The 47,846-nt window shown below is 63.5% G+C and carries 49 protein-coding genes (1 of these 49 only partly in view); 23 read left to right on the top strand and 26 right to left on the bottom strand.

Annotated features, from left to right (window positions below; genetic code table 11):
* On the top strand, nt 1-929 hold a 929-nt coding region (locus HJO_RS17880; protein ID WP_156945649.1), incomplete at its 5' end, for a M23 family metallopeptidase.
* Nucleotides 926-1,444 carry a DUF1697 domain-containing protein gene (locus HJO_RS13505; RefSeq protein ID WP_035617690.1) on the top strand — a complete coding sequence of 173 codons (519 nt, stop codon included), beginning with the start codon at nt 926-928 and terminating at the stop codon, nt 1,442-1,444. The genes HJO_RS17880 and HJO_RS13505, both read left to right, overlap by 4 nt.
* Here HJO_RS13505 and HJO_RS13500 read toward each other — a convergent pair.
* Together HJO_RS13500 and HJO_RS13495 are read right to left on the bottom strand one after the other, a co-directional pair.
* A complete protein-coding gene (locus HJO_RS13500; RefSeq protein WP_035617687.1) occupies nt 1,434-2,600 on the bottom strand; it encodes a winged helix-turn-helix domain-containing protein in 1,167 nt (388 codons plus the stop codon). The genes HJO_RS13505 and HJO_RS13500 overlap by 11 nt on opposite strands.
* Before the next feature lie 8 nt (nt 2,601-2,608).
* A complete protein-coding gene (locus HJO_RS13495) occupies nt 2,609-3,580 on the bottom strand; it encodes a quinone oxidoreductase family protein (RefSeq protein ID WP_035617685.1) in 972 nt (323 codons plus the stop codon).
* A gap of 136 nt (nt 3,581-3,716) precedes the next feature.
* On the opposite strand from HJO_RS13495, the gene HJO_RS13490 reads away from it, so the two are divergent.
* Nucleotides 3,717-4,337 carry a ribonuclease HII gene (locus tag HJO_RS13490; protein WP_035617818.1) on the top strand — a complete coding sequence of 207 codons (621 nt, stop codon included), beginning with the start codon at nt 3,717-3,719 and terminating at the stop codon, nt 4,335-4,337.
* Here HJO_RS13490 and HJO_RS13485 read toward each other — a convergent pair.
* From HJO_RS13485 to gntA, 3 genes are read right to left on the bottom strand one after another with little or no spacing between them, the layout of a single operon-like run.
* Entirely contained in the window at nt 4,279-5,274 is a 996-nt protein-coding gene (locus tag HJO_RS13485; RefSeq protein WP_051618611.1) for a hypothetical protein, read from the bottom strand. The two genes, HJO_RS13490 and HJO_RS13485, sit on opposite strands and share 59 nt — an antisense overlap.
* Entirely contained in the window at nt 5,274-5,888 is a 615-nt protein-coding gene (locus HJO_RS13480) for a DUF1989 domain-containing protein (protein ID WP_051618610.1), read from the bottom strand. Before HJO_RS13480 ends, HJO_RS13485 begins: the two co-directional genes overlap by 1 nt.
* Entirely contained in the window at nt 5,852-6,556 is a 705-nt protein-coding gene (gntA, locus tag HJO_RS13475; protein ID WP_035617679.1) for a guanitoxin biosynthesis heme-dependent pre-guanitoxin N-hydroxylase GntA, read from the bottom strand. Before gntA ends, HJO_RS13480 begins: the two co-directional genes overlap by 37 nt.
* 134 nt (nt 6,557-6,690) lie before the next feature.
* Here gntA and HJO_RS13470 point away from each other — a divergent pair, with 134 nt between their 5' ends.
* The gene (locus HJO_RS13470; RefSeq protein ID WP_035617677.1) at nt 6,691-7,113 is read left to right on the top strand and encodes a GIY-YIG nuclease family protein; all 423 of its coding nucleotides are present in this window, start codon (nt 6,691-6,693) and stop codon (nt 7,111-7,113) included.
* Here the strand turns inward: HJO_RS13470 and HJO_RS13465 are convergent.
* Complete coding sequence (locus HJO_RS13465) at nt 7,110-7,943, bottom strand: hypothetical protein (RefSeq protein WP_035617675.1); 834 nt, start codon at nt 7,941-7,943, stop codon at nt 7,110-7,112. The two genes, HJO_RS13470 and HJO_RS13465, sit on opposite strands and share 4 nt — an antisense overlap.
* A 239-nt stretch (nt 7,944-8,182) precedes the next feature.
* On the opposite strand from HJO_RS13465, the gene ttcA reads away from it, so the two are divergent.
* Nucleotides 8,183-9,070 carry a tRNA 2-thiocytidine(32) synthetase TtcA gene (gene ttcA / locus HJO_RS13460; protein WP_035617814.1) on the top strand — a complete coding sequence of 296 codons (888 nt, stop codon included), beginning with the start codon at nt 8,183-8,185 and terminating at the stop codon, nt 9,068-9,070.
* Nucleotides 9,071-9,190: 120 nt separating this feature from the next.
* Complete coding sequence (locus tag HJO_RS13455; RefSeq protein WP_035617673.1) at nt 9,191-9,925, top strand: DUF6090 family protein; 735 nt, start codon at nt 9,191-9,193, stop codon at nt 9,923-9,925.
* Here the strand turns inward: HJO_RS13455 and HJO_RS13450 are convergent.
* The 3 genes from HJO_RS13450 to HJO_RS13440 all read right to left on the bottom strand — a co-directional run bounded on the left by HJO_RS13450 (nt 9,922) and on the right by HJO_RS13440 (nt 12,796).
* Nucleotides 9,922-10,629 carry a PepSY domain-containing protein gene (locus HJO_RS13450; RefSeq protein ID WP_035617671.1) on the bottom strand — a complete coding sequence of 236 codons (708 nt, stop codon included), beginning with the start codon at nt 10,627-10,629 and terminating at the stop codon, nt 9,922-9,924. The genes HJO_RS13455 and HJO_RS13450 overlap by 4 nt on opposite strands.
* Nucleotides 10,630-11,352, bottom strand: a complete 723-nt coding sequence (locus HJO_RS13445) for a hypothetical protein (RefSeq protein ID WP_035617668.1) — start codon at nt 11,350-11,352, stop codon at nt 10,630-10,632.
* A gap of 142 nt (nt 11,353-11,494) precedes the next feature.
* A complete protein-coding gene (locus tag HJO_RS13440; protein WP_035617666.1) occupies nt 11,495-12,796 on the bottom strand; it encodes an acyl-CoA dehydrogenase family protein in 1,302 nt (433 codons plus the stop codon).
* Between the two features lie 148 nt (nt 12,797-12,944).
* Between HJO_RS13440 and HJO_RS13435 the strand changes: the two genes are divergently transcribed.
* Both HJO_RS13435 and HJO_RS13430 read left to right on the top strand, forming a co-directional pair.
* Nucleotides 12,945-13,691: a sulfite exporter TauE/SafE family protein gene (locus HJO_RS13435; protein WP_035617664.1), complete on the top strand. Its 747-nt coding sequence runs from the start codon at nt 12,945-12,947 to the stop codon at nt 13,689-13,691.
* A 166-nt stretch (nt 13,692-13,857) separates the two neighbouring features.
* Nucleotides 13,858-14,751 (top strand): LysR family transcriptional regulator, encoded by an 894-nt coding sequence (locus HJO_RS13430; protein WP_035617663.1) that lies wholly within the window; start codon nt 13,858-13,860, stop codon nt 14,749-14,751.
* Between the two features lie 109 nt (nt 14,752-14,860).
* Here HJO_RS13430 and HJO_RS13425 read toward each other — a convergent pair whose 3' ends face one another.
* From HJO_RS13425 to HJO_RS13390, 8 genes are all read right to left on the bottom strand, one after another.
* A complete protein-coding gene (locus HJO_RS13425; protein WP_035617661.1) occupies nt 14,861-15,652 on the bottom strand; it encodes a hypothetical protein in 792 nt (263 codons plus the stop codon).
* Complete coding sequence (locus tag HJO_RS17875) at nt 15,649-16,422, bottom strand: hypothetical protein (RefSeq protein WP_051618609.1); 774 nt, start codon at nt 16,420-16,422, stop codon at nt 15,649-15,651. The genes HJO_RS13425 and HJO_RS17875 overlap by 4 nt, the downstream gene beginning before the upstream one ends.
* On the bottom strand, nt 16,419-17,183 hold the full coding sequence (locus HJO_RS17870) for a hypothetical protein (protein ID WP_051618608.1): 765 nt from the start codon (nt 17,181-17,183) through the stop codon (nt 16,419-16,421). The genes HJO_RS17875 and HJO_RS17870 overlap by 4 nt, the downstream gene beginning before the upstream one ends.
* On the bottom strand, nt 17,180-17,908 hold the full coding sequence (locus HJO_RS13410; RefSeq protein ID WP_035617659.1) for a hypothetical protein: 729 nt from the start codon (nt 17,906-17,908) through the stop codon (nt 17,180-17,182). Before HJO_RS13410 ends, HJO_RS17870 begins: the two co-directional genes overlap by 4 nt.
* Complete coding sequence (locus HJO_RS13405; protein WP_035617658.1) at nt 17,905-18,672, bottom strand: hypothetical protein; 768 nt, start codon at nt 18,670-18,672, stop codon at nt 17,905-17,907. Before HJO_RS13405 ends, HJO_RS13410 begins: the two co-directional genes overlap by 4 nt.
* A 74-nt stretch (nt 18,673-18,746) precedes the next feature.
* A complete protein-coding gene (locus HJO_RS13400; RefSeq protein WP_035617656.1) occupies nt 18,747-19,415 on the bottom strand; it encodes a crotonase/enoyl-CoA hydratase family protein in 669 nt (222 codons plus the stop codon).
* Between the two features lie 99 nt (nt 19,416-19,514).
* A complete protein-coding gene (locus tag HJO_RS13395; RefSeq protein ID WP_241764751.1) occupies nt 19,515-21,266 on the bottom strand; it encodes a cation:proton antiporter domain-containing protein in 1,752 nt (583 codons plus the stop codon).
* Between the two features lie 22 nt (nt 21,267-21,288).
* Nucleotides 21,289-21,750 (bottom strand): nucleoside deaminase, encoded by a 462-nt coding sequence (locus tag HJO_RS13390; protein ID WP_241764750.1) that lies wholly within the window; start codon nt 21,748-21,750, stop codon nt 21,289-21,291.
* Nucleotides 21,751-21,802: 52 nt separating this feature from the next.
* Between HJO_RS13390 and rsmD the strand changes: the two genes are divergently transcribed.
* Nucleotides 21,803-22,363, top strand: coding sequence for a 16S rRNA (guanine(966)-N(2))-methyltransferase RsmD (gene rsmD / locus HJO_RS13385; protein ID WP_035617649.1), 561 nt, complete (start codon nt 21,803-21,805; stop codon nt 22,361-22,363).
* Here rsmD and HJO_RS13380 read toward each other — a convergent pair.
* Nucleotides 22,360-23,364 (bottom strand): patatin-like phospholipase family protein, encoded by a 1,005-nt coding sequence (locus tag HJO_RS13380; RefSeq protein WP_035617646.1) that lies wholly within the window; start codon nt 23,362-23,364, stop codon nt 22,360-22,362. The two genes, rsmD and HJO_RS13380, sit on opposite strands and share 4 nt — an antisense overlap.
* Nucleotides 23,365-23,414: 50 nt before the next feature.
* Here HJO_RS13380 and HJO_RS13375 point away from each other — a divergent pair, with 50 nt between their 5' ends.
* The gene (locus HJO_RS13375; RefSeq protein WP_035617644.1) at nt 23,415-23,873 is read left to right on the top strand and encodes an NUDIX hydrolase; all 459 of its coding nucleotides are present in this window, start codon (nt 23,415-23,417) and stop codon (nt 23,871-23,873) included.
* A 56-nt stretch (nt 23,874-23,929) separates the two neighbouring features.
* Complete coding sequence (locus tag HJO_RS13370; protein WP_035617642.1) at nt 23,930-24,715, top strand: SDR family NAD(P)-dependent oxidoreductase; 786 nt, start codon at nt 23,930-23,932, stop codon at nt 24,713-24,715.
* 75 nt (nt 24,716-24,790) lie between these two features.
* Here HJO_RS13370 and HJO_RS13365 read toward each other — a convergent pair whose 3' ends face one another.
* Complete coding sequence (locus tag HJO_RS13365) at nt 24,791-25,126, bottom strand: hypothetical protein (RefSeq protein ID WP_051618607.1); 336 nt, start codon at nt 25,124-25,126, stop codon at nt 24,791-24,793.
* A gap of 169 nt (nt 25,127-25,295) precedes the next feature.
* Complete coding sequence (locus HJO_RS13360) at nt 25,296-25,589, bottom strand: hypothetical protein (RefSeq protein WP_035617640.1); 294 nt, start codon at nt 25,587-25,589, stop codon at nt 25,296-25,298.
* Between the two features lie 204 nt (nt 25,590-25,793).
* Here HJO_RS13360 and HJO_RS13355 point away from each other — a divergent pair, with 204 nt between their 5' ends.
* Nucleotides 25,794-26,777: an NAD(P)H-dependent flavin oxidoreductase gene (locus tag HJO_RS13355; protein ID WP_035617638.1), complete on the top strand. Its 984-nt coding sequence runs from the start codon at nt 25,794-25,796 to the stop codon at nt 26,775-26,777.
* 237 nt (nt 26,778-27,014) lie between these two features.
* A complete protein-coding gene (locus HJO_RS13350; protein ID WP_035617636.1) occupies nt 27,015-27,500 on the top strand; it encodes a pyridoxamine 5'-phosphate oxidase family protein in 486 nt (161 codons plus the stop codon).
* A 21-nt stretch (nt 27,501-27,521) separates the two neighbouring features.
* Here HJO_RS13350 and HJO_RS13345 read toward each other — a convergent pair whose 3' ends face one another.
* Entirely contained in the window at nt 27,522-28,514 is a 993-nt protein-coding gene (locus HJO_RS13345) for a D-2-hydroxyacid dehydrogenase (RefSeq protein WP_051618606.1), read from the bottom strand.
* Here HJO_RS13345 and HJO_RS18550 point away from each other — a divergent pair.
* The 3 genes from HJO_RS18550 to HJO_RS13330 are packed head-to-tail and all read left to right on the top strand — an operon-like array spanning nt 28,494 to nt 31,652.
* Nucleotides 28,494-28,919 carry a TIGR02301 family protein gene (locus HJO_RS18550; protein WP_035617633.1) on the top strand — a complete coding sequence of 142 codons (426 nt, stop codon included), beginning with the start codon at nt 28,494-28,496 and terminating at the stop codon, nt 28,917-28,919. The genes HJO_RS13345 and HJO_RS18550 overlap by 21 nt on opposite strands.
* Entirely contained in the window at nt 28,919-30,991 is a 2,073-nt protein-coding gene (locus tag HJO_RS13335; protein WP_035617632.1) for a gamma-glutamyltransferase family protein, read from the top strand. The genes HJO_RS18550 and HJO_RS13335 overlap by 1 nt, the downstream gene beginning before the upstream one ends.
* Entirely contained in the window at nt 30,981-31,652 is a 672-nt protein-coding gene (locus tag HJO_RS13330; RefSeq protein WP_035617630.1) for a uracil-DNA glycosylase, read from the top strand. The genes HJO_RS13335 and HJO_RS13330 overlap by 11 nt, the downstream gene beginning before the upstream one ends.
* Before the next feature lie 100 nt (nt 31,653-31,752).
* Here HJO_RS13330 and smpB read toward each other — a convergent pair whose 3' ends face one another.
* On the bottom strand, nt 31,753-32,232 hold the full coding sequence (gene smpB, locus HJO_RS13325; protein WP_035617628.1) for an SsrA-binding protein SmpB: 480 nt from the start codon (nt 32,230-32,232) through the stop codon (nt 31,753-31,755).
* Nucleotides 32,233-32,241: 9 nt separating this feature from the next.
* A complete protein-coding gene (gene dapA, locus HJO_RS13320; RefSeq protein WP_035617809.1) occupies nt 32,242-33,120 on the bottom strand; it encodes a 4-hydroxy-tetrahydrodipicolinate synthase in 879 nt (292 codons plus the stop codon).
* Nucleotides 33,121-33,222: 102 nt separating this feature from the next.
* On the opposite strand from dapA, the gene HJO_RS13315 reads away from it, so the two are divergent.
* The 7 genes from HJO_RS13315 to HJO_RS13285 all read left to right on the top strand — a co-directional run bounded on the left by HJO_RS13315 (nt 33,223) and on the right by HJO_RS13285 (nt 41,947).
* Complete coding sequence (locus tag HJO_RS13315; protein WP_035617625.1) at nt 33,223-35,244, top strand: lytic transglycosylase domain-containing protein; 2,022 nt, start codon at nt 33,223-33,225, stop codon at nt 35,242-35,244.
* An 80-nt stretch (nt 35,245-35,324) separates the two neighbouring features.
* Nucleotides 35,325-36,785, top strand: coding sequence for a M20 metallopeptidase family protein (locus HJO_RS13310; RefSeq protein ID WP_084142005.1), 1,461 nt, complete (start codon nt 35,325-35,327; stop codon nt 36,783-36,785).
* Between the two features lie 210 nt (nt 36,786-36,995).
* A complete protein-coding gene (gene nadA / locus HJO_RS13305) occupies nt 36,996-38,138 on the top strand; it encodes a quinolinate synthase NadA (RefSeq protein ID WP_035617621.1) in 1,143 nt (380 codons plus the stop codon).
* An 81-nt stretch (nt 38,139-38,219) separates the two neighbouring features.
* Nucleotides 38,220-38,690: a hypothetical protein gene (locus HJO_RS13300; protein WP_035617619.1), complete on the top strand. Its 471-nt coding sequence runs from the start codon at nt 38,220-38,222 to the stop codon at nt 38,688-38,690.
* On the top strand, nt 38,674-40,245 hold the full coding sequence (locus HJO_RS13295; protein WP_084142003.1) for an L-aspartate oxidase: 1,572 nt from the start codon (nt 38,674-38,676) through the stop codon (nt 40,243-40,245). The genes HJO_RS13300 and HJO_RS13295 overlap by 17 nt, the downstream gene beginning before the upstream one ends.
* On the top strand, nt 40,242-41,096 hold the full coding sequence (gene nadC, locus HJO_RS13290; protein WP_035617616.1) for a carboxylating nicotinate-nucleotide diphosphorylase: 855 nt from the start codon (nt 40,242-40,244) through the stop codon (nt 41,094-41,096). The genes HJO_RS13295 and nadC overlap by 4 nt, the downstream gene beginning before the upstream one ends.
* Nucleotides 41,097-41,137: 41 nt before the next feature.
* A complete protein-coding gene (locus HJO_RS13285) occupies nt 41,138-41,947 on the top strand; it encodes an SDR family oxidoreductase (RefSeq protein ID WP_035617614.1) in 810 nt (269 codons plus the stop codon).
* Nucleotides 41,948-42,015: 68 nt separating this feature from the next.
* On the opposite strand, the gene HJO_RS13280 is transcribed toward HJO_RS13285, so the two are convergent.
* The 3 genes from HJO_RS13280 to glyS all read right to left on the bottom strand — a co-directional run.
* A complete protein-coding gene (locus tag HJO_RS13280; protein WP_241764747.1) occupies nt 42,016-43,104 on the bottom strand; it encodes a cell wall hydrolase in 1,089 nt (362 codons plus the stop codon).
* A 429-nt stretch (nt 43,105-43,533) separates the two neighbouring features.
* Entirely contained in the window at nt 43,534-46,227 is a 2,694-nt protein-coding gene (ppdK, locus tag HJO_RS13275; RefSeq protein WP_051618604.1) for a pyruvate, phosphate dikinase, read from the bottom strand.
* 217 nt (nt 46,228-46,444) lie between these two features.
* Nucleotides 46,445-47,846, bottom strand: partial view of a glycine--tRNA ligase subunit beta gene (glyS, locus tag HJO_RS13270; protein ID WP_035617613.1) — the 3' portion only. The gene runs 809 nt beyond the window's last position; 1,402 of the gene's 2,211 nt are visible here — the last part of the coding sequence; its start codon lies off the right edge, out of view; the stop codon is at nt 46,445-46,447.

Below are 47,846 nucleotides of genomic sequence, written 5' to 3'. Positions count from 1 at the left end.
GCCCGCCACATGGTGCCGGACCGCGCGTGATGTTGCGGGAAATCCTGCTGGCTGTCGTGTTCTGCGCGGGGGCCTGCGCACAGGTGCCCGAAACGGATACCCCTATTGCTGAAACGGCGCCCGCGCCGACATGCGGCGGCGTCCTGGTGCAAGGCGGCCTGGTCGTGTGCAGGGGCGTGCCGGGTGAGACGTTCACGGTTGCCGGCCTGACCGGCAAGACCGCCCGCGATGGCAGCGCCCAGTTCGGCATCTCCACTTCGGCCCCGGCCGTGATCGGCTGGTCAGCCTCCGATGGCAGCTTCGGTGACCTCACCATCGCCCCGCGCCATGACGAATTCCGCACCATCAAGGGCTTCGATTGCGACAAGGTCGATGCCCGCTCGCCGGAGCAGAAGGCCCACGCCGCCCGCAGCTGGCAGATCAAGCAGGACGCCTTTGCCCGGTTCAATTCCGGTCCCGGCGCGCTGACCGGTTTCATCAAGCCCGCCGATGCACCGACCTCTTCGCCGTTCGGCCCGACGCGCAAGTATATCGGCGTCTCGAAAGTCACCGGCGAGCCGTGCGATTCCGTCTCGGTCCATCGTGGCTATGACATGGCCGCGCCTGTCGGCACGCCGGTCGTCGCGCCTGCCGCCGGAACCGTGATCCTTGCCGATCCGGACCTCTATTACGAGGGTGGCGCCATCTTCCTCGACCACGGCCACGGGCTGACGTCCGTGTTCATGCACCTGTCGGAAGTGGAGGTTGCCCCCGGCGATGTGGTGGAGCGCGGTGACCTGCTCGCCAAGACGGGCAATACCGGCCGCACCACTGGCCCGCACCTGCACTGGGCGGTCAAATGGCGCAATGCCGGAAGCGGCAATCGCGGCGGCGACTTCTATATCGACCCGGCGCTGTTGCTCGAACTGCCGGTGTCCGATCCGCGGTGACGGCCTATGTCGCCCTGCTGCGCGCCGTCAATGTCGGCGGAACCGGCAAGCTGCCCATGACCGAACTGAAAGCCATGTGCGAGGAGATCGGTTTCGCGCAGGTGAAAACCTACATCGCCAGCGGAAATGTCGTGTTCGTCTCCAGGCTCTCCGAAGCCAGGGTCCGCGCAACGCTCAACGAGCGGCTTGAGACCTATGCCGGCAAGCCGGTCGGCGTGTTCGTGCGCACGGCCGCGGAAGTGGCCGCGGTTCGGGACGCCAATCCGTTCGCGGGTGAGCCGGGGAACCGCGTTGTCGCCATTTTCCTTGACGGGACGCTCGGCCCGGATGTCCTGGACGGGCTGAAGCACCTGGACACGGAAGTCCTGAAACCCGGGAACCGCGAAATCTACGTCCACTATCCCGACGGCCAGGGGCGCTCCAAACTCGTGATCCCTGCCGCCGGCGCGGGCACGGCGCGCAACATGAACACGGTCGCGAAACTGGCCGACATGGCAGCCGCCCTTACGGCCTGAGCCAGACCACGTCGCTGGCACCGACAAAGCGCGCCATCCTGGCAAGTTCCGCCTCCAGCTTTCGCTGGCGCGCATCGGTCCATTTGACGCCCGGTTCCGGCCACACATTGTGGACGCTCAGTTCGCTCTTCTCGCGGTCCGACTTCACTTCAATCCGCCCGACGAACCGGTCGCCCTCAAGCAGCGGATAGACGTAGTAGCCCCACTGGCGCTTTGCAGCCGGCACGAAGATTTCGATCCTATAGTCAAAGCCGAACAGGCGTGTCAGGCGGCCCCGATCACGTATGACGGGGTCGAACGGGTTGAGAATGCGCAGCCGCGAAGTGGGCGCGAGAGCGTCGGCGAGGCGGGCCTCGATGTCCGGCAGGGCGAGGGCGGCGCTCCACTGGCCGCTCGCGGATTCGATCTCGACCGGCACGAGGTCACCGGCATTCGCCGCCGTCCAGGCTTTTACCTCGGCCAGGTCCGCTGCGGCCCAGAAGCGCTGGATATCGCCCTCCGTCCCGAAGGCCAGCCGGTCGAGCGCCTCGCGGCACAGCCAGTCGACCTGCGTGTCATCGCTGTGATCCACCTCGCGCAGGTGGTTCGGGATGACGCGATGGCTGAGGTCATAGTATTTGGTGAAATTCTCGCGATGCGAGGTCGACAGCTCCCCTGCATACCACATGTAGTCCAGCGCCAGCTTGTGCGGCGGCCGGCGCCACATTTCGCGCTTGCCCTGGATCTTTGTATCGAACGCTTTCGTGCACAGCGGCCCTTCGGCCTCGATCCGCGCGCGGATGGCGGCCCTGCCCTCCGCGCCAACCATGCCCCGATGCCACTCCCAGCCGCGCACCTTCTCTTCGAGACGCCGGAACTGGCGGCGCCACATCGGATAGAAGTCCATCGGAATCAGCGAGGCATCATGAGTGAAATGCTCGAATACATGCCGGTCGCGCGCGAGGCATTTGTCCAGCATGGGCTCGCGGAAATTCTGGTTCCGGCTCCACAGGATATGGTCATGCGCGCGAGCAACGACACGGATCGTGTCGAGTTGCACGAAGCCGAGCCGGCGGATGGTGTCGGCCAGGTCGAGCGGCCCGGTCGGCGCAGCGGACAGCAGCTGGGCGTCCAGCCAGAGGCGGCGCGCGTCCCGGTTTGAAATCCTGAGCGCCACCGGCCGCCTCAGGGAACCAGGATCGTTGCGCCGGTCGTCTTGCCGCTTTCCAGCGCACGATGCGCGTCGGCCGCGTCTTCAAGGGCAAAGCGCTGCCCGATCTCCACCGTCAGTGTTCCGTCCTTGATTGCAGCAAACAGAAGGCCCGCCCCCCGGGCCAGCCGTTCGGGCGTGTCGATGAACTGGAACAATGTAGGCCGCGTCAGGATCAGCGACCCGCCCTGCGCCAGGCGGCTCGGCGGCATCGGATCGACCGCGCCGGACGCATTGCCATACGAAATCATCCATCCGCGTGGCTTCAGGCTTCTGAGCGACGCCTCGAAGCTGACCTTTCCAACGCTGTCGAGCGCCACATCGACGCCCTTGCCATCGGTCAGGGCCTTCACCTGTTCGGCAACATTGTCATACCCGACAATCACGTCGCTCGCCCCGGACGCGCGAGCCATGGCGGCCTTTTTCTCTGACGAGGTGACGGCGATGACCCGCGCACCCAGGCTGACGGCCCACGGAACCAGCAGGCTGCCGACACCGCCGACAGGCGCCCACACGAGCAGCGTATCGCCTGCCTTGACGGGCCGGATCTCGAACAACAGCATCCAGGCGGTCAGGCCCTTCAGCATGACGGCTGCGGCCTCCTCTTCGCTGACGCCGTCCGGCAGGGGCAGCAGGCTCGCCGCAGGCAGGGTGACATGCGTCGCATAGGTGCCCGAACCGACATAGCCGACACGGTCACCCGGCTTGAGATGGGTGACACCTTCGCCAACAGATTCCACCACGCCGGCGCCTTCGCCCCCCGGCGTGAACGGGAATTTCGCCGGATAGAGACCAGTCCGGAAATAAGTGTCGATGAAATTGAGACCGACCGCCGACTGGCGGACCAGCGCCTGGCCGGGGCCGGGCTGCTTTGGCGTGAAAGGCTCCTTTGTCAGGACATCAGGGCCACCGGTTTCGTGGATTCGGATTGCATAGGGTTCGGACATTCAAGGGGCTCCCGGTTCGGGCGCGGGCTCGCGCGCCTGCAAGTTCAGCAATTCGACGCCTATCGAAAATGCGATAGCGCACACTCAATCTGACGGGCCGGTGGAAGGCAAGGGCGACTCGCGGTCCAGTGGTGCGATGGACGTGAATAGTTTTCTGACCTGCGGTGTGGACGAGGCCGGGCGCGGCCCCTGGGCCGGGCCGGTGACGGCGGCGGCCGTGATCCTCGATGGCGAGCGGCCGATCGAAGGGCTGACCGATTCCAAGGCGCTGAGCGAAGCCAGGCGCGATGCCCTGACGCCCCTGATCCGTGAACGGGCACTCGCCTGGTGTGTCGCCCATGCCAGTGTCGGCGAGATCGATGTCCTCAATATCCGCGAGGCGACGTTTACCGCCATGAAGCGCGCCATTGCTGGGCTTGCGCTGACGGGCCCGCGCCCGCTCGGCATGATCCTTATCGACGGCAACGCCCTGCCACGGGGCCTGCCCTGCGCCGCCCGCGCGATCGTCAAGGGCGACCTCACGGAACCGGCCATTTCGGCTGCCTCGATCCTTGCCAAGACTGAGCGGGACGCCCTGATGAAGACACTGGACGCGGCCCATCCCGGCTATGGCTTTGCCAGGCACAAGGGCTATGGCACTGCCGCCCATGCCGAGGCACTCGGCCGGCTTGGCCCCTGCCCGGCGCACCGGACCAGTTTCAGGCCCGTACGGCTGGCGCTTGAAGCACGGGCCGAGGGCGCGGAGCCGCGCGGGTAACCATTGCAAGGAAATGCCGCGAGATCGCGCCCATCACCCGGCCCCGGTCGCGCCATGACAGGTCGACCGCCGGGCCGGTGTCGGTCTTGTTGACATCAACGATGAATATCTGGCCCGACACCGCGTCCCGCAACACGTCCAGCGCCGCCCAGTCGAGCGCCATCGCCTCCGAGAACCGGCGGATCAGGCTGATCTCCTCGGCCGAGAAGACCGCCTCCAGGTCTCGAAACACGACGGTATCATTGTGCATGGAAAAGCGCTGCGCAACCGGCTTGGTCTTGACCAGAACGAAGCGCGGTTCGCGGCCGATAATGGTGGTGCGATAATCAAAAGCGGTCTCTCCGTCGGAAGAATCGACAAGGCGCTGGTAGGCCTTGCCCGCTCGCCGCGGCATCGGGCAGGACACGATACAGCCATCATGCAGGCCGTTGCGCTCGCTCTTTTCGACGGCCGGGCCAGTGTGCGCCGCAGGATCAAGGCCCAGCGGGTAGCCGGCGACGGATTCGAATATCTCGGCCACGCGCGACTTCGATATGTCGGGGCACCCGGCGTTCAGCTGGACCTGGCCACCGACAGGCGGCGGGGTGCCTCGGGTGACGTCTTCGAAATAGAAGGCGACATCCGCCGTGTCCGGCGTCGGCGCGAACCGGATGCCCGACAGCGTCATCGCAGACCAGAGAATGTACCACGGGCGTGGACGGTCCGGCGCAAACCAGACCGACAGGCCGGACGGGCGCCGGATCCGCACGTAAACGCCCTTTGTGAGGACGACCACGAAGTACAGGCAGAACTTGACCAATTCGGATGGCGTGATCTCGGCGAGGCCGATGCGGCGCCCGGTCTTTTTCACGATCAGGCCCCGACGGGTGAGCGCCAGATCCGAAAACCAGTTCGCCTTCGGACCATCATTCTGGCGCTGGCGAGTCCGGTCGAGCATCAATCGACCCGGTACTGGATCGGCTTGTAGCTGAAATTGTTCGACTGACCGGCCGAACAGGCCGTCAGGCCGACAATCAGGTCCATGTCGGCCCGGAAGCGGGTAAAATCGTCAGCCTTGCTGAGCGGAGGCCGGACACTGATTTCCCCGGTTTCGGCGTCAATCGCCACATGCATGAAGACATTGAACGCGACCGTGATCCGGTCCGGCGCGATGCCGAACGGTTTCAATGCCTGTTCCAGATTGCCCTGGCAGCCATGATGGGGCGTCTTGTCACCGTAGAGAATGCGGAACGTGTCCTTCGAGCAGGGCGTCAGTGTGAAGTCATGACGTCCCACGCGGTCTTCGCCGATTTCCAGCATGGGCCGGCTGCGATTGGAGAACAGGATGTCTCCCGTCGACAGGAAAAGGCGGCTGGCATAGTCGATCGACCGGCCCGACGAGAGGTATTCCTCCGGATCGTCGGCATTGTAGGCGACCATGTCTGATACCTGCTCGCCCTGCGGGTCGATCACGGTCAGGACCTGCCCCCTGGCGAGACGAAAGGCCGTGCCGGTGCGCGGCGCGATGGTCTGGATCACCCCTGTTTCGGTGTCCTGTACGTGAACGGGCATTTCCAGTCTTCTCCCACCTGTCGGCCACTGTATTGCGGCGCCTGCGCGCGCTGGGCATGGTCTCCGAGCATCGGATTAATGCTGCCATTGGCGACAAGTTCCCTGTCGCGCGTCACTTTTTGCAGGGCCTGGTAGCGACCGTCGGCCCGCAGGGCCTCGAACTGGTCATGCGAATTGAACACCAGCGCCGGGCGGCAGAACCGCCGCGCGGCCCGCGAGGCCCCCGGATGGAGGCCAATCACGAAATACGCGGTGCCGCCGACGCAGATGTTGAAGTCGGCCGATTCAGGGTTCGTCGACACGGAGTCCGACCAGCCGATCCCCCTCCTGGCGTCCCGGTCATGCAGGGCCTGGAGATGCGCCCACAGAAGCTGTTCGAAGCCGGCTTCCGTCCTCGTCGGTTCGCTGTCAAAAGCCGCGATCAGCGTCCTGAAGGGAAGCGCCTGGATGTCCAGCGTCTGCCCGAAAGCACCGAGCGCCCTGTACAGGGTGTCATTGTCGTCGGGACGGCTGAAGGCGCCCGCTTCCACGACCTCCACCTGGCCCAGCCTGAGAGCACTCTTGGCGCCTGCGCAGGGAAATCGCGCCGAACGGACAAACGCGTCCACGTCCGGGTGAACGTTCGCCTTTTGGCGGTGAGTCTTCAGGAGGTCTTGCGCTGTTGCCATGATGGCTGACCAACTGGCAAGCGCGGCTTCAGTTCCGGGCGTCCGGCAGAAACCGGTGACGCGCCAGCGACGTGGTTAATCTCCCATTAACCCGCATCGCGCCAGTTTCCCGCCCGGGGACGGAGACAGACATCATGCTTATCCTGTTTGGCTGGCACACATGGTTCGGGGAATCCGGGCGACCTTATCGCTTCAAGATCACGTTGACGCGCAAGGGCCTGCCCGACGGCGGCGGCATCTATATCTTCGTCCAGCGCCGTTTCGTCTTCTTCCTGTTCCCGCTCTATATCGGCAAGGCGACGAACTTCCGCTCGCGCCTGATTGGCCATGAGCGCTGGGGCGAAGCCTGGTGGCGCCGCGGGGCGACGGAACGCCATGTCCTGGTCATCAGGAAGGGTGCCGACCGGGCCCGCGTCGAGGAAGACCTGATCCGGCGCTACCAGCCGCGCATGAATGATGTCCTGGTGCCGCGCGGGTCGAACGACGCCCCCAACAATCCACGCCTGCGGCGCTGGTGGCACATCAAACGCTGGTTCCGGATACCGTTCCTGGGCTAGTGACCTGTCCGGTCCCGCTTCACCCTTACAGCCTGGTTCAGGTATGGATCCACCGTTCCGTAACAGGACATTCCGCGGTCAGGCCCGGCGCATACCATCCAGCCTCCGCCATTCCTGAAAACGATTGCCGTGCTGCTCACGTCCCCCGGCTTCGTGAGGACATTTCCCTGGCAGTCAGGCAGGCCATTGGTCGAGACAACGGTCTTTACAAGCGTGTGCTGGCCTTTCTCGTCGGTCTCCAGTCGCCAGGTCTGTTTAAGCAGTTCTTCGCCGGACGATGTGGTCATCGTGCCGTCTTCGAAGAACCGGTAGGTATCCCGGCAGAAATCTTTGGGCGTATCGACAATCCGGAGCATCCAGTTATTCCGGGTCAGGTACGCACCCATATCATCATTCTCGTTTGTGCTGCGGGCGTACCAGCCAATTGTTGAACTGGACGCTTCGCCGCGAACTTCTCCGGTGAACCGGCCATTTTCAAACACGGCCTCATGATACAGCCAGTCGCCGGCATAGACGCGAGACCACCAACCGGCCCCGGCCTGAGGCGTCTTGAAGGTGAGAATGGTCTTGCCGTCTTCCTCACGCACCCGGCCATCCACAAACGCGCCCTCGCCATCACCGCCCCAGATATGACCTTCGACAAGGCCGTCATGCATCGCGGTTATGAAAAGCTTGTTGTGCTTTTCCGGCGAGTGCCCGTAGGCGCTGAGGACACGCATGTCCCATTCACCGATGAGCGTTTCGCTCGCCGTTGTGGGAACGTCGGCGCGCCAGTCGACAACCGCTGCCGGTTTCTCCGCTTCGGCATTCCGGGCGGCGATCTCCGCCATGCCCGACAGCGCCTCGGGAGATGGCCCGGACGCAAGTGCGGATGGCGGCGCAGTGGTTGTACAGGCGGCGAGGATAGCCGCGACTCCTGCGAGCAAACTATGGGACGGGTACTTCACGGGGTGCGCCTTTCTGGGAGACGTTTGTCTTCAACAGCGTTGTCTCCGAATTCATGTCTTGGCAAGCAGATCCGCATCAACCGCTTGCACGCCATAGTGGCCCCGTGGCAAAGCTGCGCGTCATGGCTGACACGACCGCTCCCCTTGCCCCATCCTTGTTTGCCGATGCGCCATCATCGGTGTCGTTCAAGAAACTGCGCAAGCGGCTGGTGCGCGGTGCGCTGAAGGCGATTGACGATTTCCAGATGGTCGACCGCCGCGCGGTGGACGCCGGTGAAAAGCCCCGCCCGAAATGGCTGGTCTGCCTGTCAGGCGGCAAGGATAGTTACGGCCTGCTGGCGGTGCTGATGGATCTGCAATGGCAGGGCGCGCTGCCGGTGGATCTCGTTGCCTGCAATCTCGACCAGGGCCAGCCGGGCTTCCCGAAACACGTGCTGCCGGACTGGCTCGACACGACCGGCGTCAAATACAGGATCGAGACGGAAGACACCTATTCCATCGTGACGGAGAAGGTCGAGGCGGGGCGAACCTATTGTTCCATGTGCTCGCGCCTGCGCCGGGGCATCCTCTACCGCATCGCGCGGGAGGAAGGCTGTGAGGCCATCGTGCTCGGCCATCACCGTGACGACGCGCTTGAGACGTTCATGATGAACTTCATCCATGGTGGGCGGCTCGCCGCGATGCCGCCAAAACTGCTGAACGACGACGGCGACTGTTTCGTGCTGCGCCCACTGATCACGGCCGCAGAGGACGACCTGGCGAAACTCGCCGAAGCGATGGATTTCCCGATCATCCCCTGCAACCTGTGCGGCAGTCAGGACGGCCTGCAGCGTGTGGCGATGAAACAGATGCTGGACGAGTGGGAACGCAAGAAGCCCGGCGTGCGTCAGGTCATGGCCCATGCACTCGCTACCGTGCGTCCAAGCCACCTGCACGACCCGCGCGTGTTCGACTTTGCCGGCCTTGAAATCGGCGGCACGGGCGAGGATGACCCGAACGTGCCGTTCTAGCGACCTGCAGACGGTCTCAGGGTCAAATAATTTCCCGGGCATCATCGGGAACTGATTGCAAAAACCCGAAAAAGAGAATCTATTTTCCTTTCGCCGGCACGTTGCGAAGGGGACCGCGCCATGATCCTGCACCGTTTGGCCGAGCACCTGAAGGCACAGAACTGGACGGTCGTTGCGATTGAATTCCTGATTGTCGTGGCGGGCGTCTATATCGGCGTCTTCCTTGGCGCGGCGCGCGACCAGTACACCCTGCAGGGCGCAACCCGCGTCTCCCTGAACAACCTGCTTGACGACTTGATCGCCGACCGGGCCGAAACCGCTTTTGTCGTGGAACGCCAGGGCGCCCGGATCGCCGCCGCCGAGGCCCTCGATGCCGAACTTGAAAAGGCCGCGCCGGACTTCCAGAGGGTCCACGACGACCTCCTGACCGTCGTCTACAACAACCGGACCCTGTTCCCGCGTACGACATATTATGAAGCGCTGCTGCGCGAAGGCGAGCTGGATACCGTGCCTGCCGGACTCAGGCGCCAGATCAACCATCTGTACGGTTACCGCCTGCCCGCCATCGTCCATTCCGGGGCCATGGCGGACCAGAATGACAACCTGGTCTATACTGTCTGCATCGGGCGGTACTGGGACCTCTCCCATGCCCGGCCGGCGAGCGACGTCGCCGCCGACATGACGCACTTCCGTAACTGCGTGCGCAGCCTGCACGGCTTTTCGCAATATTACGCAGACAGGACCGGCACCCAGATGCTGCCGGAAATGGATAAGCTCATCGCAAACCTCGCCAGCGAACTTGGCCGGGAGGCCGATGTGCCCACGCCCGTGACGCCTGGCCCACCTGGGCCCTAGCGCAGGATCCTGCCTTTGCGCACACGCTCTACCACCAGCCAGATGCCGGCCAGTGTCAGCACAAGCGACAGGAATCCGGCGAGTTTCATCCACCAGCTGGTAAATGTCTCCCGGTTCGTCCAGTCCATGATGTGCAGGCCCCAGAGCAGGTCATACGTGCGCCAGAGGCCTGTGCGCACAGCGGCGACATCACCCGTCTGCGGATCGATCCAGAATGTGGCCGCATCCTTGCCGTCAAAGTCGGCGCGCCACATGGCGCGGCCATGCCCCCTGCCGGCCTCGCGGGGCGCCGGGTCCACCAGCGCCAGGCCTGACAGCACGCCCTTGCCGGCCCAGCCCGCCTCGGCGACCTGCCGCGCAAGCGCCTCATCCAGCGGCGACAGTGGCGCGCCCGACATTGCATCGAACAGGGCCTTGCCCTGTGCCGTGTCCGTCTCGTAGGCCGCACCTGAGAGGAAGGGCTTCAGCCTGACGGTGCTGACCGTACCGCCCGCCACGCCCGGCAGGTTGGCCGGTGAGACCAAGCCATCTGACTGAAGGACAAGCGCGCCCGGCGGTTCGGCTCGCAAGTGTTCTCCGCGCACCTGTTCGATCGGATAGAGCGAGAAGAAGAACCCCGAAGCAATCCACAGGAGGACCTGACCGCCAATCACGAGGCCAAGAATATTGTGGAGTCGCGGGACAAGGCGGGGAATCCGCACCATTCAGTTTGAACTGTTCGCGGCCCCTGATTCCACGGTCAGGGTATAGGGAATGAAGATTTCGAGCTCGAGCGGCCCCGCCGGCTGGGTAACGACCCGCGACTCCAGGCCGGCGACTGTAACGACGGCCGGTTGGAACGCTGTGCGCAGGTCCATGACGTCCCGGGTGATAGCGGCGATCAGGTCGGCCCGATGCTTGTCCGTTCCTCTGGCGCCCAGGTACTGCTCGTCACCCAGATAGGCTTCGGCGCGGCCTTCAGTCTTCACCTTGGACAGGAACGTCGCGGCCCGGCGCATCAACAGGTCAAAGGTCTCGCCAGGTTTCGTGTCCACGCTCAGCGTCAGGGTGAAGCGCCCCTGCCCGGAATAGTCTGTGTAGATATCGTCAAACTGGACCGTATCAATCGGCGCGCTGCTTTCACCGATGACACCGCCAAACAGGTCATAACCGGGTGAATCCGATACGGATTTTTTCAGCCGCCCGAACATTGTGTCAAGCTCGCGCTTGCGGGCGGCGGGGTCGCGACTGCCCGACTGGAAATGGGCTTCCACCAGCACGAAATCGGCCGGGATACGCCTGTATATGGCAGGAGCCGTTCGCAGGTCATCGGCATCGATGCGGCTGGCCGTCACCGTGACCGTCTGAAGGCTTCGTTCTTCCTGCGCGCCTGCAGGGGCAAGGCCCGCAAGTGACAGCAGGACAAGACTGGAAACCACATGGCGCATCGAACACCCTCTCATTGGTGTTTCCAGTCATTCACGCCTCCCGGAAAAGGTCAAGCATACTCGCGTGCCGCCCGGACGCGGCCCATGAAAAAGGCGCGCGACGATACCGCCGCGCGCCTGATTTCGTATCGCTTTCGGAGCGCTATTTGCGCCAGACAGCGGCCAGGGCCGGATCTTCTTCCTCGCCGGTATACTTGGCGAGTTCGGCGCGGCCGATGACCATGTGGTGCACTTCGTCCGGTCCGTCAGCAAGGCGCAGCGTGCGCTGGCCGGTGTACATCTGGGCAAGCGGTGTCCATTGCGACACGCCAGCGGCGCCGTGAATCTGGATCGCCTGGTCGATGATCTTGCAGACGCGTTCCGGCACCATGGCCTTGGCCATCGAGATCCAGACACGGGCTTCCTTGTTGCCGAGGACGTCCATGGCTTTGGCGGCCTTGAGCACGATCATGCGCATGGCTTCAATCTCGATACGGGCGCGCGAGATGATCTCGGTATTGCCGCCGAGCTTGACCAGCGGGCGACCGAAGGCTTCGCGGGTCATACCGCGAACGCACATCAGGTCGAGCGCGCGTTCGGCCTGGCCGATCGAGCGCATGCAGTGGTGGATGCGGCCAGGGCCGAGGCGGAGTTGCGAGATTTCGAAACCGCGGCCCTCGCCGAGCAGCATGTTTTCCTTCGGAACGCGGACATTCTCGAAGCGCAGGTGCATGTGGCCATGCGGTGCGTCCGGATCACCGAACACGTGCATCGGGCCGACAATCGTGACACCGGGGTGCGGCAGTGGCACCAGGATCTGGCTCTGCTGCTTGTTCGGGTCGGCCTTCGGGCTGGTCTTGACCATGGTGATCATGATCTTGCAGCGCGGATCGCCGGCACCGGAGATGTAGAATTTCTCGCCATTGAGAACCCACTCATCGCCTTCCAGAACGGCCGTCATCGACACGTTCTTGGCATCAGACGACGGGTGGCCTGGTTCGGTCATCGCGAAGGCCGACCGGATCTTGCCCTCAAGCAGCGGCTTCAGCCACTTTTCCTTCTGGGCTGGCGTGCCGACACGCTCGAGCACTTCCATGTTGCCGGTGTCGGGCGCCGAGCAGTTCATGGTCTCGGACGCCATCGGGTTCTTGCCGAGTTCGGCGGCGATATAGGCATAGTCGAGGTTCTTGAGGCCTTCGCCGGTTTCAGCGTCGGGCAGGAAGAAATTCCAGAGGCCCTGCTTCTTGGCTTCGTCCTTGGCCTTTTCAAGGCATTCCAGCTGGCCGGGCGCGTACGACCAGATGTCCTTCTTGCCTTCACCGAGACGATGGAATTCCTCGCTCATCGGGTTGACGGTTTCCTTGATGAACTTGCGGACGTGGTCGTACAGGGGGCGTGCGCCCTCCGACATCCGCAGGTCGTTCAGGTCAGCGTTCTGGTCGGCTGTATATTGGGAGTCAGGCATCGTCGTTTCTCTCTTCCTCTAATCACGTCTTTGGAGTGTCTTACCACCCGCGGGACCTTTGCGTCGACCGGATAAGCAATCCTGTCGCCGGTTTCACGTTCGCGCCGGCATCTGGCCCGGCGGTTCGAATTCGGCTACGCCGCCGCGAATGACCCTGACCAGCACCCTGATCATCCTCGTGACCGTTCTCGTCACGACGTTCATCTCGGGCATATTCGGCATGGCAGGCGGCATCATCTTCATGGGCGTGCTGGCAGCGCTCGTGCCGGTGGCAACGGCGATGATCATCCACGGGTCGATCCAGATCGTCTCGAACGGCTACCGCGCCTTCCTGTGGCGCAAGCATATCGACTGGGCGATCTTCCGGCGCTACGCGCTCGGCTCGCTGGCGGCTGTCGGATTGCTGTTCGCACTGTCCTGGCGCCCGGACAGGCAGATGGTCTACCTGCTGCTGGGCCTGACGACCCTGCTGGTCTGGCTGCCCAAATCGCTGGTCGACCTCGACATCCAGAAACGGTTCCAGGCTGAGGGTGCCGGCTTTGTCGTGCAGTCGCTGAACACGGTCGCTGGCGTCGCGGGGCCGCTGCTGGACCTGTTCTTCGTGCGCACCGACATGACCCGGCATGCCATCGTGGCCACCAAGGCCGTGACGCAGGTATTGGCGCATTCCGTCAAGATCGTGTTCTGGAGCATACCGGTCATCGCGGCAGCGGGGCTGGCGGCGCTGCCGCCCGCTTGGTTGATCCTGGCGGCCATTCCACTGTCCATGCTGGGTACGACACTGGGAGGAAAAGTGCTCCAGCAGATGACGGACGTGAACTTCAAGCGCGGGATGAAATACCTGGTCACGGCGGTTGGCGCAGTCATGCTGATGAAGGCCGCCGGCTGGCTGTAATGCAACCATCCCTGCTCCGGCTTTCATCTTCGACATTGCGCCGACGGGCATATCCACTCCTGACCACGACCTGTTTCCCCCTTCTTGATGCCTGATGCTCGACTATTCGGCAACTTTATTGCATGAAGAACAATCATCACTGTTGGTGATAGTATAGGGCCCGGCCATGAACCTGCGCACCATCGACCTCAACCTGCTGCCCGTACTGGAGGCCGTGTATACCGAGCGCAGCCTGACGCGCGCCAGCGAGACACTCCACATCACCCAGCCCGCGGTCAGCAATGCGCTGGCGCGCCTGCGCAACCATTTCGAAGACCCGTTATTCGTGCGCGAAGGGCGCGGCGTGAAGCCAACCGCTATGGCCGATGCGCTGATGCCTGCCGTGCGCGACGCGCTGGACCGCCTGCGCGCCGGGCTGGAACAACGCTCGACGTTCGAACCGGCCCAGTCGACCCGCGTCTTCAACATCTCGGCACGCGACGCTGGCGTCTTTATCATTGCACCGCGGCTGGCACGCCGGCTGGAAGCTGAAGCGCCGGGCATCCGGATCGCCTGGAGCCAGGTCCAGCGCGGCGCCATTTCGTCGGAACTCGCATCCGGCCGCCTTGACCTGGCCCTCGACGTGCCGGACCTGCGCGGCCACGATCTCGAGCGGGCCGCCCTGCTGGACACGCCTTATGCCTGCGTTGTCGCGCGCGATCATCCGGTCGCCGGTCAGGACCTGACACTGGAACGTTTCATCGGCCTGCGCCACGTGGTGGTCTCCAGCCGACGCGAGGGCCGCTCCTATGTCGAGGAGATCGCCCGTGCGGCGGGCCACCGGATCACCCCGGTCATGCGCCTGCCGCATCACATGCCGGCCCTCGAAATCGTGCGCCAGACCCACCTCGCCGCGACGGTCCCGCTGCCATTGGCGCAAAGCTCCGGGCTGGCTGTCCTTGCGCTGCCACCCGCCTTCCCGCCCCTCGGCAGCGTTCTCTACTGGGGCCGCGAAAATGCCGAGGACCCCGCACTGGCCTGGCTGCGCGGCCTGATCGCGGAGATTGCGGGGGAGTCCTAGGGCCGCGGCGCCATACCTTCGAGGACACGAATTGCGCGGGCGCAGGTTTCGGCAAATGTCCGCTTGGCTTCGAGCCTGCAGACGAGGCATTGCGTCCAGCGGCGCAGGATCATTCAGCCGGCGCCCGTTTTGCGCCGGTTGAGCCGCTCTCCAGCACACCGATAGCTTGTTGGAGCGAGTACAAGGAGCCGGTAAGGTCGCCCCGCGCGGATGAAAGATTGGAAAAATGCAGCCGGAGATCTGGCAGCAGCTCCGGATCGCTCAACAGAGCCTCCGCTGCTGTCGCCCACTCCTCGTCTGAAACATCAAGGTTACAGTCGGCCCGAAATCCAGTGACATTTCCAATCTCATCTCTTTTGTCGCCGCAACTTTCTCGGATGGCACGTTGAATCTCGTGAGGAATGGTTCGGCGAACACGCTGGCGATAGGACGATGCCAGAGCGTTTTGGGCCGCGTTGTTTGCGGTAATATCTGTAAAGTACGAACCCCAACCGTCCTCAACAAAATCTGGCGGCAACAAGCCAATGTCGCCAGAGGACACGATCTCGTCCCATGTCGAGCGCGTCGGTTGGTGGGTTGCGTATTCGGTGGCGCGGTAGGCATTGACGACCAGTTCCCGAGGGTCCGGTGAACTGCTGGCCAGCAGGGCAGCCGTTCGCTCGGCGCTGTCATTGACCGCTTCATAGTAAGCGAGCAGGTTGCTCCGGTCCCGGATATCCGTTCGAATATCAATGGCAAGCCGTTGAGCATAGGCGCTTCCACGTCGCATGTCCGCCTGCCCCTCATTCCAGTTGCCAAGCTGGATACCGAGGAAAACACCGAGCACCACGATCAGCGTCTCAACCGCGACGGTGAACCAGTCCTGCTTGCGAAAGGCGTCAGAGATACGTCGCAGGATCATTGTTGCTGTTCCTCAAGATGGGAATCGAGTGCCTGCACGCGCGCGATGAGCCGTCGCGCCATCAGGATCTTGTTGTCCAGGTCGGACAGGCGCCGAACAAGCGGGCCATGAATGTCAGCGTCGATGATCGCCGAGACCGATTGCGATATCTCATCCGGGGCCAGATCGATTTCACACGTCTCGGGAAGGGAAATGCGGGGCTCACCCGCTGAATTGATGACCGAAACCTCTTCGCAATTGGCGCGAATGGCCACTTGTGCCGCATAGGGCAGCTTCTCCCGAACGATCTCGCGATAGGGAACGGTTTGCCCGACAATGGCCAGCGGGGCTTCGACGCCGCGATAGAAATTGGCGAGCATCTTTCGCAACGACACATCCGTGATCGCATTCACCGCACCGACGGAGAGGATTTCATCATACGTGTCACGGCCGAATGTGCGCGGGATGATCTGGCTTGCCTGATAGACATCAATGAGAAATTCCTCGCCTAGCGTTTCCGGCGGCTGGTCGAGCGCGGCGAGCGCCGCCAGACCGTGATCGCGGGTTTGCGTGAAGTAGAGGGCGCGCTGTACCATGTCTTCCTGATTGCCAGCGAGGTCCTCGCGGATGCGCTCGATATAGACCCGTGCAGTCTGTTCCTGCACCCGCGCCTCATTCCAGGTGTTGACCTGCAGACCGACAAACACACCGACGACAACGATCAGGAAATCGAGCCCGATAGCGGTCCATTCCTGGTTCTTCACATGCTTGATGACGCGGCGAAGGATCATCGGCGGCGATCCAGTTCATTGTTGATCGCCGCAATGGCGCGTTCCGCCGCCTCGTTCTGTTCATCCATATCCGAAGGTGTGGAAACCACATGCCCCGTCCATTCCGTCAGGAAGGGCTGCATGTCGGGCTTCGTCATAATCTCATTCACGGACCGCGCCGCCATATCATCTGCGACACCCTTGGCACAATCGAGCACATAGGTTTCTGCCCCCCCGGTGACGTCGTAGCACGTTGCCCAATAATAGGCCTGGACATCGAGAGGGATAAACTGACGAACCAGCGAGCGATACTTTGGCGGTTCCTGCCACGTGCTTGCAAGATTTGCATTCTGCGCCAGATAGAACTCGACGGCGTCGATGATCTCGCGCGAACGTGGCAATCCGCTTCTGCGCATTTCTTCGTAGGTCGTCGCTTGAACCTCGATTTTCTGCCATTGTGACGCGTGGAAGAAATCGACCAGCACAAGCCAGCAATTGTCACCGCACGGTTGGCCTGCTGCCATGAAGTCGAGTGAGCGCTTTCCTGCCTCCGCCACCTGGTTCAGCGCATAGGCCTTTTGTTCCGTCTTCTGTATTCCCGTTTCGAGTTCGCGCCGCAATTCGACCAGCAGACCGGTTTCCCGCTCCATGGACGCGCGCGCGGTGTTCCAGTTCGACACCTGGATGCCGATGAACACACCGAACACGACGATCAGGAAATCGAGTCCGATAGCGGTCCATTCCTGTTTGCGAAAATGCGAGATGACACGGCGAAGGATCATCTTTCCATTTCCGCTTCCAGGGTCGACCTCACCTTGCGCACTTCGTCGAGCAGGAGCGCGTCCAGGTACAACATGTTCGTGTGCACTTTCAGGGCGATCTTCATGGCTGACGCCACGTCTTCGTCCGCCCGCATGCCATCAAGGTCGACACGCGCAACGGCCACATTCGGACGCCGCGTGGACGCGTCGGGCACCTCGGCGAGATCGAACTCCAGATAGGGCTGGAGCACTGGGAGCAGCATGGATGAATCTGTTGAATTGCCGTCATACGCGCGCGCCAGCAGTTCGAGGTGATCATTCAACTGCATCAGCGCCGTGCGCAAATCGCGATTCCGGATCAGGCCCATCTTGCCGGACGAGATCAATTCCCGCAGCGCCGCAGACGATCCGGGTGGGATCGGGTAGGATTCGATGTCCTCCGCCAACTGCACAAGCAGGCCCTGGTCCACGGCATCGTTCCGGCCGAGATGCCGCAACATCGTGCGTGTTGCATCCACCGACCCGGAATAGCGTTCGACATGTTTCGCAAACGTGGCTTCTATCACGCCATGTTCGGCTGCAAGTTGCTGCAGGTATTGGGCCTGCTCACGCCTCAGCGACCGCTCATCGTTCCAGTTCGAGACCTGCAGCCCGACGAACACCCCAACCACGACGATAAGGAAGTCGATGACAATCGCCGTCCATTCCTGGTGCTTCACATGCTTGATGACGCGGCGCAGGATCATGGTTTGATCCCCAGGTCGACATCAATCGCCGCTTCGGCGGCCCGGGTGACGGGCAAGGCCTGGGGATAATGCTTCAGCGCAAATTTGTTCTGCCCGATCCAGAAGCGCAATTGTTCGGCCAGGCCCGGCGCTGTCCGGATGCGCTCGAGCATCCCGGCTGGATCGAGTTTCTCCAGGTCGTCTGTGCACCCCTTGCCAAGGATCTCCAGGTCGCCGCCCACGAGGAGATGGCATTTCTGCCACATGGCGTCACTGGCATCTGGCGAGAAATAGCCGCGCACGGTTTCACGATAGGCGGGCGGTGCCAGATTCACGATGTCCCATCCGTCAATGTAGCCGTAATACTGCTGGATTGCCTTCCGGGTTGCGATATCCCTTGGAAGGCCCATCCGCGTCATTTCATCGTAGACTGACATGTTAATTCCGGTACCCCAGACTTGCGATGCAAGAAAGAAGTCGGCGAGCAGGCTGGCGCAGTCCTCCATGCAGGGCGTGTCCCCCTCCAGGAAAGCCAGCGCCCGCTGCCCGGACGCCACGACCGTATTCGCATAGGTTTCCTGATATTCCAGAAAGGTGGTGGCTTCCGCAATTTCATCTTTCAGGTGAAACAGGTATTCGCGCTCGGTCGAATCAAGCGCGCGCGCGTTATTCCAGTTGTTCACTTGCAAACCGAGAAACACGCCGAGCACAACGATCAGGGTCTCGACCACGACGGTGAACCAGTCCTGCTCGCGGAAAGCGTCAGTGATGTGCCGTAATTTCAAGATGTCCCCCGACCTGCCTGATTGAAAAGGCTAGTCGGTTTGGCGGCGGCTGAACAGTATTATCTCTCGAACGCCTACTGCGCGAGTGAAGCGCCAATCACATCGACGACGGGCTTGCGCAGGATACGCTTGTTGCCCGCAAGGGCAGCGCCGGGCAAGGCTTTCAACCGCTCGGCTTCAGCCAGCGCTTCGGCCATCACCTGGTCCGGCGCGACAGCCTTGTCCAGGTATCCCACGCTCACCGCCTCGTCCGGATCGAACAGCGTGCCATTGACCACCGACTCTGTCATGTAGAGCGGGTTCAGGCGCGCCTTGCACAGCTCCAGCGCAAACACAGGCAACACCATGCCGATCTGCGTCTCGTTGGCGCCGATCTTGTAGGCCCCTTTCGCGCCGAACCGCTTGTCGCAGCTGAGCAGGATGAAACAGCCCATGGCGATGCCATGCCCCGTACACGCCGCAATGACAGGCATGGGCAGGGTAAACAGGCGCAACGCCAGCGCGCCGCCGGCATTGACCAGCGCCCGCACGTCTTCCGGAGTCGCTCCCATCATCATCTTGAGGTCAAACCCGCCCGAGAACCTGTCGGGCCGCCCGGTGATGATCACCGCCTTCGCCTCTTTCTCGGCCTGGTCCAGCGCCGCATTCAGTGCGTCCAGCATAGTAGGGTTGATGGCGTTGGCCTTGCCGTCATCCATCGTGATGATGGCAATTTCATTCTCGATCCTGATCGTGGCGCTCATGGCGGTCTCCCTGTTTGGCATAGGTTAGACGCCCGCTGACCTTGCGGGAAGCAAGCTTGACGAAAGGGCACCTTTCAAAATGGCCGTGCCCGCCCGTCGTCAGCTGCGCTGGTATTCCTCGCCGCGCTCGGCTGCGAGGCGACTGCGGACGGTTTCTGAGTCATAGCCGAACTCGGTCAGGGCCCGTCCCGCCATCTGCATGCCGGATTCAATCGCATCCGGGATGACGTGGGTGGCACCCGCCAGACGCAGCCGTGCAGCATGTTCATGATCGCGCGCACGCACCACGATCGGCACGTCAGGGTGCAGCCGGTGGAAGGATGTCACCATCGCCTCCGCAGCGGCGACATCATCCACGGTCACAACGAACAGGCGCGCACCATCCGCGCCTGCACTGTGCAGGATTTCAGGTCTCGCCGCGTCGCCCAGGAAGACTTGCCACCCGCCCTTGCGGGCCTGCACCAGGCGCACGGCGCTGCGTTCCAGCGCCACGATCTCGGTGTCTTCCACCGTCAGGATGCGGGCAACCGTCTCACCGACCCGGCCAAAGCCCGCAATGATCACATGCCCCTTCATGTCCGAGAAATCCTCGTCCAGATGCGCTTCGGGTTCATCACCCTCAAGCCACGAGGCGGCCCACCCGCCCAGGCGCCCCAACACCGGGATCAGCAGCATGGACAGGCCCGCAATCGCGGCGATCCTGCCTGACGTGCCCGCATCCAGAACACCGGCTGTCCCGGCGGCGGCAACCACGACGAACGCAAATTCTCCCGCCGGCGCCAGCAGGCTGGCGGTCTCGATGGAGACCAGCCTGTCCCCGGCAAACAGCCGGCAGGCCACGAACGCGATCAGGAACTTGACCGCCAGCAAGGCGGCCAGCCCGCCGAAGATCACCCCCGGTTGAGTCACCAGCGACGGCAGATCCAGCGCCATGCCCACGGTCATGAAGAAGACGCCCAGCAGGACACCCTTGAACGGTTCGAGGTCGACTTCCGTCTGGTGCTTGAATTCGGTCTCGCCCAGCAGCAGCCCGGCCAGGAACGCGCCCAGCGCAAGTGACAGGCCCGCCGTGGCCGTGATGGTCGCGGCACCGACAACTGTCAGCAATGTCAGCGCCATCAGGAAATCCCGCCCGCCGACCTGCGCGGCCAGGCGAAACATCGGCCTGAGGGCAAAGCGCCCGATCAGCATGATGAACGCGATTGCGATCAGGCCATTCACCGCCGCCTCGACCAGGACGGACGAAACATTGGCGCCTTCCCCCATGCTCAGGAAGCCGATGAAGATCAGGATGGGCGCAACGAGTATGTCCTGGAACAACAGAACGCTCAGCGCTGCGCGTCCCACCGGGCGGGCTGCGCGTTTCTGCTCGACCAGCATCTGCATGACGATCGCCGTCGATGACAGGGCCAGCGCCAGGCCACATATGATCGCCGCTTCGGCCGGCAAACCCGCCCAGTACACCGCCCCGGCGATCACCGCAGCGCTCAACGCCGCCTGCAGCCCCCCTGCCCCGAACACGGCGCGCTTCATGGACCAGAGTTTCCCGAACGAGAACTCCAGGCCCAGCAGGAACAAGAGGAACATTATGCCGAGTTCCGCAAACGGCGCAGCGGCCTCGGGATCGGACACCGACACGTATTCCAGCAATGGCTGGACATGCGCCAGCGACCCCAGCGCATAAGGCCCGAGCACAACGCCTGCCAGCATGAAGCCGACGACCGTCGGCAACCGCAGGTACCGGAACACCGGCACGACCACGCCTGCGGCAAACAGGAAGACCAGCGCATCCTTGATCAGGACATCGTAACCATGCCCGCCCATCAGGTCTGCGCCCCGGCGGGCCGGCAATCGTGGATACGCCGCATGACACTCATCCGCGCCGCGCCCGGAAGAAGGCCTTGAGCAGCGCGCTCGCCGCCTCGCCAGACGCTTCATCCTGTTCAACCTCGGACCGCCAGTGGCAGGTCGGCTGCTCGAAGAAGCGTGCCCCGTGGATGACGGCCCCGCCCTTCGGGTCGCACGCGGCGAATACCAGTTTGCCAATGCGCGCCAGGCTGATCGCCCCGGCGCACATCGCGCATGGCTCAAGCGTCACGTACATATGCAGGTCGGTCAGGCGGTAATTGCCCCGCTTTTCTGCCGCCGCACGCAGCGCGATGATTTCGGCATGCGCGGTCGGGTCATGCGCAGCGATTGGCTGGTTCGCCCCTTCGGCGACAATTTCGCCTGTCGCGGGGTCCACGATCACCGCACCCACGGGAACTTCGCCCGCTTCAGCGGCCAGGCCCGCCAGTTCCAGCGCGCGCGCCATCGGGGAGACAGTAATTGTCATCGGCCTGAGATCGCCCTACACGCCGGGAAAGTAAAGAGCAGGTGCTTTCCTCGTGCGGATCATTGCAGGCGAATTCAAGGGCCGTCCCATCGCGGCGCCAAAGGGTCAGGGCACCCGCCCGACCGGCGACCGGGCGCGCGAGGCGGTGTTCAACCTCATCGCCCACGCCACGTGGGCCCCGTCCATCGAAGGCGCCCGCGTCGTCGACCTGTTCGCCGGATCCGGCGCGCTCGGCCTCGAGGCCATGTCGCGTGGCGCTGCCTTCTGCCTGTTCGTCGAGACCGATTCGGCCGCGCGCGGCGCCATCCGCGACAATTGCGAGACGCTCGGCCTGTTCGGCACGACGCGCATCCACCGCCGGTCGGCCACCGACCTCGGCCCGAAGCCCGCCAATCTCGGCGCGCCGTTCACCCTCGCCTTCCTCGATCCGCCCTATCACAAGGCCCTGCCCGAGCCGGCACTGGCGTCGCTTGTCACAGGCGGCTGGCTGACGCAGGACGCCCTCGCTGTGGTCGAAACCGCCGCCGACGAAACACCCACCTTCGACGGCTGGACCCTTCTCGACGCACGAACCTATGGCGCAGCGCGGGTGTGGTTCCTGACCCGCGCCTAGGAATCCAGGAATTCCGTCCGCAGGTCGATGTTCGAGGTCTTCTTGCCGATATGGTGGGAATCGTCCCGCAGCCAGGCGTCGGCGGCCGCACGGCCCTGATCGCGCAGGCCGGTCAGGAAATTCCAGCTCGTGTCAAACTTCGTCGCCAGGCTGAGTTCGATCAGGTCCTGCCCGCCGCGAATGGCGTGGATATTCAGGCGGCGATATTTCTTCAGGACTGCCTCCTTCAACATGCCGCCATCAATCAGGTGCTGGACAAAGGCGATGGCCCGCAACTCGCCGATCAGCGAGGCATTGAAGCTGATCTCGTTGACACGTTCCTGGATCTCCCCGGCGCGCTTGGGGATGCCCGGCCGCGCAATCGGGTTCAGCATCACCAGCAGCACGTCCCGCGGCGCGCCCGAATAGATCAACGGGAACAGGCTCGGATTGCCGAGATAGCCGCCATCCCAATAGGCTTGTCCGTCGATCTCGACGGCCTGGAACGTCTGCGGCAGGCAAGCGGATGCCAGCACGGAATCGGCAGAAATCTCACCCTTTCCGAACACTCTCACACGACCTGTTTCCACATTCGTCGCGGACAGGAAGAGCAGGATCCCGGATGCATGCACCGCCTCAAAATCAATCTCGCTCTCGACCGTCTGGCGCAGCGGATTGAAGTTGAACGGATTGAGGTCATAGGGACTCGCAACGCTCTGCAAGGCACTGGCATAGGCAAAGGCGATGGCGCTCAGGGCGCCGTATGGTGAGGTCCGTGCGCCGCTATTGGACACGCCCCGCCAGACGGCCTCCAGCTTGGCCTTGGCCCCGGCCGGTCCGTCTGCCGTCATGCCGGCGGCCCAGGCGACGGCATTGATCGCACCGGCGGACGTCGCAGAGATCGCCGCGATATCCAGGTCTTCCTCTTCCGCCAGCCGGTCGAGCACGCCCCATGTATAGGCGCCATGGGCACCGCCGCCCTGCAGGGCCAGACTGATTGTACGCCGCTTTTGCTTTGCCATGCGAGATTCCTTGCTATGAGGTCCGGCTATAACCTGAAGGTCCTTATGTCATGACGGAAGACCGGCAGTCCTTGCCCTTGTGGCCCGTTCCTGCCGTGGGAACAGTGTGTTTTCGCGGCGATGACGTGCTTTTGATCAGGCGCGGCACGAAACCGCTGGCCGGCGAATGGTCGATTCCCGGCGGGCGAATCGAATTCGGCGAACCAACGGCCAGTGCTGCCTTGCGCGAACTGCACGAGGAAACCGCCGTTACGGCGCGCATGGTGGGCCTTGTCGACGTGGTGGACGCGATCTTCACCTCGCGCAGCACCGGCGAGACACGGCGCCACTACCTGCTGTTCGACTATGCCGCGGTGTGGCAGGCGGGCGAGCCCGTCGCTGGCGACGACGCCGCCCATGCGGAATGGATTTCGCCAGACCGCCTCGCCGCGCTCGAAATCTGGGACGAAACACGCCGGATCATCGCCGAGGCCCGGCAAATCGTTCAGGCCAGCCCAAGAATCCCTTGACCCTCCCCGGCGTCATCTGTGTGGTGTCGCCAAAATCACCCCCACAGGAGACGACCATGACCTACGCGCCCTTCGACCTGACCGGAAAAACCTGCCTCGTGACAGGCGGCAACAAGGGCATCGGGCTCGGAATGGCGGAAGCGCTTGCTGCCTCGAATGCCGATGTCGCCATCTGGGGTCGCAATGCGAAAGACAATGACAAGGCCGCCGCGAAACTGGAAGCGCTTGGCACCGGCAAGGTCGCCGCCTGGGCGGTCGATGTCGGCGAGGAAGACCAGGTCGTGAAGGCCATGGCCGACACCGAGGCCTTCTTTGGCCGGATCGACACCTGCATCGCCAATGCCGGCGTCGGGCGCGGCGCAGCGAGCTTTGAAGAGATGACGCTGGAGACCTGGCGCTACAACCACCGCATCAACATGGAAGGTGCGTTCTTCACCCTGCGCGAAGCGGCCAAATCAATGGTCAAGCGCGCCAAGGCCGGTGATCCGGGCGGCTCCCTCGTCGGGACGGCGTCGCTGGCGGGTATCGAGGGGGCCGGACGGAACCAGGCCTACGCAGCGACCAAGGGCGGACTGATTTCCATGATGAAGGCAATCGCGGTTGAGTATGGCCGCTACAACATCCGTGGCAATTCCATCCTGCCTGGCTGGATTGCCACCGACATGACCGGCGCCGCCCAGGGCAATGACACGTTCAATGCCAAGGTCATCTCGCGCGTGCCGATTCGGCGCTGGGGCGAACCGGAAGACTTCGGCGGCATCGCGGTCTACCTCGCATCCGATGCCTCGAAATACCATTCCGGCACGACACTGATCGTTGACGGCGGCTACTCCGTATTCTGAGCCGAACGGCGTCCGGACAAAAAAGGGCCGCTCCCTGGGAGCGGCCCTTTTGCGTCTCGGCGTAAACCGCCTTGCTTATTCCTGTGGTGCTTCTTCGGTCACTTCTTCGGCTGCGGCTTCCACAGCGTCCGTTGCAGCGTCAACAGCGTCGGACGCAGTGTCCATTGCCGAATCAACAGCGTCACCGGCAGCGTCAACAGCAGCCGTAGCAGCTTCAACAGTGTCGCTCTCTGCGGCAGCGTCAAGCGCTTCACCAGCAGTGTCGAGGGCTTCGTCAGCAGCAGCTGCTGCCGTATCAACAGCTTCGCTGGCCGTATCGAGCGCCGATTCGGCAGCTGGTGCTGTATCTGCTTTGGGGCTGCAAGCGGCGAGAGCCAGCGCTGCAGCGCCGATGATCATGATGTTCTTCATTCGTATTACCCCTGTTATTGGTCCAATGACCGGGACGGCCCATAGCACTTCCCGCTCATTACTAAAAGTTCATTTTGTCAGACGACCGTGTTGGCCCGGCCCTTCAGTCTCTATAGTGGAAAAAGCCCCCTCCCGGTAGGGAGAGGGCAAATTCCTGTAGGATCGGCTGCTATTCGGCATCCGGGGTCGAAGCTTCTGCTTCGACTTCAGCGTCGGCTTCGACGTCTGCTTCTACTTCTTCTTCGGCGACAACTTCGGCTTCGCCGTCACCTTGTGCTTCCACAACAACGTCCGCTTCGTCAGCGACAACAACGTCTGCTTCGTCAGCTACTGTGACTTCAGCAGCATCAGCCGCTTCAACAGTCGCTTCCGGAGCTGCCATTGCATCCGTCTCAGGACCCATGGCCATGGCACCGCCAGCGAGAAGTGCTGCAACAGCAGCGCTTGCAAAAAGTTTCGTCATAGGAGCTTCCCCTCTTTTTGACTTGTTCGGCCGATGGACAATCCGTCGGCTTGCCGCCTTATTTGACGGCAGATCGCGGCGGGATTGCGGCAAACCAAGGGCGATTGTGTCAGGTGCCGCCCAATATCATGGCGACTTGCATTGACCTTAGGGTGGGCATCTAGAGTGGCTGCACCAGAATCCATTGCAAGAAGGACATTCCCCATGGCCCTGAATACGGCTCTGACCCAGATGTTGAAAATCAAGCATCCCATCATGCTGGCCGGCATGGGAGGCGTGTCCTATGCCGAGCTCTGCGCCGCGATGTGCAATGCGGGCGGCTATGGCGTCCTTGGCATGGCCGGCACCGGGCCCGACTTCATTGCCGGCCAGATGAAACGTGTCCGCGAACTGACGGACAAGCCGTTCGGCGTCGATCTTCTTGCCGCCAGTCCCGAAAGCCTCGAGGAATCCGTCGACGTGATCATCAAGGGCGGCGCTGATTCGTTTGTCGCCGGCCTCGGCGTGCCCCTGCCGATCATGAAGCGCCTGAAGGATGCCGGCGTGAAGGTCATGGTCGTCGGCGGTGCCGTGAAACACGCAGTCAAGGCCGAGCAGGCCGGATGTGACGCAGTGATTCTGCAGGGTGGCGAAGGTGGCGGCCATACCGGCCTTGTCGGCACGCTGCCGCTTGTCGCGCAGGCGGTCGAAGCCGTGAAGATCCCCGTCATCGCTGCCGGCGGCATCTATGACGGGCGCGGCCTCGCAGCCGCCCTCGCCCTCGGTGCCTGCGGCGTCTGGATGGGCACACGCTTCATCGCATCCGAAGAGGCCCACGCCGCCAACATGTACAAGCAGGCCATCGTCAATGCAGGCGACACCGACACGACCCGCACGCGCTGCTATTCCGGCAAGCCGATGCGCTGCCGCACCAATGACTACATCAATGACTGGGAAACCCGTCCGCAGGACATCCAGCCCTTCCCGTTCCAGGCCATCCATTCGAGCCAGACGGGCGTCATTGGCGGCATCGGTGGCATTGTCGACGAGGCGAAGCTCGATCCCGACACGTCCTGTTTTGCGATGGGCCAGTCGGCTGGCGGCGTGAACGCGGTCAAGCCCGTGGCCACGATCGTCGCGGACATCATGCGCGATGCCGAAGCGGCAATCGACCGGATGGCGGGCATGAAAACGTCCGAACAGGCCTGACACGGGCGTTCTGTCCGAAACGTCCGGCGGGCAGGTCCTGGTCCCCCTCGACCGGCCGCCCGTCAACGCCCTCGACACCGGCGCGATCGAGGCGCTCCTGGGGTCCCGTCCCCGCCGGGCCGCTGGAAGTCATCCGGCATGAAGTAAGCCCCGGCCTCCTGCGGGTGCATCCCGCCTGCGCGGAACCGTCTGCGCCATCGCCTGTTGGTGTGCGGCAACCCAACACAGGAGACAGGCATGTCGAGCCAGACGGAAATCGAAAACAAGCTATGGTCGCAACTGAAGTCTGACAGGACGATCATGATCGGCCTTGCAAACGAAGGGGAAGGCGCAAGCCAGCCGATGACGGCAATCATCGAGCATGAAAGCGCCGGCCCGATCTGGATATTCTCTGCCAGCGACGTCGACCTGGTGCAGGACCTGGGCATGGACACCAAGCCGGCGACGGCGCAATTCGTGTCCAAGGGGCACGGCCTGTTCGCGACACTCCACGGCCAGCTCCAGCGTCACGACGACCAGGCTGTCGTCGATCGCCTGTGGAACCCGTTCGTTGCAGCCTGGTATGACGGGCAGCACGATCCGAAACTGCGGCTGCTGCGGCTGGAGCTCGAGCACGCGCATGTCTGGCTTAACGAGAACAGTGTGTTTGCCGGCATGAAGATGCTGTTCGGGGGCGATCCGAAGAAAGACTACAAGGACAAGACCGCAGAGATCAGCCTGTGATGCACGCCCTGCGGGCGCCGCTCAGCCTGCCGCGAACTCTGCCTTGTCGATAAGGTGGTGCAGCGGCTCGCCATTGAAGTAACGGTGCAGGTTCTCGATGAACGTGTCGTCGGCGCCGATGATCGTGCCTTGCGTCTGCGGGCTGTCATGCGGGGTCAGCGTCACGCCGGGGTGCGACCAGAGCGGGTTGTCCCTGGGCAGCGGCTCTTCCGACGCAACGTCCAGCGCCGCGTGCGCCGGGCGGCCGGCGTCGAGCGCCGCCATCAGGGCCGCCTCGTCCACCAGCGCACCGCGGCCGAGATTCATGAACAATGCATCCGGCTTCATCGCCGCGAAGAAGTCCGCATTCGCCATGCCCTCGGTTTCCGGTGTGTGCGGCAGGCACACCAGCACGACATCTGCGCCCGGCAATTCGGCCATCATCCGGTCTGGAGGCACGATCCTGTCGGCCCCTTCGGCCAGGCCCTGCGAGCGGCGCACGCCGGTCACTTCGCCGCCCAGCGCCATGACCCGCCTGCCTGTCGATGCGCCGATTGAGCCAAAGCCGACAATCAGCCATTTCGAGCGACGGATTTCGCGTGAATCGTGGCGTTCCCAATGCCCCGCCGCCTGCTGGGCGCGGTGCTTTGGTCCCTGCCGGAAAAAGTCGAGCGCCTGCCAGAGGGCCCATTCGGCCATGGCTTCCGACTGGGTATGGTTGGTTGTGAACGTCCGTGCGGCCTGGCCGATCATCACGAAGGCCGGGTTCTCGATGCCTGCCGCGGCAGACTGGAACCAGTCGAGCCGGTCGCTGCGCGCAACCGCCAGCACGAATTCGCGGACGCTCGGCCCAAAAAAGGCGTCGGCATTGCCGAAAGCGATCTCCGGTTTCGGTTCCACGACGGCTTCTCCCGTCCGCGCATTGGCGAATGCGCCGGAATCGTCCATCACGATGATATTGAGTTTGTCTTCGAAGCTCTTGAGCCTCGGGGCGATGCGCGCGAAGGTCTTCGCATGAACAAGACAGTCTTTCATGGCGCCCTGCTTAGCGCGCTCCTGTTCGCGGGTGCAAGCTCTGCCGTGGCGCAGGCTGGTATTCCCCTGCGCGGGCCGGACTATTTCCGCGACGCGGCCGAACTCGCTGCGACGCTCGGGTCGGCCCACGCGATCCGGATGCGCTGCAATGGCCGCGAGGACCAGTACTGGCGCCGCTACATGGCCGACATGCTGGCCTATGAAGCGCCGGACCGCGGCAACCTCCGCTCCGCGCTCGTCGAGGGCTTCAACAATGCCTACAGCCGCACCAGCGCGCAGTACCTGACGTGCGACAACCGCGCCGTCGAGGCCGAGGCGCGCTTCGCCCGCGCCGGCCAGGAAATTTCCGGCCGCATGGCGACCCATTACTTTCCCAAGGAAACACGCAAGCGAGGGCCGAACTGATGATGAAACCAATCCTGACAGGCGCCGCCATGCTGCTCGCGGTGTCCTGCGCATCGCTGACCCCGACCGATGCCGGCGATGACGCCCTCGCGCCGGTTGCGGATACAGCGCCACCGGCGTCCGTCGAGACAGCGGACATTGCCCCCGGCCCCGGTGACCGCATGCCCGCCGGCCACCCGATCGGCGTGCGCTCGGCTGTCGTTGCGCCCCATGCCGCCGCCGCAACCGCCCATCCTCTGGCCACGCAGACCGCCCTCGACGTGATGAAGGCTGGCGGCAGCGCCATGGACGCCGCCATCGCGGCGAACGCCATGCTCGGCCTCGTCGAGCCAACCGCCAACGGCATCGGCGGAGACCTGTTCGCCATCGTCTGGGACCCGACGACACAGCAGCTCTACGGCTATAACGGCTCCGGTCGGTCCGCCATGGGCGCCACGCTGGCAGACGTGCAGGCCAAGGCCGACACATACATGGACGGCAAGGAAATCCCGCCCTTCGGCACCGCCCCGGTCACCGTGCCCGGCACGGTCGACGCCTGGTTTGCCCTGCACGAAAAATTCGGCCGCCGCCCGATCAACATGGATCTCGAACCGGCCATCCGTTACGCCCGCGCAGGCGCGCCTGTGCCGGAAGTCATTTCCTATTACTGGAGCTTCGGCCCGAAACGGTTCGAGCCGGCCTTCGAAAGCGGCATGCTGGAAGAGTATGACAACGCAAAGAAGACCTATTTCTCGCCCATGCCCCATGAAGGCAGCCTGTTCACCAACCCGGACCTTGCCAACACGCTGGAACGCATCGCCCTGCGCGGCCGCGACGAGTTCTACAAGGGCGACACCGCCCACGTCATGGGCGCCTATTTCGAACGCATCGGCGGGCCACTTCGCTACGAAGACTTCGCCGCCCACACAGGCGAATGGGTCGAGCCGGTCTGCGTGACCTATCGCGAAGACACCAAGGTGTGCGAATTGCCGCCGAACACACAAGGCATCGCGGCCCTGCAAATGCTGCAGATGCTGGAAAAGTTCGACCTGCGCAGCATGGGCTTCGGCTCTGCCGACTCGATCATGGCGCAGGTGGAAGCCAAGCGTCTCGCCTTTGTTGACCGGGCGAGAGGCTATGCGGACCCGGCCTATTCCGACATTGACGCCGATCAGTTCCTGAACCCGGCCTATGCCCGGTTGCGCGCCTCTGCCATCGACCTGAACCAGGCCAATGCCGATGTGAACAAGGTTCCGGGTTATCTGCCTCATGCAGCCGATTCAGCCGCAGAGCAGTTACGGATTGAACAGTTCCAGGCGAAGCTCGGCGAGACGGAAACCGCGCTCGCGCAGGACGGGCTGACACAAGAGGAACAAACGGCCCTCGAGCGGACACGCGCCTGGCTCGATGCGCGGCTTGCCGAGGCCGACGCCAAGCTGAAAGACGGCGACACGACCTATCTCACCGTCACCGACAGTGACGGCATGATGGTCTCCCTGATCCAGTCGAACTATCGCGGCATGGGCTCCGGCCTTGTCGCTGACGGGCTCGGCTTCATGTTCCAGGATCGCGGCCAGCTGTTCAGCCTCGACCCGGCCCACCCCAACGTCTTCGCCCCCGGCAAGCGCCCCTTCCACACCATCATCCCGGCCTTCGCCTTCAGGAAGGACATGCCCGGTTGCCAGGCTCGCGCCGTGCCGATCGAACAGGCCTGCCCGTTCGAGCCCTGGCTCAGCTTCGGCCTGATGGGCGGCGGCATGCAGCCGCAAGGCCACGTGCAGGTGATCCTCAACCTCGTCGACTTCGACATGGGCCTGCAGGAAGCCGGCGACGCCGCGCGCTGGGAACATACCGGCGGCTGCGAGCCGACCAACGCCCTCGATGGTGACGCGTGCGAAGCCGATATCGGTGTGGTCCACCTCGAAAGCGGCATCCCGCCCGCCACCCGCGCCGAACTCGAGGCCCGCGGCCATACGGTCGAGTGCTGTTCGGCCAATGCCGGCGGTTATCAGGCCATCATGCGCGATTTCGACTCCGGCGCCTGGATCGCCGCCACCGAAATGCGCAAGGACGGCGCCGCGGATGGCTACTAAGGCCCCCTCCACCCCCCTGCCACCCCCCGAAGCGCCCCGCGACTGCCCCCTCTGCCCCCGGCTCGTGACCTATCGCGAGACGGTCTCCGCCCGCGAGCCGGACTGGTTCAACGGCGCGGTGCCGAGTTTTGGGGATGAAACCGCTCGTCTTCTGGTCGTCGGCCTCGCCCCCGGCGTGACCGGGGCCAACCGCACGGGCCGGCCCTTCACTGGCGACTGGGCGGGCGACCTTCTCTATGCGACGCTGGAAAAATTCGGTTTTTCGTCAGGCACTTACGCGGCAGACCCCGAAGATGGTCTAAAGCTGAAAAAGGCCATGATCACCAATGCGGTACGCTGCGTACCCCCGGAAAACAAGCCGATCGGCGCCGAAATCAACGCCTGCCGCCCCTTCCTGCAGTCCCGCATCGCCGCCCTGCCCGATCTCAAGGTATTGCTGTGTTTGGGAAAAATCAGCCACGATTCGACCGTGCGCACCCTGGGCCTGAAACTCAGCGCCCATCCGTTCGGCCACAACACCCGCTATGACGTTGAATTCGACGGCCGCCCCCTGACCCTGCTGTCGAGCTATCACTGCAGCCGCTACAACACGAATACGAAGCGCCTTACGCCCGAAATGTTCGAGGACGTTTTTGCCGTGGCGAAAGAAATTGTCGGCTGAAAAGCACTCATCCTGAGCGAAGTCGAAGGACGGGTGCGTGCGCACGGGCTCTCCTTCGACTTCGCTCAGGATGAGCCCTCTTGGCAGGCGGTATTGCGTCTCACCCCTCTTTCAGGATCCGCGCCTTCTGCCGCTGCCAGTCGCGCTTGGCCTCGTTCTCGCGCTTGTCGTGCGCCTTGCGGCCGGTCGCCGTACCGATCAGCAGTTTGGCGATGCCCCGATCGTTGAAATATAGCTTCAGCGGCACGATCGTGCGGCCCGCCCGTTCCACTTCCTGCGACAGCTTCGCCAGTTCCCGCTTCGACACCAGCAGCTTCCGCTTGCGCTTGGGCTCGTGGTTGAACCGGTTGGCGGCATTATAGATCGGGATGTCGCAATTGATCAGGTAGAGCCCGCCATCCTCGACGCTGGCATAGCTTTCGGCAATATTGGCCTTGCCCTGGCGCAGGGATTTCACCTCGGAACCGACCAGCATGATGCCGGCCTCCAGTGTATCCTCGACGGAATACTCCCGCCGGGAACGCCGGTTCTCTGCAACGAGGCCATCGCCCCTGCCCTTGGTCTGCGGTGTCTTTGACATGAGCCCTATCTAGGGCCTGATGCCTGCAAGTGCCATAGCTGCGTCGATGGTCTCGCAGGCGGCAGCATCCGGCTCGGTAATCGGCAGGCGCACGTCCGGCTGGCACAGGCCAAGGCGCGACAGGGCATATTTCGCCGGTCCCGGCGACGGCGCACAGAACATCGCCTTGTGCAGGGCGATCAGCTTGCGCTCGATGGCCCGCGCACCGGCCAGGTCGCCGGCCCGGAAGGCCGCGTGCATCGCGGCACAGATGTCAGGCGCCACGTTCGCCGTCACGGAAATGCAGCCGGCCCCGCCCATGGCCATGTGGCCAAGCGCATTGGGGTCCTCGCCGGACAACTGGACAAATTGCGCATCGCCGACCAGCGCAGCGTGCTGGCTGACGCGGGCAACGTCGCCGGACGCATCCTTGATCCCGACAATGTTCGGCAGCTGGGCCAGACGGGCCACGGTTGCAGGCAACAGGTCCACGATGGTCCGGCCTGGCACATTGTACAGCAGCACAGGAAGCGCCACGGCATCATTGATCGCCCGGAAATGGGCCTCGAGGCCGGCCTGGTCGGGCCGGTTGTAATAGGGGCAGACCACCAGCGCGGCATCGGCGCCAACCGCCTTGGCATGCTGGACAAGGTGAATTGCTTCGTCCGTCGCGTTCGATCCGGCCCCGGCAATCACCGGCACACGGCCTGCCGCCACCTCGACACAGAGTGTGACAACCGCCTTGTGCTCTTCGATCGACAGTGTTGAGGTCTCCCCCGTCGTGCCAACCGGCACCAGAGCACTGGACCCTCCGGCAATCTGGCGCTCCACAAGCGATGCAAACGCGTCCCGGTCAACGGCACCATTCTTGAATGGTGTGACCAGAGCTGGGATTGAGCCGTGAAACATCGTATTCTTGCCGTGATTCAAGTGTTGGTGAGACATGTTGATTACTAAGGTCTCAATGCCTTCTCACGCTTTGGCACATAAATAAACACCGGTGAAGTTTCCATGATGCGACCCTTTGTGATTTGCGTTCTTCTTGCTTTTACGGGCTTCAGCGCCGCAGCATCCGCGTTGCCGGATGCGCCCAGCCTCAAGCCGAAACGAGTCTACAGCTCGGCGGCAACCGACCCGAAAAATGCTGAAGTCCTGCACAATGCGCTGACCGCCGCCCGGCGCTATGACTGGAACGAAGTGGCCCGACTGCAAAATCAGGCAACCGATCCGGCTGTCCGCGATCTCATCATCTGGACCCGCGCGAGCGAAGGCGTTCCCGGCATGGGCTTCGATGAAGTGTCCGGCGCGCTCGACGCCTTGCCGACCTGGCCGAAGACTGACCGGATGCGCAAGCGCGCCGAGGAAATCATCGATGAGTCCTCGCTCAGCCACACGGATCGGATCGCCTGGCTGACCCAGTCCGGCCCGCGCACGGGCGCCGGCAAGATCGCGCTCGCCCGCAGCTACCGGGCCGTCGGCATGCCGGAAAAGGCCGAACCGCTGATCAAGGATGCCTGGCACAACAACTCGATGGAACGCGACCTCGAACGCATCGTGCTGGCCACCTATGGCGGCATGCTGACCGAGGCCGACCACCGGGCCCGCGTCGAGTTCCTGCTGTGGACCAACCAGCGCACGGCCGCGAAAAACCTGAAGCCCCTGCTCAGTTCCGACTATCGCAAGCTGGTTGATGCCCGCATCGCGCTGGCCGGGCGCGGGCGCAACGTCGATGCGCTGGTCGATGCCGTGCCAGCTGCGCTGCAGAATAATCCGGGTCTGCTGTACGATCGCGCCCGCTGGCGCCGGACCCATAACAACCAGGAAGGCGCGACGCCGCTGCTGGTCGCCATCAACGCCAACGACATTCCGCGCGCCGGGCTCTCGAAACTCTGGGACGAGCGCAATGTCGCCATGCGCCAGGACCTGAAGGATGCCAACTGGGCGCGCGCCTACCAACTGGCCGCCCCGCACGGCATGACCGGGGGCTCCGATTTCGCTGACGCGGAATGGGTCGCTGGCTGGATCGCCCTGCGGCTGAACGACAATCCCGAACGCAGCCTGAAACACTTCCAGGACATGACCGCCAGCGTCACGACCCCGATCAGCACGTCGCGCGGGCAATATTGGGCCGGCCGGGCAGAAGACACGCTCGGCATGGCAGACGAAGCGACCGTTTCCTACAGGGCCGCCGCGGAAAGCAAGTTCACCTATTACGGACAGCTCGCAGCAGAACGCCTTGGCGACAGGATGATTTCCTTCGCGGCATCGACAGAACCGACACCGCAGGACATCGCCGCGTTCGAAGCCCTGCCGCTGGTCAAGGCCCTGCGCCTGCTCGGCGAGGCCGGCGAGACGACCATGTTCCGGGAGTTCGCCTACCACCTCGACGACGAGCTCACGTCCGAGTCTGACTTCATCCTGCTCTCGCGCCTGGCAACCGAATACCAGGTGCCGGACATCGGTGTGCGCGGTGCCAAGGCAGGCCTCGCCAAGGGCATCGTCGCCACTGATGCTGCCTATCCTGTGGTCTCCTACCCGATGCTGCGCGAGCCGCGTGTCGAGCGCCCGCTGATGCTCGCCCTGTCCCGCCAGGAAAGCGAAATGAACCCGAATGCCATCAGCCATGTCGGCGCACGCGGCCTGATGCAGTTCATGCCTGCGACGGCGAAATCCGAAGCGCGCATGAGCGGCCTGCCCTATCGCACGTCCTGGCTGACGGATGATCCGGGCTACAACATGACCCTCGGCGGCCAGCACCTGGACACCCTGCTCTCGCGCTTTGGCGGCAGCTATATCATGACAGCGGCGGCCTATAATGCCGGCCCCAGCCGTCCGCGCCAATGGATCCAGGATTATGGCGATCCGCGCACCGGCCAGGTCGACCCGATCGACTGGGTCGAATTCATCCCGTTTTCGGAAACGCGCAACTATGTCCAGCGCGTGCTCGAGAACACGCAGGTCTACCGTCAGCGCCTCTCCGGCACGCCGGTCGACATCCAGCTTTCGGAAGACCTGAAACGCGGACAGGACTAGGCATCACGCCCTGATACGGCCCTTGGCAGGGCGTGAAACTCTAGTAGGGTCGCGCCAGACCAATTCAGGAGTTTTCCGCGATGTTCCGCCCCGCCGCCTTGACCGCCCTCGCCCTTGTCCTTGCCGCCTGCGGAGGACCAGGCAGCGGCACTGCGCCGGACACGTCCGCTGACACCACGCCAGCGAAGACCCAGGCCGCCGCCACCAACCCGGACGGCACCAGTGTGGCGCCCGCCAGCGCAGCCTCCACCACGCCGCTGCCCAAGGCAGACCCCGCCCTGATCGAGATCTACAAGCGCCTTCACGCCGCCCCTGAACTCTCGTTCAAGGAGGCCAAGACATCTGCCATCCTCGCCAGCGAGCTGCAGTCGCTCGGGTTCAACGTCACCACCGGCGTCGGCCAGAACTGGGTCACCGACAAGGCCATCCGCGATGTCGGCGGCGTGAAGGACGGTGTCGGCGGCTATGGCGTGGTTGGCGTGTTCGAGAACGGCAAGGGGCCGACCATCCTGATCCGGACCGACATGGACGCCCTGCCGGTGCCGGAACAGACCGGCTTCCCCTTCGCCTCCAAGGTCAAATCGGAAACCTGGACCGGTGTCGAAAGCCCGGTCATGCATGCCTGCGGCCACGATGTGCACATGACGGTGTGGATCGGCACGGCCCGCGAAATGATTGCGAAAAAGAACAAGTGGAAGGGCACGCTGGTCATGATCGCCCAGCCTGCCGAAGAGATCGGCCTTGGCGCCGAAGCCATGCTGGCCGACGGCCTGTACACCCGGTTCCCGCAGCCTGACTACAACCTCGCCATGCACGTCTCGGCGGGGGCACCGGCTGGCACCATCAACTATTCACGCGGCTTCGCCCTTGCCAATGTCGACAGTGTCGACGTGAAGGTGAAGGGCGTCGGCGGCCATGGCGCCTACCCGCACACGACCCGGGACCCGATCCTTGTCGCATCGAACATTGTGGTCGCCCTGCAGAGCCTGGTCTCGCGCAACACCGATCCACAGGACAGCGCCGTGGTCACGGTCGGTTCGTTCAAGGCCGGCGCCAAGCACAACATCATCCCGGACGAGGCAACGCTGCTGATCACCGTGCGGTCCTATGACGACAACACGCGCAAGATGCTGCTCGACGGCATCGCCCGCATCGCGAAGGCCGAGGCCGCAGCATACGATGCACCGGAACCCGAAGTCACCGTCGAAACCGACTACACGCCCGCCACCTATAACGACCCGGCCACCACTGACCGGGTCATGAAGGCCGTGTCAAAGGAACTCGGCGCCGCCAATGTGAAAGAGGTCAAACCCGTCATGGGCGGAGAAGATTTCAGCCAGTATTCCCGGACGGCGGAGAAAATCCCGAGCGTCATCTTCTGGGTCGGCGCCGTGGACCCGGCAAAATATGCCGCGTCCCGGAATGGCGGACCGTCCCTGCCCTCGCTCCACTCCTCCACCTTCGCGCCCGCCTATGACCCGACCATCGCCACTGGCGTTGAGTCCATGACCACTGCGGCGATCGAGCTCTTCAAGGACTAGGCAAAAACGACGTCTCTGGCCCGGACGGCATCTTGCCTTCCGGGCGATGGTTCGCTACACCCCTTTTGCTCATAGTGCGCATAAGTATCGCAGAAGCGGCGCGTGAGAGCCCCAATTCCAGACGTTTGAAGGAAATCCTTGAAACTGACGGCTCAAGGTCTATATTATACTCATATCGAGCATAAGTGGCCCGATGCAAGGAGACCCCTCATGGCCAGATTGATCGATTCCGCTCCCGGATGCCCAACACCCACCCCTTTGCGCGGCGCGTCCGCCGCAGCAGAGCGCGGTCTCGTCTATGACGATGCTGTCCGCGCCGAAACCGACAGCCTCTATCCGCTGGTTGCGGATTTCATCACGCCGATGGAATGGCCCGCGGTCGCGCCTCTCGTCGCCGCGATCAACCGCCTGAAAAAGGAAAAGAACGCGGTCATCCTGGCCCACAATTACATGACGCCGGACATTTTCAGCCTCGTCGGCGACTTCCGGGGCGACAGCCTCCAGCTTGCGCGCGAAGCCTCTGCCACCACTGCCGGTGTCATCGTCCAGGCTGGCGTGCATTTCATGGCCGAAACCTCCAAGATCCTTGCCCCTGACAAGACAGTCCTGATCCCGGACCTGCGCGCGGGCTGTTCGCTCGCCGCATCGATCACCGGGGCCGACGTGCGCCTGATCAAGGAAAAGTACCCGAATTATCCCATCGTCACCTACGTGAACTGCACCGCCGACGTGAAGGCCGAATGCCACATCACCTGCACCAGCTCCAATGCATCGCAGGTTGTCGAACACATCGCGAAGGAATGGAATTCCGACACCGTCATCATGGTGCCAGACCAGTACCTCGCCAAGAATGTCGCGGCCCAGACGGATATCCGCATCATCACCTGGCCGGGCGCGTGTGAAGTGCACGAGCTGTTCTCGGCCGACGATGTCAGCCAGCTGCGCGACGCCTATCCGGGCGTCGTCATCCTGGCCCACCCGGAATGCCCGCCTGACGTTCTGGAAACGGCCGACTTTGCCGGCTCGACATCGGCGCTCGCCAATTACGTCAAGGAAAACAAGCCGAACAAGGTTGTCCTCCTCACCGAATGTTCGATGAGCGACAATGTCGCTGCAGAGAATCCGACCGTGAATTTCGTACGGCCGTGCAACCTCTGCCCGCACATGAAACGCATCACGCTGGAAAACATCTATGACTGCCTCGTCACCGGGGAATATGAGGTCAAGATTCCGGAAGACGTGCGCGTTCGGGCCAAGGAAGCGCTCGATGCCATGATGGCCCTGCCGAAACTTGAGCGCCCACTGGCATTCAAGACCGGTCTCAAGCCACTTGAACTCGAAATGGTCGTGTAAGGCAGCTTGGTAGTTGTGCCGCCCGTCAGGGTGGGACTAATCTCACATGAAGGCGCCGAGGCGGCGATCAGGAGGTAGACGATGTTCCAGGGCAGGACACGCTTGGCGGCCGCCCTTGCGGCATTCGCCCTGCTCGCAGGCGCACCGGCTCATGCCGGCAATGACGATGACGCCGACAAGGCCGACGTGCTGGGCACCTGGAGTTTCCAGACCCGGCCCTATCGTGGCGGCGAATGCCTGATGACCGGCACGATGAACCTGTCGCCCAATCCCGAGCCTGGCGTCTATTCGTGCGAGCTTACAGCCGTCGAAGTCTGCTCCATGTGGGGCCGCTCTGTGGTGCGCCAGTCCTGCCAGGCGCGGCGCTTCGGCAACCAGGTCTCGATCCGCTCCCAGATCGAGGAAATGCTGGAATCGAAATTCGAAGGCCTCGTCTATGTCCCTGATAATTTCACGCTGACGATCGAGTCCGCCGACCGCATGTTCGGTGCCCTCGTGTCGGCCGTGACGGCCCCGGCGGAGTTCCGCCGGGCGAATGACGGGATATCCTGATACGGTGACCACTGCAGGCATTCAGACACTCACGGCGACCGGCGCGCCGGAAAGCGACGTGCTCATCGTCGGCGCCGGCCTTGCGGGCCTGTTCCTCGCGCTCGAGCTGGCACCGCGTCCCTGCCTCGTCATCTCGCCCGCCCCGCTCGGCCAGGCAGCGTCCTCCGCCTGGGCACAAGGCGGCCTTGCCGCAGCACTCGACCCGCTCGACAGCGCAGAACAACATGCCACTGACACGGTGAACGCCGGCGCTGGCCTGGTCGATCCCGTCATTGCCCGCCTGATCGCCGAAGAAGGCCCGGCGCGCGTGCGTGACCTGGTACAGCTCGGCGTTCCGTTTGACCGCACACCCGACGGCGCCCTCGCCCTGTCACTCGAAGCAGCGCATTCGCGCCCGCGCGTCGCACGCGTCGCTGGTGATCTTGCCGGCAAGGCGATCATGGACGCGCTCGTGGCGGCCGTCGCCGCAGCGAACCATATCCGCGTCATCGAAGGCGTCCGGGCCGTCGCGCTGCTGCAGGATGATACGCTGCGGGTTGGCGGCGTTGTCCTGCGTGACCAGGCTGGCCGCCTGACAACCTGCACCGCCCGGGAGACTGTCCTGTGCACGGGCGGCACGGGTGGCCTGTTCCAGGTCACCACCAATCCGCGCGAAGCCAGGGGCGACGCCATCGCCATGGCCTACGAAGCCGGTGCCCTGCTGGCCGACGTCGAGTTCGTCCAGTTCCACCCCACTGCGATCGACATTGGCCGCGATCCTGCGCCGCTGGCCACGGAAGCCCTGCGCGGCGAAGGCGCCACCCTGCGCAATACGGACGGCACGCGCTTCATGGCAAATTATCACACGCTTGAAGAGCTGGCGCCGCGCGACGAGGTCGCCCGCGCGATCCATTCGGAACGGGCTGCCGGCCGCGGCGCCTTCCTCGACTGCCGCACAGCCGTCGGCAATCATTTCCCCGATCATTTCCCGACCGTGTTTTCCGCCTGCAAGAGCGCCGGCATCGACCCGCGCTTCGACATGATCCCGATCGCGCCGGCGGCGCATTATCACATGGGCGGCATCGTCGCCGATTTCTGGGGCGCGTCCACTCTCGACGGCCTCTCGGTGTGCGGCGAGTGCACCTCCACCGGCGCGCACGGCGCCAACCGGCTGGCCTCCAACTCCCTCCTCGAGGCTGTTGTCTTTTCCCATCGCATCGCCGGACGGCTGCGCAACGCGGCGCTGGACGCGGCGATCGCAACACGCGGCACGGTGCCGGCTTCGCTGCCCCACGATGCCCTGCAGGCGCTCCGGGCCGGCATGTCGAAACAGTGCGGCGTTGTGCGCAACGCGGCGGGCCTCGATACGCTGCTCTCAGACATTGATGCGCTCAAGGCCACCCACGGCCCGGCCCGGCCACTGATCACCGCCGGCTTGATGGCGACGGCCGCGCTTGCCCGCACCGAAAGCCGCGGCGGCCATTTTCGCAGCGACTTCCCCGAAACCAACGCACCCGAACGCCAGTTCCTGATCCGGGCGTTTGACGACCCAGCCGAAAAGGTTGCCAGCACATGAGCCCTGTCCCCCCGCCCCTGCCCGCCATCATCCTCGACCCGATCGTCCGGCTCGCCCTCGCTGAAGACCTTGGCCGGGCCGGCGACCTGACGACCGATGCCACGATATCTCCGGACACGAACATGCGAGTCGTGATCGCCGCCCGCAAGCCGGGCGTGATTGCAGGCCTCGACGCCGCCGCGCATGCGCTGCACCTGATCGACCCGGCCATGCAGCTCGTGATCGAAAAGCCGGACGGCAGCGCCATCGTGCCTGGCGACATTATCGGTCGCCTCGACGGCACCGCCCGCTCCATTCTCACCGCCGAACGCACCATGCTGAACTTCATCGGCCGCCTGTCGGGCGTTGCAACCCTCACCCGCGCCTTCGTCGAAGCCATTGCCCACACCGATGCACGGATTGTCTGCACACGGAAAACGACGCCCGGCCATCGCGCCCTCGAGAAACGCGCCGTGCGCTGTGGCGGAGGCACGGCACACCGCTACGGTCTCGATGACGCCATCCTCATCAAGGACAATCACATTGCAGCCTGCGGCTCGATCGCCGAGGCCATGACCCGCGCCAAGGCCTATGCCGGACACTTGCGCATGATCGAGATCGAGGTCGACACGCTGGACCAGCTCGACCAGGCGCTTGCCCACGCCCCGCACGCCATCCTGCTCGACAACATGGACAACGACACCCTGCGCCGTGCCGTCGCCATGATTGATGGCCGGGTCACAGCCGAAGCGTCAGGCGGCGTCACTCTCTCCACAGTGGCCGGAATCGCCGAGACGGGTGTCGATTTCATATCGGTTGGCGCGCTCACCCATTCCGCGCCCAACCTTGACGTGGGGCTGGATGTCGTCTGACACTGGCATTCACAGGACATTTCTCGCAGGAAGGACAGGGCATGGCAGGATCCGGCGGGCGAAAGAGCATCTTCATCACCGGCGCGGCCTCGGGCATCGGCGCCGAGACGGCGCGCTATTTCGCTGATCGCAACTGGTTTTGCGGCCTCTATGACGTCAACGAAGCGGGCCTCAAGGAGGTCGCCGACGAGATCGGCCGCAACAATTGCCATGTCGCGCAGCTGGACGTGCGCAACCGGGCCGAATGGAGTCAGGCGGTCACAGGGTTTGGCGAGGCCACCGAGGGCGCCATGAACGTGCTGTTCAACAATGCCGGCGTCGGGCGCCACGGCTGGTTCGAAGATGTCTCCGCCGATGACAATGACTGGGTCATCGACGTCAATCTCAAGGGCGTCATCAATGGCGTCCATGCCTGCCTGCCCATGCTGCGCGACACGCCCGGCGCGCGGATCGTCAACACCGCCTCGACCGCCGGCATCGTCGGCTCTCCCCAGCTTGCCGTCTACTCGGCCACCAAGTTCGCCGTCCGTGGACTGACGGAAGCGCTGGATGCGGAGTTCCGCGACCTGGACATCCGCGTCACCAGCCTGATGCCCTGGTTCATCGACACGCCGATCCTCGACATGGGCGCGGCGGCCGGTGCAAACGTGAAAATGTCGGACCAGCTGCGCGAGAACGGCATGACCGTCTATCCGGTTTCGATGGCGGCCGAGCGCGCCTGGGAAGCGGCGCATGGCAAGGACGTGCACTACATGGTTGGCAAGGATGCAGAGCGCGCCCGCTTCATGACCCGCTGGCTGCCCGGCGCCATCCGCAAGCGCGTCAAGGCACAGGTTCCGCCGCGCAGCTGATGGCGGATACAAGAAGACCGCCGATCACATGATCGACGGTCTTTGAATGATTGCCGAATGGCGTGTGCCTAGCGCAGCACGTTCGGGCTGATATCGTTGCTCGCAACTTCGACACCGGTCTGCATCGCCGTATAGGCCGCAATCTTGTCGGCATTGCTTGGCGTGTTCAGCTGCGGCTCTTCATAGTCGACCGAGCGGATCGTCGTCAGGCGCGGCGCGCCGTTCGAGATCGTGCGGTTCGATGTGGTGACAGCGGCAGGAGCCGTGGACACCGGCATGACGGTCTGGATGTAGGAGGTTGCAGCCTCCGTATCCGGCGTCACGACATCCGCTCCGGCTGACGCATATTGCAGCTGTGCGCGGCGATTTTCATAACCCTTGCGCACGCTGGCCCATTCCGTCGAGCCGCGTGGGAAGCGGTAGAAGATGTGCATGCCGATCTTGTCGGTCTTGATCAGGCCGGCGCTCCAGATCGGGTCGACATAGGTTGCGTGATAGTGCGTGGCACCACCGGTCTGGTCGACATTGAGATTCATCATCACGTGCGCAGCGATCGTCTTTGCGCGTTCCCAGTTCTTGCCCATGGGCGGCGTCTTGAGTGCGCCGTCGCAGGTGAAGGTGAACTGGCAGCCGGTCGTGCGTGTCGCACCCTGGTACACCACGCCACAGGCGGTGTCCGGATAGCGATGGTCACGCACACGGTTGGCGATGACTTCGGCAACGGCGAGCTGGCCGTTGAGCGGCTCGTGGGCCGATTCATAGTACACGGCCTGCGCCATGCACTTCTGTTCCGCGCTGATCGTCTCGGCGCGCTTGATATGTTCGGGGCGGAAGCTGGTCAGCGAGTTCAGCGCTGCGCCATCGCGGTCGCGCATGGCATAGCGGCTCATCGAGGAACCGGTATCGCGCTCCAGGGTGTATTCGACGGTACGCATCCAGGGCGTGTCCAGCAGGGCCGGCGTAAACGCAGCGGTCCGCGCGGTCACGCCGCCGTCTTCAATGCTCGCAAGCCTTACAGCCTGCTCACGGAAGTCCGCATCAGCGCGTTTCTCGGCCTGAATCTGACCGACCATGGGCAGCGTGACTGTCGCAGCCACGGCGCAGACGGCGATCGTCGCACCGCGAATGAAGATATCTCGCTGTTCGTCGTCTGTCATTGTCATCCACCAACGCTTGAGCTTCTCTCGGAGCCCACCCATTGGCGACAGAGTCGCCCTTCGTGGTTGAAGAACCCTTAACATCACCGCTCCCCAATCCCTGGCAGACGATATAGCTTCGTCTCTAAATGACCCAGGCGTGTTTGGTTTGACTAATATTCCAGAACCGCTTCGGTCCCGCTTCTGGGCGGGAAATAGGCGGCCAATCCCCTTACTAGCAAGAACGCAGCCACTTCTCTGAGTGACATTTCCGTCAGGTGCAAGATACCGAATCGGGGCGGATTCCGGCCGTGGACACGGCCGGTTTTCCCAGTCTGTTGAATTTCATAAGAAATTAACGAATTCGGCCTGGCCGGCCGCTCGCGCCCGCATTTGCCCCTGTGACAAATCTACAACACCATTTTGCCATCGAAACGAGCTGCCTGGTGGCTATTTGTGCGATTCTTCGAGCGCCGCATGTGCCGCCGCGAGACGGGCGATCGGCAACCGGTAAGGCGAGCAGGAGACATAATCGAGGCCTGCACGGTGGCAGAATGCGACCGAAGCCGGGTCGCCGCCATGCTCTCCGCAGATGCCCAGCTTGATGCCTGGGCGGGTCTTGCGCCCTCGTTCTGCGGCGATTTTCACCAGTTCACCGACACCCACCTGGTCCAGCGTGACGAAGGGATCCTTCTCGTAGATGCCCTTCTCCTCGTAGATTTTCAGGAATCGCCCGGCGTCATCGCGTGAAATCCCCAATGTTGTCTGGGTCAGGTCATTGGTTCCGAACGAAAAGAACTCGGCAGACTGGGCGATCTCGCCCGCCTGCAGGGCGGCCCGCGGCAGCTCGATCATGGTGCCGACCATATAGTCCAGCGTCGTGCCGGTTTCCGCGAATACCGCCTTGGCGGCGCCATCAACGACGGCCTTCAGGATCGACAGTTCCTTGTGCGTGCCGACAAGCGGGATCATCACTTCCGGCACCGGCTGGCGGCCGGTTTCCTTGGCGACGTTCACCGCAGCCTCGAAGATCGCCCGTGCCTGCATCTCGTAGATTTCCGGATAGGTGATCCCGAGGCGGCAGCCACGGTGGCCCAGCATCGGATTGCTTTCGTGCAGGTCTGCGGCGCGCCGCTTCAGTTCCTCGACCTTCACGCCAGAGGCCTTGGCCACCTCTTCCATGTCGGCATCCGAGTGCGGCAGGAATTCGTGCAGCGGCGGGTCCAGCAGGCGGATCGTCGCCGGGCGGTCTTCGAGGATCCGGAACAGGTCCTCGAAATCGGCACGCTGCATCGGCAGCAGCTTGGCCAGCGATGCGCGCCGGCCGGCTTCGTCATTGGCCAGGATCATTGCGCGCACTTCCGGAATGCGGTCGGCGTCGAAGAACATGTGCTCGGTCCGGCAGAGGCCGATGCCCTCGGCGCCGAACTCGACCGCCGTGCGCGCATCCAGCGCCGTTTCCGCGTTCGCCCGCACTTTCAGGCGGCGGGCCTTGTCGGCCCAGCCCATCAGCGTCCCGAAATCACCGGACAGGTCCGGCTGCATCATCTTGACCGCGCCGAGCAGCACCTGCCCTGCTGCGCCGTCCACGGTGATCACGTCACCCTTTTTCACTTCCCGGCCCATGACGCGGAACACGCCCTTGGCGGTGTCAATCTGCAGGCCACCGGCGCCGCAGACGCAGGGCCGGCCCATGCCGCGCGCAACAACCGCCGCGTGGCTGGTCATGCCGCCGCGCGCCGTCACGATGGCGCGGGCCGCGTGCATGCCCTTGATGTCTTCCGGGCTGGTCTCGATGCGGACAAGGATCACGTCCTCGCCCTTCTCGGCCATGGCAAAGGCTTCTTCTGAATCGAACACGACCTTGCCGACGGCCGCACCGGGGCTGGCCGGCAGGCCGGTCACGATCACGTCGCGCACGGCATCCTCGGCGATGGTCGGGTGCAGCAGCTGGTCCAGTTGCGACGGTGCCAGCCGCAGGACGGCTTCTTCCTCGGTGATCAGGCCGTCGCGCGCCATGTCGACCGCGATCCTGAGCGCGGCAGAGGCCGTGCGTTTCCCGTTGCGGGTCTGCAGCATGTAGAGGCGGCCATTTTCGACCGTGAACTCCAGGTCCTGCATGTCCTTGTAGTGGCGCTCCAGCTTGTCGGCCACTTCGCGCAGCTGCGCATAGACCGGCGGCATCGCTTCTTCGAGCGGCGCATCAGCGGATTTCAGCGTGTCGGCACGCTCGCGCGAGATCGGCGCCGGCGTGCGGATTCCCGCCACAACGTCCTCGCCCTGCGCATTGATCAGGTATTCGCCATAGAAGATCGGTTCGCCATTCGACGGGTCGCGCGTGAAGGCGACGCCGGTGGCCGAGGTTTCGCCAAGGTTCCCGAACACCATCGACTGCACGGTCACCGCCGTGCCCCATTCGGTGGGAATATCGTTCAGCTTGCGATAGGTGATCGCCCGGTCGTTCATCCACGAGCCGAACACGGCCGAGATCGCGCCCCACAGCTGTTCCTTCGGATCATCCGGGAAGGGCTTGCCCAGCGCCTTCTCGACGGCCTCCTTGTAGGAGACGATCACGGCCTTCCAGTCTTCCGCTTCCATCTCGGTGTCGAGTTCGAATCCCTGGCGCTCTTTATAATCGTCGAGAATGTGCTCGAACGTGTCATGGCGCAGGCCCAGCACGACATTGGAATACATCTGGATGAAGCGGCGATAGCTGTCATAGGCAAAGCGCTCCCCTGCCAGCTTGGCAAGGCCCTTCACCGAGGCCTCGTTGAGGCCGAGGTTCAGCACCGTGTCCATCATGCCCGGCATCGACGCGCGCGCGCCCGAGCGGACCGAGACCAGCAGCGGGTTTTCCGGGTCGCCGAAGCCCTTGCCGGATTCCTGTTCGACCGCGGCCAGCGCAGCGTCCACCTGCGGCGACAGGGTCGAAGGGTATTCGCGCTCGAGTTCGTAATAAGCGGTGCAGACGGCCGTCGAGATGGTAAATCCGGGTGGCACAGGCAGGCCGAGTTTCGCCATTTCGGCGAGATTGGCGCCCTTGCCGCCGAGCAGGTTCTTCATCGAGGCATCGCCATCGGCCGTGCCGCCACCAAACCCGTAGACCCAGGTCTCGTCTGCCTGTTTCAAAGCCGCTTCACCCATGAAATTCACCCTCTTAAGACTGTGCGGACAAAATAGTTGCCGCAAAACCTGCAATTCCTATGCTGCATCGCAGCGCGGATTGCCAGACCTGAGAGTGCGTGAAATCGCCCGTCAGGCTAGTTTTCTGGGGCACCGCCGCCGGGAGTCAAACGCGCGTGACCCATTTGACACGCGATATTGCCTGCCAGGGCTGTTTCAAACCGGAACAGGCGGGCGTTTACCCTTCGATCAACGAGAAATCGGCGACCTGGTGAAGGGTAGCGCGAACATCGGTCAGCAAGGCGAGGCGATTCGCCCGCACCGCCGCATCACCGTCATTCACCATGACACCCTCGAAGAAGGCATCGACGGGGCTGCGCAGCTTCGCCAGCTCGCTCATCACCCCGGCGAAATCCTCGGCCTTCAGCGGTGCCGCGATGGCGCTCCGCACAGCAGTCAGCGCCGCATACAGCGCCTGCTCTTCCTTGGGGCCCTTTTTGATGAGCGCGGCATCGACGGAAAGATTCTCCGGCAGCGCGCCCTTCTTCTCTTCGGCTCTCAATATATTCGCCGCGCGCTTGTAGCCCGCCAGCAGCGTCGCGCCGTCTTCGGTATCAAGGAACGCTCCCAGCGCCTCGACCCGCCGCGTGATCAACACAAGATCATCCTCGCCCAGCGCAAACACCGCATCAATCAGGTCATGCCGCTGGCCCTGGTCGCGTAGGTATTGTTTCAGGCGGTCTGCGAAGAAGGAGAGGAGGTCAGAACATTGGCTCCAGTAAGATCGATATCTTGCATCGCTTTCCATAGCCCGGATGTACTCCAAAAGCGTAAGAAGACTCGGTTTGCCTCGGCGCGCTTTCACCTCAACGTTTGCCAACGATTTGACAGCCATAGGATAGTGTTCAAGCTTTGATTTTGTGAATTGCAGGTAACGCTCTTCCATGGCGTACATCACGCCCAACAAGCTGATCCGATTTTCGCTCTCCAACACAATCCGCACCACGCCCAACGCCGCGCGGCGCAGCGCAAACGGATCCTTCGATCCCGTCGGCTTCTCGTCAATCGCCCAGAAACCCACCAGCGTGTCCAGCTTGTCTGCCAGCGCCACGGCAATGCTCACCGGGTCTGTCGGCACGGCGTCTGATGGCCCCTGCGGCTTGTAATGGTCGCGGATCGCATCAGCGACAGAGGCCGGCTCGCCCGCCGCCAGCGCATAATACCGCCCCATCACGCCCTGCAGTTCCGGGAACTCGCCAACCATTTCCGACACAAGGTCGGCCTTGCACAGCCGCGCCGCACGCTCTGCCAGGTCGGCATCCGCGCCCACGGCCGGCGCCAGTTCGCGCGCCAGTGCCGCCACGCGCTCCACCTTGTCACCAAGGCTGCCCAACTCTTCCTTGAACGCAATCGTCGACAGCTTTGCCGCCATATCATCCAGCTTCGTCGCCTTGTCCTTGTCCCAGAAGAACCGGCCATCCTCGAGCCGCGCCGAGAGAACCCGCGCATTGCCCGCCGCGATCTGTTTACCACCATCAGACGCATCGATATTGGCGACCACGATGAAATGCGGTGCCAGCTTGCCGGTCTTCTTGTCGTTCACCGCGAAATATTTCTGGTGCGTGCGCATCGACAGCGTG

It is taken from the genome of Hyphomonas johnsonii MHS-2 (genome assembly GCF_000685275.1).
Classification (GTDB): domain Bacteria; phylum Pseudomonadota; class Alphaproteobacteria; order Caulobacterales; family Hyphomonadaceae; genus Hyphomonas; species Hyphomonas johnsonii.
The sequence above is the reverse complement of the archived record's forward strand: the minus strand, read 5'-3'. Positions and strand labels throughout refer to the sequence as shown.

Coding starts and splice junctions, on each gene's coding strand:
- HJO_RS13495 (WP_035617685.1), bottom strand. CDS start 3,580: ATGTCCGAACCCTATGCAATCCGAATCCACGAAACCGGTGGCCCTGAT.
- HJO_RS13490 (WP_035617818.1), top strand. CDS start 3,717: ATGGACGTGAATAGTTTTCTGACCTGCGGTGTGGACGAGGCCGGGCGC.
- HJO_RS13485 (WP_051618611.1), bottom strand. CDS start 5,274: ATGCTCGACCGGACTCGCCAGCGCCAGAATGATGGTCCGAAGGCGAAC.
- HJO_RS13480 (WP_051618610.1), bottom strand. CDS start 5,888: ATGCCCGTTCACGTACAGGACACCGAAACAGGGGTGATCCAGACCATC.
- gntA (WP_035617679.1), bottom strand. CDS start 6,556: ATGGCAACAGCGCAAGACCTCCTGAAGACTCACCGCCAAAAGGCGAAC.
- HJO_RS13470 (WP_035617677.1), top strand. CDS start 6,691: ATGCTTATCCTGTTTGGCTGGCACACATGGTTCGGGGAATCCGGGCGA.
- HJO_RS13465 (WP_035617675.1), bottom strand. CDS start 7,943: ATGGCGGAGATCGCCGCCCGGAATGCCGAAGCGGAGAAACCGGCAGCG.
- ttcA (WP_035617814.1), top strand. CDS start 8,183: ATGGCTGACACGACCGCTCCCCTTGCCCCATCCTTGTTTGCCGATGCG.
- HJO_RS13455 (WP_035617673.1), top strand. CDS start 9,191: ATGATCCTGCACCGTTTGGCCGAGCACCTGAAGGCACAGAACTGGACG.
- HJO_RS13450 (WP_035617671.1), bottom strand. CDS start 10,629: ATGGTGCGGATTCCCCGCCTTGTCCCGCGACTCCACAATATTCTTGGC.
- HJO_RS13445 (WP_035617668.1), bottom strand. CDS start 11,352: ATGCGCCATGTGGTTTCCAGTCTTGTCCTGCTGTCACTTGCGGGCCTT.
- HJO_RS13440 (WP_035617666.1), bottom strand. CDS start 12,796: ATGCCTGACTCCCAATATACAGCCGACCAGAACGCTGACCTGAACGAC.
- HJO_RS13435 (WP_035617664.1), top strand. CDS start 12,945: ATGACCCTGACCAGCACCCTGATCATCCTCGTGACCGTTCTCGTCACG.
- HJO_RS13430 (WP_035617663.1), top strand. CDS start 13,858: ATGAACCTGCGCACCATCGACCTCAACCTGCTGCCCGTACTGGAGGCC.
- HJO_RS13425 (WP_035617661.1), bottom strand. CDS start 15,652: ATGATCCTGCGACGTATCTCTGACGCCTTTCGCAAGCAGGACTGGTTC.
- HJO_RS17875 (WP_051618609.1), bottom strand. CDS start 16,422: ATGATCCTTCGCCGCGTCATCAAGCATGTGAAGAACCAGGAATGGACC.
- HJO_RS17870 (WP_051618608.1), bottom strand. CDS start 17,183: ATGATCCTTCGCCGTGTCATCTCGCATTTTCGCAAACAGGAATGGACC.
- HJO_RS13410 (WP_035617659.1), bottom strand. CDS start 17,908: ATGATCCTGCGCCGCGTCATCAAGCATGTGAAGCACCAGGAATGGACG.
- HJO_RS13400 (WP_035617656.1), bottom strand. CDS start 19,415: ATGAGCGCCACGATCAGGATCGAGAATGAAATTGCCATCATCACGATG.
- HJO_RS13390 (WP_241764750.1), bottom strand. CDS start 21,750: ATGACAATTACTGTCTCCCCGATGGCGCGCGCGCTGGAACTGGCGGGC.
- HJO_RS13380 (WP_035617646.1), bottom strand. CDS start 23,364: ATGGCAAAGCAAAAGCGGCGTACAATCAGTCTGGCCCTGCAGGGCGGC.
- HJO_RS13375 (WP_035617644.1), top strand. CDS start 23,415: ATGACGGAAGACCGGCAGTCCTTGCCCTTGTGGCCCGTTCCTGCCGTG.
- HJO_RS13370 (WP_035617642.1), top strand. CDS start 23,930: ATGACCTACGCGCCCTTCGACCTGACCGGAAAAACCTGCCTCGTGACA.
- HJO_RS13365 (WP_051618607.1), bottom strand. CDS start 25,126: ATGAAGAACATCATGATCATCGGCGCTGCAGCGCTGGCTCTCGCCGCT.
- HJO_RS13360 (WP_035617640.1), bottom strand. CDS start 25,589: ATGACGAAACTTTTTGCAAGCGCTGCTGTTGCAGCACTTCTCGCTGGC.
- HJO_RS13355 (WP_035617638.1), top strand. CDS start 25,794: ATGGCCCTGAATACGGCTCTGACCCAGATGTTGAAAATCAAGCATCCC.
- HJO_RS13350 (WP_035617636.1), top strand. CDS start 27,015: ATGTCGAGCCAGACGGAAATCGAAAACAAGCTATGGTCGCAACTGAAG.
- HJO_RS18550 (WP_035617633.1), top strand. CDS start 28,494: ATGAACAAGACAGTCTTTCATGGCGCCCTGCTTAGCGCGCTCCTGTTC.
- HJO_RS13345 (WP_051618606.1), bottom strand. CDS start 28,514: ATGAAAGACTGTCTTGTTCATGCGAAGACCTTCGCGCGCATCGCCCCG.
- HJO_RS13335 (WP_035617632.1), top strand. CDS start 28,919: ATGATGAAACCAATCCTGACAGGCGCCGCCATGCTGCTCGCGGTGTCC.
- HJO_RS13330 (WP_035617630.1), top strand. CDS start 30,981: ATGGCTACTAAGGCCCCCTCCACCCCCCTGCCACCCCCCGAAGCGCCC.
- smpB (WP_035617628.1), bottom strand. CDS start 32,232: ATGTCAAAGACACCGCAGACCAAGGGCAGGGGCGATGGCCTCGTTGCA.
- dapA (WP_035617809.1), bottom strand. CDS start 33,120: ATGTTTCACGGCTCAATCCCAGCTCTGGTCACACCATTCAAGAATGGT.
- HJO_RS13315 (WP_035617625.1), top strand. CDS start 33,223: ATGATGCGACCCTTTGTGATTTGCGTTCTTCTTGCTTTTACGGGCTTC.
- HJO_RS13310 (WP_084142005.1), top strand. CDS start 35,325: ATGTTCCGCCCCGCCGCCTTGACCGCCCTCGCCCTTGTCCTTGCCGCC.
- nadA (WP_035617621.1), top strand. CDS start 36,996: ATGGCCAGATTGATCGATTCCGCTCCCGGATGCCCAACACCCACCCCT.
- HJO_RS13300 (WP_035617619.1), top strand. CDS start 38,220: ATGTTCCAGGGCAGGACACGCTTGGCGGCCGCCCTTGCGGCATTCGCC.
- HJO_RS13295 (WP_084142003.1), top strand. CDS start 38,674: ATGACGGGATATCCTGATACGGTGACCACTGCAGGCATTCAGACACTC.
- nadC (WP_035617616.1), top strand. CDS start 40,242: ATGAGCCCTGTCCCCCCGCCCCTGCCCGCCATCATCCTCGACCCGATC.
- HJO_RS13285 (WP_035617614.1), top strand. CDS start 41,138: ATGGCAGGATCCGGCGGGCGAAAGAGCATCTTCATCACCGGCGCGGCC.
- HJO_RS13280 (WP_241764747.1), bottom strand. CDS start 43,104: ATGACAGACGACGAACAGCGAGATATCTTCATTCGCGGTGCGACGATC.
- ppdK (WP_051618604.1), bottom strand. CDS start 46,227: ATGGGTGAAGCGGCTTTGAAACAGGCAGACGAGACCTGGGTCTACGGG.